The organism is Nocardioides sp. CCNWLW216, assembly GCF_037120545.1.
In the GTDB taxonomy this organism is placed as follows: Bacteria; Actinomycetota; Actinomycetes; order Propionibacteriales; family Nocardioidaceae; genus Nocardioides; species Nocardioides lianchengensis.
This window is the reverse complement of the sequence record NZ_JBBBBJ010000008.1, coordinates 1-55,249: the sequence shown is the minus strand read 5'-3', so window position 1 is coordinate 55,249 and position 55,249 is coordinate 1. Positions and strand designations below refer to the sequence as shown.

The following is a 55,249-nucleotide window of genomic DNA, read 5'->3' as shown; positions in this document are numbered from 1 at the left end:
GTGGAGAAGAAGCCGCGCAGCGCCGCCCGGCGCTCGTCGCCGATCGGCAGGAAGTACGACGCCGCGTCGCCCAGCTCGGACGCGACGACCCGGACCCCGACCAGGGTGCCCACCTTGTCCTCGGCGAGGGCGTGCGGGTCACAGCGGGTCGGCACCAGCCGGAGCACGACCTCGGCCGGCGGGTCCTCCGGGCCGAGCGGCACGGCCGGGGTCCGGTCGGCGACCGGGGACCCCGGAGCCGCGCGGAACAGCACGGTGTCCTCGAACCCGCCGAATGCGACGTCGTCACGGTCCCCGGTGGGCGTCAGGGCGACGGGCAGCTCGAAGACCGACGCCCGGCCGGATCCGACGACCCGCGGCGTCCCGAGCTCGACCGTCGCGGCCTCGGCCAGCACCTCCTCGGCGCAGTCGCGGTCGAGGAACAGCCCGATCGCGCCGTACCGGTCGGTCGCCGTGGCCTCCGAGACCTGCTCCGGCCCGTCGTCGATGCGGTAGGTCAGCCGGACGTGCGCGTCGGACCCGTCGCCACACCGGCCGTGGGGCACCTCGAACGGCAGGTCGGCCTCGTTCTCGAAGTCCTTCTCCCCCGCCCACGTGACCTCGCCGAAGCGCGGCGAGCTGATCTCGGCGTGGGTCACCGTGACCTGGCGGTCCGGCTCGTTCACCAGCCGCACGTAGGCCGTCCGCGTGACCCGGAAGAGCCGCCCCTGGTCGACGTAGGCTGTGAGTCCGGCGGGCATCGCGACCACCTCGGGGCCGGTTCCTCCGGGGCCCGAGGAGGCACCTCCCGCGCATCCCCCGAGCGCCACCGCAGCGACCAGCAGGAAGGCGAGTCGCACGCGGAGCACAGCGCTCACTCTAGGACGGCGCACCGATGTCATCAGCCGCAACATTCCAGCCCTATGATCCGCGCGTGCACACGCTCGACGCCCTCGCGTACTTCCCCGACGACCCCACCCGGGTCTACCAGCTCCTGCAGTGGCTGCCGGTCCTCGAGCGGCTCCACGAGGAGCATCCCGTCGGGATCGTCACGCGGGACCCCGAGAGCGCGCAGGTCTGCCTGGACCGCACCTCGCTGCCGGTCTTCCTGGTGCCGTCGTTCCCCGAGCTCACCGAGCTGTACACCGGGCTCGGCGCCAAGGTCGTCCTCTACTGCAACAACTCGATGCGCAACTTCCAGTCGCTCATCGACGGGCGGATGCTGCATGTGCACATCAACCACGGCGAGAGCGACAAGCAGAGCATGGCCAGCAACAACGCCAAGGCCTACGACCGGGTGTTCGTCGCCGGCGAGGCGGCGGTCCAGCGGCACGAGGCCGGGCTGCTGGAGTTCGACACCTCGCGCCTGGTCCGCATCGGCCGGCCCCAGCTCGACCTGCGGCCCGAGCCGATCCTGGGGGCGACGGAGCGCCGTACGGTGCTCTACGCCCCGACGTGGGAGGGCGACGCGGACTACAACGACTACACCTCGGTCGACGTCTTCGGTCCCGAGATCGTCCGGGCGATCCTGGCGGTCCCGGACGTGCGCGTGGTCTACAAGCCGCACCCGAAGGTCACGACGAGCCTCACCCCGGCCATCCGCCGGGGCCACGAGGAGATCCTGGCGCTGGTCGCGGACGCGGCGCGGCAGGAGTCCGGCGCGGGCCACGAGTCGGTGATCGTCGGCGACATCCTCGCCGTGATGCCCGACTGCGACGCGATGATCACCGACGTGTCATCGGTGGGCCTGGACTGGCTCTACCTGCGCACCGAGAAGCCGATCTTCATCACCGACCGGCACCACGACGGCGAGCGACTGCGCCAGGACGTGCCGGTGAGCCGGTGTGCCGACGTCCTCGACACCGCGGCGGTCGCCGATCTCACCGCACTGCTGACCGCGCGACTCGGGCACGACGAGCACCACCTGGCCCGGGTGGCGATGCGCCACCACTACTTCGACGACCTCCAGGTCGGAGACAGCACGACGCGGTTCCTCGGCGCGGTCGCCGAGCTGGTCAAGCTGCGCGACCGGCTGGTCGGCGCGGTGCCGCCGCCGGACACGGCGGCGACCGCCTGACGGGTCAGGCGGTCTCGGCCGAGACGATGACGGCGGAGAGCTTCACGCCCGAGCGGGGGCTGTAGGTCACCGTCGTCCCGACCTCGGCGCCGACGATGGCGCGACCCAGCGGGCTGGCGGGGGTGACCGTGTCGACGCCGGCGGAGGCCTGCTCGACCGAGCCGACGACGTACGTCTCGGGCCCGTCGCCCAGGTCGAGGGTGACGACGTCACCGACGGAGACCACCCCGTCGGTGTGCTGCTGCCGGCCGGCCTGCTCGATCTCGAGCTCGATGGTGGCGATGCGCTCGTCGAGCAGCTGCAGGCGGATGGTCGCCTCGACGTTGGTGGCGCGGTCGGCGACGTCGCCGACGGCCTCGAGGCGGCTCTCGGCCAGGACCTGCTCACGCTCGACGCGGAGCGCCTCGAGGCGCTCGGCGAGGAGGGCCGAGGCGCTGCCCGGGGTGCTGGTGGCGGAGGTGAGGGTCAAGGGAGGCTCCTTCAGGTGTCCGGACGTCGTGCGGCCCGTCCCTGGGACGGTCCGGGCAGAGCCGCAACCACGCTGGTCACGCAGTCATTCCCGCTGCTCCGAGGGGAGAGTAGACCGCGCGGACAAACGGCGTGTTTCCCCGTCGGGAGCAGAGGCGTAACGTCACGGGATCCTGACGCGTTGGGGGGACACGGGTCCAGCCACCGGCCCGGTGCCCGACCTCACGACGGGAGGACCTCATGACCCAGGGAGACGTCGAGACCTACTTCTCCTGCGGCGCCTGGCGCAACCGCGTCGTCGGGCGCGGCGAGCTGCCCGGCCAGCACGCCAGCCGTCAGCAGGCGGTCCGCGTCGGCAGCGTCGTCGCCATCGCCCGGCACGTGCACCACCTGATCCGCTACGCCGGTCCCGGTGGCGCCGAGGACGGCGTGCGAGTCCGAGCCTGATCGGCTGCGAACGGCGACCTGACAGGTTCCTGACAACTCGTCCCTAGCGTCGCCGCCATGCTGACGCTCCGTGGCCGCCGAGCCCTCTCGCTCCTCGCCCTCCCGCTGCTGGTCGCGCTGACCTCCTGCGGGAGCGACGCCTCCGACCCCCGGGTGGCCTCGCTCCCCCCGACCGCGAGCACCCCCGTGGCGACGACCCCACCCGCCGGTGCTCCGACCGGGTCGCCGGCGGACGCCTCCGCAGGACAGGGCGACCGTCGTCCGGTCTTCCGGGTCGACGACAGCCCCGAGCGTCGCGCCACCATCTGGAACGCCTACAACACCTGTCTGCTGGAGAACGGGGCGAAGGCGCCGACGGGCGACGGACCGGCGGTCGCGCTCGGAGCGAACGGCGAGGGCGATCCCGGCGTCCTCGTCGACTACCCCGCCCCACCGGAGGCGCAGGCCGCCTGCCTGCAGCTGGAGCCCGTCCAGCCGCCGGCGCTGGAGGCGGCCACCAACCCGAACTTCCACGAGCAGCGACAGGCCTACGTGCAGTGCCTGCAGGACGGCGGCCTGTGGGTCACCCTCCTCACCGACGACCAGCTCGACTGGACCTACTCCGAGGGCCACTCGGTGCCGGACGACTCGGCCGAGCTCGAGCAGACCTGCCTGGTGCAGGCGTTCGGCGCGGCGTGATGCCGCCCCTGCGCGGGCGGATCCTCGTCGCGGCCGCCGTACTCCTGGTCGCCGCCGGGGGAACCGGGGCCGGGCTGCTGCTGACCGGCGGTGACGCCAGCCCGTCCGGCCCGGACCCCGCCCCCGATGTGGCGACGGTCTCGGTGGTCCGGGGCGACCTCCGCCAGGCCACCCAGGTCACCGGCGAGCTCGGGTACGGCGCCCCGGTGACCGTGACCGGTCGTGGTCCCGGCATCGTCACCTGGCTGCCGTCGGCGGGCCTCACGGTCCGCCGCGGGGAGCAGCTCTACCGGGTCGACGACTCCCCCGTCGCCGTCCTGTACGGCGACCTGCCCCTCTACCGGACGCTCACCGCGGACCCGGGCCCGCCCGAGCGCGACGAGGACGAGGACGAGGACCGGGAGGGCGGGGACGACCCGCCGCCCGACGTACCGCTGCTGACCGGGAACGACGTCGACCTGGTCGCGACCAACCTGGCCGCCCTGGGCCTCTACGGCGGGACGACCGAGGACGCGACCTACGGCTCGCTGCTGGCCGGCGCGGTCGCGGACTGGCAGGAGGCCCGTGGTCTGGAGGGCACCGGGGTCCTGGAGCCGGGCGAGGTCGTCGTGGTCGCGGGCGCCGTGCGCGTCGACGCGGTCACCGCACAGCTCGGCGCGGACGCCGCTGCAGACGTGCTGACCGTGACCAGCACCCGCCGCTCGATCGTCCTGCAGGCACCGCCGGACCTGGCCCGGTCGCTGGCGCCCGGCCGCCGCGTGCGTGTCTCGCTCGCGGACGGGCGACGGGTCCGCACCCGGATCGTCTCCGTCGGGGGCCGGGCCACGAGCGACGACGAGAGTGGCGGCCCGCCCACGGTCGCCGTGGTCGTCGAGGCCGCGCGCGCCCGGCAGCTCGCGGACGCCGTCCTCGGGCCGGTGACGGCCTCGATCACGACCGCCGCCCGGAAGGACGTCCTGCAGGTCCCGGTGACCGCGCTGCTGACCCTGGCCGGCGGCGGGCACGCGGTGGAGCGGCCCGACGGCACCCTGGTGCCGGTCACCCTCGGGATGGTGGCCGACGGCCTGGTCGAGGTGACGGGTCTCGAGGACGGCGACACCGTCGTGGTGGCGTCGTGACCGTCCTGCGGCTGACCGCCGTCCGCAAGGAGTACGCCGGCGGAGTGGTCGCCCTGCACGAGGTGGACCTGGCCGTGGAGCGCGGCGAGGACCTGGGCATCGTCGGGCCGTCCGGGTCCGGGAAGTCGACCCTGCTGCATCTGATGGGCACCCTGGACCGGCCGTCGTCGGGCACCGTCGAGATCGCGGGCGAGCGGACCGGCGACCTTGGCGACGCGGCGGTCTCGCGGCTGCGGGCGCGCTGGCTCGGCTTCGTCTTCCAGCAGTCCCACCTCGCCGACCGGCTGAGCGCCGCCGACAACGTCGCCACCGGCCTCCTGTACGCCGGGGTGCCGCGCCGCCGGCGCCGCGGCCTCGCCCTCGAGGCACTCGAGCGGGTGGGGCTGGCCCACCGGGCCACCCACCTGCCCCACGAGCTGTCCGGCGGCGAGCGCCAGCGCGTCGGCATCGCCCGCGCGCTGGTCAACCGCCCCGCCCTGGTCCTGGCCGACGAGCCGACCGGCGCCCTGGACCAGGCCACCGGGCGCCAGGTGCTCGACCTCTTCCGCGAGCTGCACGCCGAGGGCACCACGATCGCCCTGATCACCCACGACCCGGCCGTCGCCGCCACCTTCGCGCGCCGCGTCGAGATCCGCGACGGCCGGCTCTCCCCGGTGGTGGTCGCATGAGCAGCGCACTCGTCGACGCCCTGGTCCTCGGCTGGCACGGCGTCCGCGGCCGGCCCGGTCGTGCGGTGATGAGCGCGGTCGGGATCGCCCTCGGCATCGCCACCCTGGTGCTGGTGACGGGCATCCCGGCCAGCGGGCAGGCCGACCTGGACCGCCGGCTCAGCGAGCTCGGCACGGACGTGCTCGTCGCGCAGCCGAACGGGGCCAGCGACCCTGCCCCGACCCTGCCCCACGAGGTGGCCGCCATGGTCCGGCGGATCCCGCCGGTCGAGGCCGCCGCGGCCGTCGCCAACCTCAACGCGCGGGTGCTCGGCGACCCGCTCGCCGATCCCAACCGGACCGCGGGCATCACCACCCTGGCCGCCACGCCGGACCTGCTGGCCGCGGTGCGAGGCCGGGTCGAGGCCGGGGTCTTCCTCAGCGACGCGACCGTCGACCTCCCGGCGGTGGTGCTCGGCGCCCGGGCCGCCGCCTGGCTCGGGGTCGACGGCGTGGACCCGGCGCGGCCCCGCCAGCTGCTGGTCGACGACACCTGGATGAGCGTGGTCGGCGTCCTCGCGCCCATGCCGCTCACCCCCGAGCTGGAGCAGGCGGCGCTCGTGGGCGCGGGCGCCGCCCGCACCCACCTCGGGTACGACGGCGGCCCCACGGTCGTCTACCTCCGGGCCGTCGAGTCGCAGGTCGAGGCGGTCCGCGACGTGCTGCCGGCGACCCTGGACCCGACGCTGCCGGGGCTGATCTCGGTCAGCCGCCCGTCCGACGCGCTCGCCGCGAAGCGCGCCACCCAGGGCACCTTCGCCGCGCTCTTCCTCGGGCTGGCCGGCGTCGCGCTCGCGGTCGGCGGGATCGGGGTGGCCAACACGATGATCGTGTCCGTGCTCGAGCGGCGCCGCGAGATCGGCCTGAGGCGAGCGCTCGGGGCGACCCGGCGCGACGTACGACGGCAGTTCCTCACCGAGGCGGTGCTGCTCTCGCTGCTGGGCGGTGCGGCCGGGACGGCGACCGGGGTGCTCGGCAGCGTCGGGTACGCGGTCGCGCGCGGGTGGCCGGCCGTCGTACCTCTGCCCGCCGTGGCGGGTGGCGTCGCCGGCGCGGTGGTCGTCGGCGCCCTGGCCGGCATCTACCCGGCCGTCCGGGCCTCCCGCCTCTCCCCCACCGCCGCCCTGGCGACGGCTTAGGGTCTCCGCGTGGCACGCATCCTGATCGCCGAGGACGATCCCAAGCAGGCCGAGCTGGTCCGCCGGTACGCCGTCGCGGAGGGCCACGAGGTGACGGTCGTGGGCGACGGCCGCGCGGCGGTCGACGAGGTACGGCGCCGCGTCCCGGACCTGCTGGTCCTCGACGTGATGATGCCCCGCCTCGACGGCCTCGACGTCTGCCGGATCCTGCGGTCGCAGCCGGAGTCGGAGGCGGTGCCGATCCTGGTGCTCACGGCCCGGGCCGGCGAGGACGACCTGCTCGACGCGCTCGACCTGGGCGCCGACGACTTCCTCACCAAGCCCTACAGCCCCCGGGAGCTGATGGCTCGGGTGCGCTCACTGCTGCGGCGTCACCGGGTGTCGTCGAGCGGGGTCGCGCGCCCGCCGATCACGGTCGGCGAGCTGGTGGTCGCGCCCGCCACCCACGAGGTCCGCTGGCGCGGCGTGCCCGTCGACTGCACAGCGGGCGAGTTCGCACTGCTGGAGACCCTGGCCGCCGAGCCGGGCCGGGTGTTCAGCCGCGAGCAGCTGATCGCCCGCTCCCACGGCGAGAGCGGGCACGTGACCCGCCGTACCGTCGACGTGCACGTGGCCAACCTCCGCAAGAAGCTCGACCCGGCGCTGATCCGCACGGTCTACGGCGTCGGGTACGCCTGCGCGGTCGCCCGGTGAGCGGTCCTCGCACCCGGGTGCCCTGGCGCCGCAGCCTGTTCGTCCGGATCTTCGGCATCGCCGCCGTGGTGGCCCTGGTCGCGGTGGCCGCCGCCACCTGGGCGACCGTGCGGGCGACCACGGTCGCGGTCCGGGAGGAGGAGCAGGAGTCGCTGCACACCGACGCCCGGACCTACGACGCGCTCGTCGACTTCGCCGCGACCCACCGGGACTGGGCCGCGGCCGCCCCGCTCGTGGACCGCCTGGCGCGGCAGGCGGGCCACCGGGTCAGCGTCACCGACCTGAGCGGTCGGGTGCTGGTCGACTCCGAGGACCGCACCGACCCGCGCGACCCGGCACGTGCCCGCGCCACGCTCGACCCGCTGGACGTCGACACGGTCCTGCGCGACACCCTGGAGCTCCCCGCCACCGCGGCTGTCGCCGAGCCCGCGGTCATCCCGTGCGACGAGGGCGACGGCGAGGGCTGCCGGCGCTACGCCGTCGCGCCACCCGGAGCCCTCGACAGCCGGGCCCTCGGGCCGTTCGCGGACTCCGACGACACCCGCGCATGGACCCGCCTGCAGGCCCTGGTCGACCGGTGCCTGGGCCGGGCCGGGCTGGCACCGGTCGAGGCGGTCGTCGAGGACCTCTCGGTCATCGTCGCCTATCCGGAGCGTCACGACGCCGTGGCCCGCTGCGCGGACCGGGCCCGCCGCGCCGCGCTCTCGGGGTACGTCGCCCCCGCGGCCCTGCTGTTCGTCGCCGACGGCTCGGCGTCGACCGCGGACGTGCTGTGGGACTTCTCCCGGGCCGCCCAGCTCCGGATCGCCTGGCTGGCCGGCGCGGTCCTCCTGGTCACGCTGCTGCTCTGCGCGGTGCTCGCGGGGAGCGTGGTCCGCCCGTTGCGCCGGATGGCCGCCGTGGCCCGACGGGCCGGGGACGGCGATCTGGGCGCCCGGGTGCCGGCCCGGCGCGCCGACGAGGTCGGCGAGGTGGCGCAGGCGTTCAACCGGATGGCCGAGCGCCGCCAGCAGCTGGAGGAGGCCAGACGGCGTCTGGTCGGCGACGTCTCGCACGAGCTGCGGACCCCGCTCGCCAACGTGCGCGGGTGGCTCGAGGCGGCGCAGGACGGGCTGGTCGAGCCCGACGACCGCCTGCTGGCCAGCCTGCACGAGGAGACCCTGCACCTGCAGCGGCTCGTCGACGACCTGCACGACCTCGCGCTCGGAGACGCCGGCGAGCTGCGGCTCGACCCGGTCCCGGTCGACCTGGCCCTGTTCCTGGCCCAGGTGGCCGAGGCGTTCGGCGGCGCGGCGGAGGCGTCCGGGATCGAGCTGGACGTCACGGCCGAGCCCGGCTCGGGCGTGCGCGCCGACCCGGTCCGGCTGCGTCAGGCGGTCGGCAACCTGGTCGCCAACGCGCTGCGTCACACGCCCCGCGGCGGCCGGGTCACCCTCACCGGCTCCTCCGGCAGGATCGCCGTGTCCGACACCGGGGAGGGGATCCCCGCGGACGACCTGCCGCACGTGTTCGAGCGGTTCCGCCGCGTCGACCCGTCGCGGAGCCGGGCCACGGGCGGCAGCGGACTGGGCCTGGCCATCGTCCGCCAGATCGCCGAGGCCCACGGCGGTGCGGTCGAGGTCACCAGCACCGTGGGCGGGGGCACCACCGTCGCGCTCACCCTCCCCGGCGAACCCGGCGAACCCGGCTCGCCCAGCGCTCCGGCCCGCTGATGAGAGGATCGGGGCGTGCCCTACCTGGACGTGTCCGGTCTCCGCAGCTACCACGAGATCACCGGCGCGGGTGAGCCGCTGCTGCTCCTGCACGGCGGGTTCTGCTCGATCGAGACCATGCGGGCCATGTCAGGCGAGCTGACCCCGTCGTACCTCGTGCACGCGCCGGAGCGGGCCGCCCACGGACGCACGCCCGACCACGGCCGGCCCTTCGACTACGGCGCGATGGTCGACGAGACCCTGGCCTACCTCGACGCCGTCGGCCTCAGTGACGCCCACGTGGTGGGCTTCAGCGACGGCGCGATCATCGGGCTGCTGCTGGCGCGCGACCACCCCGGGCGGGTTCGCTCGCTCGTGACGATCAGCGGCAACCTGGACCCGTCCGGCTTCGTGACCGAGAACCGCACCCCCAGCGCGGCGTGGCAGGCGGCGTCGGCGCAGATCGATCGGGAGTACGACGAGCTCTCCCCCGACGGTCCGGAGCACGCCCCGGTCGTCACCGAGCGGCTGATGGCGCTCTGGACCCAGCAGCCGCAGATCGCGCCCGCGTCGCTGGCCGGCGTGACCGCGCGGACGCTGGTGATGGCCGGCGACCGCGACAGCATCAGCACCGAGCACACCCTGACGATCGCGAGCGCCGTCCCGGACGCCCAGCTCTGCATCGTCCCCGGGGCCAGCCACCTGCTGGTGGTCGAGCGTCCCGCTCTGGTCGGCCGCGTCGTCCACGACTTCCTGCAGGAGAGACCATGAGCAACGACGGGATGCGCAGCACCTGGACCGACGTCGGCGCCGGGTGGGTCGAGCAGGAACAGACCTTCGACGCGGCGTTCGCGCCGATCACCACGGCCCTGCTCGCGGCCGCGTCGATCGAGCCGGGGCACCGGGTGCTCGACGTCGGCTGCGGCTCGGGCACCCTCCTCGAGGCGGCCGCGGCGTCGGGAGCGACGCCGGTCGGCGTCGACATCTCCCCGACGATGGTCGAGGCCGCACGGCGCCGCGTCCCTGTCGCCGAGGTCCTCCTCGCGGACGCCCAGTCGACCGACCTGCTGGCCGCCGCCCCGGGCCCGGCCTTCGACCGGGTGGTGTCCCGCTTCGGGGTGATGTTCTTCGCCGACCCGGTCGAGGCCTTCACCCGGATCCGGACCGCGACCGCGCCCGGCGGCCGGCTGGCCTTCGTCTGCTGGCGCAGCGATGCCGAGAACCCGATCTTCACCCGGGGCACCGAGGTGCTCACCCGCCGGCTCCCGCCGGTGGAGCGTGACCCCGACGGCGCGCCCGGCCCTCGGGCCTTCGCCGACCCGGACCGGGTCCGGACGGTGCTGGCCGACGCCGGGTGGGACCGGGTCGCCGTCGAGGCGCTCGACGTCGTCCTCGACTACTCCACCGCCACCAGCGACGGCGTCGAGGAGCGGCTGGCCACCATCCTGGCCACCGGCACCGGTCGCGACGCGCGGGCCCGCCTGGAGCCCGAGCTGGGAGCTGCGGCGTGGGCGGCGCTCCTCGACGAGGTCCGCACCGAGCTCCGGGCGACTCTCGTCAACGGAGCGCTCCGGCTGCCCGCCGCGACCTCGCTGGTCACGGCGTCGGCCTGAGCGATCAGCCGTTCTGGGCCAGCACGAGAGCGACGTCGTCGCTGGTGTCGTGCGAGCCGAAGGTCAGCAGCCGCTCGACCAGCCGGTCCAGGGCCTCGTCGACCGGGCCCTCGCCCAGCTCGAAGGCGAAGTCGTCGAGCGGGAAGAACTCCCCCTGACGGTCCCGGGCCTCGACCAGGCCGTCGGTGTAGAACAGCAGCCGGCTGCCGGCCGGCCAGGTGTGCTCGGAGAGGACCGGGGCGCTGCCCAGGCCGAGCGGCAGCGTCGGCTCGCCGGTGTCGACGAGTGCGGCGCCCGCATGGGTGACCAGCAGCGGCGGGTGGTGGCCGCAGTTGGCCAGCACGACGTGCTCACCGTGGAACTGGCCCAGGATCGCGGTCACGAACTCCTCGTCGCCGATGTGCTGCAGCAGCGCCTCGTCGATCCGGCGGGCGAGGCTGGCCGGGTCCGGCTCGGTGAACGCCGCGGCCCGGAAGGCGCCCAGCACGGCGGCGGCGGTTTGCACGGCCTCGAGGCCCTTGCCCCGCACGTCCCCGACGATCACGCGGACGCCGTACGGCGTGGCCGCGACCTCGTAGAGGTCACCGCCCACCAGGGCCTCCTCGCTGGCCGAGACGTAGCGCGCGGCCAGCCCGACCGAGCCGATCGCCGTCGGCATCGAACGCAGAACGGCCCGCTGGGCGGTCTCGGCGATCACGATCATCCGGCGCAGCCGCGCCTCGCGGCGGTCGCGCAGCAGCGCGGAGACCGTGGCGAGGACGGAGAGGCCGATGCACAGGCCGACCCGGAACCAGTAGGAGCCGGTCATCGGCAGGTCCAGCCAGAGGCCGCCGAAGGCCGAGGCGAGGACGGCGCCGACGGCCACCACGGCCGTGCGTCGCACGTCGGCGAGGAACGAGGCCACGATGGGGGCCGCGACCATCGCGGTGGTCAGCTGCAGCTCCCCGACCACGGAGATCGTGGTCAGCCCGGCCAGGAGCACGAGACCGATCAGCAGCCCCAGGTTCTCGCGCGGGTGCCGCGACCAACTCGTCATCACGCCTCTTATCCTTGCAGGCCGGTCGACATTCCGTCGCCGAACCCCTCCGGGGCCTAGACCACGGATCAGGACGGCGGGTACGGCGCCGCCTTCAACGACCGAGCCAGGTGCACGGCGTTCGCCGCCGAGGTCCGCGTCGTCGACGCGGTCTTCTCGGGGGTCTCGTCGAGGTCCTGGTAGTCGACGGACCCCATCGCTTCGCCGACCCAGTAGGTTCCGGCGTTCGCCGCGACCGAGAAGCCGGTGTCGTTCAGGGCCTGGAGAAGCTCGGCGACCACGTGGTGAGCGCCGTCCTCGTTGCCGACCACTCCGACCAGAGCCACCTTGCCGAAGGTCAGCATCCGGCCCTCGTCGTCGGTCTCGCTGATCTCGGCGTCCAGCCGTTCCATCACCACCTTGCTGAGCGAGGCGGGCTGGCCCATCCAGATCGGGGTCACGACCGCGAGGACGTCGGAGGCCAGCATCTTCGCGCGGATGTCCGGCCACTCGTCGCCATCGCCCTCGTCCGTGCTGACCCCGAACTTCACCGTGTGATCGGCCACCCGCACGACCTCGCCCGGGGCGCCGTGAGCGGCGAGCTCGTCGAGGACCTGCCGGCCCAGCAGCATCGAGCTCGACTCGGCCGGCGAGGGCTTCAGGGTGCAGACCAGGACGAGCGAGGTCAGGTCGCTCACGGCGTGAACACGACCTTGACCATGCCGTCCTCCTTGTCACGGAACTTCGCGTACGCCTCCGGGGCCTCGCTGAGCGGCAGCCGGTGCGTCGCGAACGACTCGGTGCCGAGCGGGTCGGCGTCGTCGGTGAGCAGCGGGAGGATGTCGTCGGTCCAGGCGCGGACGTTGGCCTGGCCCATGCGCAGCTGGATCTGCTTGTCGAACATCTGCATGAGCGGCATCGGGCTGGTCGCGCCGCCGTACACGCCCAGGACGGAGACGGTCCCGCCACGGCGGACGGCGTCGATGCCCTGGTGCAGGGCCGCGAGCCGGTCGATGCCGGCGTTCTTCATCAACGGCTGCGCGACGGCGTCGGGCAGCAGGCCGACGGCCTTGATCATCTTCTCGGCCACCGGGTTGCCGTGCGCCTCCATGCCGACGGCGTCGATGACGGCGTCGGCACCGCGACCCCCGGTGCGGGAGCGGACCTCCTCGCCGAGGTCGTCCACGGCGTCCAGGTCGATCGTCTCGGCCCCGCGGGCCGCCACCCGGGCCAGCCGCTCCGGGACCCGGTCCACGGTGATGACGCGCAGGCCCTCGTGCCGGGCGATGCGGGTGGCCATGTCACCGATCGGTCCGGCGCCGACGACCAGCAGCGTGCCGCCCGCGGGGACGTCGGCGTACCGCACGCCCTGCCAGGCGGTCGGGAGCACGTCGGAGAGGAACAGGAAGCGGTCGTCCGACGGCCCTTCGGGGACCTTGACCGGGAGGAAGTCGGCGAACTGCACGCGGAGGTACTCCGCCTGGCCGCCGGGCACGGCGCCGTAGAGCTTGCTGAAGCCGAGCAGGCTCGCGCCGGTGCCCTGGTCGCGGTTCTGGGTGGTCTCACACTGGCTGTAGAGCTTCCGCTCGCAGGTCCAGCAGGACCCGCAGCTGATGTTGAACGGGACCACGACCCGGTCGCCGACCTGCAGGTCGCGCACCTCCGGTCCGACCTCGACGACCACGCCCATCGGCTCGTGGCCGACGATGTCGCCGGGAGTCATGAACGCTCCCAACGGTTCGTAGAGGTGCAGGTCCGAGCCGCAGAGGCCGGTGGACGTCACCCGGATGATCGCGTCGGTGGGATCGACGATCGTCGGGTCCGGCACCTCCTCCACTCGAATGTCGCGGGGTCCTTGCCACGTCGCAGCCAACATGTCCGTCAGGTGCCCCGCAGGCCGTCGGGAGCCACGTACCCGTAGGGGTGACCGGTCAGCGGGCCTGGACCAGGTACAGGACGGCGATGGCCACGGCGGTCAGCCCGAGGGCCCGGCGGAGCAGGGTCTCGGGGAGGTGGGGCTGGAGGGCGGCGCCGGCGTACCCGCCGACCAGGCCGCCGAGCCCGGCCGCCAGGCCGACCGACCAGTCCGGGGCGATCGAGCCGGGCTGGCCGAGCGACAGCACGGCGAAGGCGAGCACCCCGACGAACGACGTCACCAGGGTGGAGGCCAGCGCGGCGGGGGCGACCACGCTCACCGCCATCCCGCTGCCGACGAGCAGCGGGCCCAGCACCGAGCCGCCGCCGATGCCGTAGAGCCCGCCGACCACCCCGACGACCAACGCCAGGGCGGTCACGGTGCGCGGCCGCAGCTCCCGCGCCCGTCGTACGACGCCCCCGCGGCGGGGTCGGAGGATCAGCAGCCCGGTCGGCAGCAGCACCGCGGCCGCGACCAGCCGGAAGACCGTCGGGTCGCTGACCACGTGCACGCGGAGCACCGCTCCCACCACGACGCCGGGGACGCAGCCCACGACGAGCGACCGGACCAGGGTCGGCTCCAGCTGCCCGCGCCGCCAGTAGCGCCACAGCGCCCCGGGCCCGGAGACCACGTTGAAGAGCAGGTTCGTCGGCGTGACCTGCGGGTTCGGCACGTGCAGGACCGACAGCTGCACCGGCAGCAGGAACACCGCCCCGGAGACGCCCACCGGTGCGGTCAGGGTGGCGACGACCAGCCCGACCAGGAGGGCCACCAGGTCGCGCTGCCACTCCATGGCGGCAACCTAGAGCACCCGCGACCGGGCGCGGGTGAAGTGTCAGTCCCGCGAGACCGGGCAGGCTCCCGGGCATGCAGGTCTCGACGGAAGGGTCCCGGCTGGTGTTCACCGGCGAGCTCGACGAGGTGTCGATCGCGCTGGCCCGCGAGAGCCTCGAGAGCGCGACGTCGGCGGGCCCGGTCGTGCTCGACCTCTCGGGTCTGACCCACCTGGCCAGCATCGGGATCAGCCTGCTGGTCGCCACCCTGCGCCGGGTCGGGGGCGACGGCCTCCAGGTCGTGGCCCGGCACGGCTCGGCGGCCGACCAGGTGCTCGACATGTACCGGATCCCGCACCGGAGCACCTGAGCGTCAGGTGTTCGTCGGGCACTCCGGGTTGGTGCAGACCCGCTCGTCGACCGTCGGGTCGCCGCCGCCCACGACCCCGTCGCTCGGCCCGACGGGACCGTCCGGCTCGACGACGCCGTCCCGGGCGCGGAGGCGGACCTGGGAGCCGCAGACCGAGCAGGGCTTCTCGTCGGTGTACATGCCGTACCCCGTACCCACCGCAGGGGTGAGTTTCTCCGGGTTCCGGCGAGGTCACTCGGGAGGCGTGCCCGAGACCGCCGTACGTCCCGTCCTGCTGACGTCCCCGCCCACCGCGGACGACGCGCTGCCCGGCGAGGCGGCCCGCTCCGCCCGTGGGCTCGACCCGGCGGACGTCGGGGCGGTGCTCCGCTGGGCGGCCGGGCTCGGCCCGCGGGTGCCGCTCCCCGCCTCCGGCGGGACGGTACGACGCTGGGAGCTGCTCGCCAGCGTCGGTGCCCAGGACCTGAGCGTGGCCCGGATGCTCGAGCCGCACCTCGACGCGCTGGCGATCCTGGCCGAGGACGGGACGACGCCGCCCGCGGACTCGACCTGGGGCGTGTGGGCCGCCGAGGGACCGGGTGCCCGGCTGACCGCGCACGGCGGCGACGACGCCGGCTGGGTCCTCGACGGCCGCAAGCCCTGGTGCTCCCTGGCCGGATCGCTCACCCACGGCCTGGTCACCGCCTGGGTCGGGGACCACCAGCGCCGGCTCTTCGCGGTCGAGATGGCCGATCCCGGCGTGACGGTCGAGGACGGCCAGTGGGTCCCGGCCGGACTCGCCGACGTGGTCACCACGCCGGTCGCGATGACCGCGGTCGCTGCGCGACCCGTCGGTACGACGGGCTGGTACCTCGAGCGCGACGGCTTCTGGTGGGGCGGGATCGGCGTGGCCGCCGTCTGGTACGGCGGCGCCGTGGGCCTGGCCCGCCGGCTGGCCCGGCAGGTCCGCGAGCGCGAGCCCGACCAGCTGGCCCTGATGCACCTCGGGGAGGTCGACGCCGCCCTGGCCGCAGCCCGCGCCACGCTGGCCGAGGCGGCGGAGGTCGTGGACGCGGGCGAGGTCACCGGCCCGGGAGCGGTCCTGCTCGGCGCCCGGGTCCGGCACGTCGTCGCGACCGCCGTCGAGCTGGTCGGCCGCCACGTCGCGCACGCCGTCGGCCCGGGACCGTTGAGCCAGGAGCCCGAGCACGTCGCCCGGGTCGCCGACCTGGCCCTCTACGTCCGCCAGCACCACGCCGAGCGGGACGCCGCCGGGCTGGGCGGGATGCTGGCCGAGCAGCACCCCGAGGAGGACCCGTGGTGACCTTCGCCCACCACCTGCCCGGCACGCCGCCGCTCGGCTGGACCGGCCACCCCCGCTACGGCGACGTCCCGGAGCTGGACCTGTCTGACGTCGACCGGCTCGTGGTCGTCGCCGCCCACCCCGACGACGAGTCGCTGGGCGCCGGCGGCCTCCTCGCGCGCGCCGACCGGGCCGGCTGGGTGGTCGACGTGGTCGCGGCCACCGACGGCGGGGCCAGCCACCCCGACTCCCCCACGCACACCCCCGAGCGACTGGCGACGATCCGGCGCGGCGAGCTGCAGCACGCCGTCGCCGCGGCTGCGCCGGGTGCTCGCGTCCGCACGCTCGGACTGCCCGACGGCGGGCTGGCCGGCCACGAGGACCACCTCGCCCGGACGCTGGTCGACCTGGTCGGCGACGGTCGCCGTACCCTCCTGGTCGCGCCGTGGCGCCGCGACGCCCACCCCGACCACGAGGCCGCCGGCCGGGCCGCCGCCACCGCCGCCGCCCGGACCGGCGCGCGACTGCTGGAGTACCCCGTCTGGTTCTGGCACTGGGGCGACCCCGAGGACGCGCCGTGGACCGACCTCCGCTCGCACACGCTCGCCGACGCCGACCGGGACGCGCGGGAGCGCGCCCAGGCCGCCCACCGCAGCCAGGTCGCGCCGTTGTCCGACCGCCCGGGCGACGAGGTGCTGCTCGCGCCCGAGCTGCTGGAGCACTTCGCCGGCCCGCGCGAGCTGTTCATCGCCGAGCGGCCGTACGACGCCGCGCTCGACGACCTGCACGCCGTCGATGCTGACCCCTGGGGCGCCGACACCCGGTTCTACGAGGCCCGCAAGCGCGCCCTGCTGCTGGCGGCCCTCCCCCGCGCCCGGTTCCGGCACGGCCTGGAGGTCGGATCCTCGACCGGCGCCCTGGCCGCCGACCTGGCCGAGCGCTGCGACGAGCTCCTCGTGCTCGACACGAGCCAGTCCGCGGTCGCTGCCGCCCGCGAGCGGCTGGCCGGCTCCGCCGGCGTGACGGTACGACGGGCCGCGGTGCCCGCGCAGTGGCCCGCTCCCCCGGCCGGCGGCTTCGACCTGATCGTGCTGTCGGAGGTCGGCTACTTCCTCAGCCCGGTCGACCTGGACGACGTGGTCGAGCTGGTTCGCGCGACCCTGGCGGTCGACGGCGTGCTGGTGCTCGCCCACTGGCGCCACGAGGTCGAGGGATGGCCGCTGGACGGCCCTGCGGTGCACGCGACCGTGGTGGCCGCCGGCGTACGGCCCGTGGTGGCGCGCTACGTCGACCGCGACGTCGAGCTGCTCGTGCTGGCCGACCCCGCGGTGCTGCCCGATCCGCGGGCGGAGGCGTGAGCGCGGTCGACCGGGTGCTCGTCGTGGTGCCCGCCCGCGACGAGGAGACCCTCCTGCCGGCCTGCCTCGACGCCCTGGCCCGCGCCGTGGAGATCGGGCACCTGGAGGTGGCCACCGTGGTCGTCGCCGACCGCTGCCGCGACCGCACCGCCGACTTGGCCCGTGCGGCCGGGGTGCACGTCGTCGAGACCGACGAGGGCTGCGTCGGAGCGGCCCGGCGTGCGGGCGTCGAGGCCGGGCTCGCCCTGCTCCCGCCCGCCCCCGACGACCGGACGTGGCTGGCCAGCACCGACGCCGACACCCGGGTCCCCCCGGGCTGGCTGCGCGACCAGCTCGCGCTCGCGGCCACCGGCATCGGCCTGGTGGTCGGTCCCGCCGTCCCCGACCGCCGCGACCTCGACCGCGGCACCTGGCGGGCCTGGCGGCGCCGGCACGCCGCGGCCGCCCTCGGCGTCCACGTGCACGGCGCCAACCTCGGGTTCCGGCTCGACGCCTACCGCGCCGCCGGCGGCTGGCCCCGGCTGCCCGAGCACGAGGACCGGCACCTGGTCGACGCGATGCTCGCCGCCGAGGTACCCGCTACGGCCGGGCCGCCGGTGACCACGTCCGGCCGGCTGCACGGCCGGGTCGGCGGCGGCTTCTCCGGCTACCTCCGCGGGCTCCGCGACGTCAGGTGAGGCTCAGGTGAGCCGGACTGCGACCAACGCGACATCGTCGTCCGGGAGCTCCGGCAGCAGGCCGCGCAGCAGCCGGTCGCAGAGCTCCTCGAGCGGTACGTCGTCCGCGACCAGCCGGGCCAGCTGCGCCTGCATGGCGGACAGGCCCTCGTCGAGGCTCTGCCCGCGGTGCTCGACGAGGCCGTCGGTGTAGAGCAGCACGGTCGCGCCGCGCGGCAGCACCACCACGGACTCGTCACGCTCGGTGTCGGGGTGCAGCCCCAGCAGCAGCTGGGAGGTGGCCGCCCACAGCGGCCAGACCTCGACCGGGTCGTCGGGGCGTCCCGTCGGCGGCATCGCCACCAAGGGTGGCGGGTGCCCGGCGTTGGACCACCGGAAGCGCATCGTCCCGGTCTCGCGCTCCGCGTCGGTCTGCTCGAGGCGGGCGACCACCGCTGTCGCTGTCGTCTCGACCTGCAGGGTCTGGATCGCCCCGTCCACGCGACGCAGCACGCCCGCCGGCCCCTCGCCGGTCGTCACCGCGATCCCGCGCAGCAGGCTGCGCACCTGACCCATGGCGGCGGCCGCCGCGGTGTCGTGGCCGACCACGTCGCCGATGACCAGGCTGGTCGAGCCGTCCGGCTGCTGGAACGCGTCGTACCAGTCGCCGCCCACCTGGGCGGACTCGGCTGCGGGCTCGTAGCGCACCGCGACCTGCAGGTGCTCGGGCTGCGGCGGCGCGGTGAGCATGCTGCGCTGCAGGCCCAGGGCGAGGTCCTGCTGCTGGGAGAAGGCCCGGGCGTTGTCGAGCGCCGACCCGGCTCGCACCGCGACCTCGGTCAGCAGGTCGAGGTCGTCGGAGGTGTAGGTCCCCAGGCGCCGGTCCCGGAAGACGCTCAGCAGGCCGACCGTGCGCGCCCGACCGCGCAGGGGTACGACGACCGCCGCGTCCGGTCCGAGCCGGCCGAAGAGGTCCCGGGCCTCGCCCGGCTCCAACACGGCCGCGATCGCGTCGGTCGCCCCGCGGCGGACCACGACCGGCTCGGCCCGGTCCAGGGCCTGCGCGACGTACGACGAGTCGGTGAGGGCCGGCAGCCGCACCTCGGCGTACCGCTGGACGAGCCCGCGGCGGTCCGGGTCGTGGTGCCAGGCGCCGATGTCGCGCAGCCGGTGCCGCCAGCCGTGGCCGGCGACCGGCCCGTTCCCCTCGACCAGGGTCACGACACACCAGTCCCCGAGCACGGGCACGACCAGCTGGGCCAGCCGGGCGACCGCCTCCTCGGCGTCGAGGGTGTCGGACAGCGAGCGGGTCACCTCGGCCAGCAGCGCCGAGCGCCGCCCCGCGCGGGCGACGGCCTCCTCGGCCGTGCGCCGCGCGGTGACGTCGACGAAGTAGACCGACAGCCCGTCCGGACTCGGCCAGACCCGGACCTCGTACCAGGTGTCGAGGGGCACCGGGTAGTACGCCTCGAACTCGACCGGCTCGCCGGTCTCCATGGCATGGCGGTAGCTCCGCTCGAACTCGCTCCCGACCGCGGCCGGGAAGAGCTCCCAGAGCACCCCGCCGACCAGGGGCATCCCGATCCCGCCGAGCAGCCGGAGCGCCTCGGCGTTGGCGTAGGTGAACCGCCAGTCGCGGTCGACGGCGAAGAACGCCGAGGGCATCGTCTCCAGGACCCGGGCGACGCGGGCCTCGCCGTCCTGCACGGCCGTCGTGTCGTACGCCGCCCCGACGACCCGGGCGGCCTCGCCGTCGGGTCCGGCGACGGCCCGCCCGCGCGCGGAGATCCAGCAGACCTCGCCGGAGGGCCGGACCACGCGGTACTCGGCGGCGTAGCCGCTGCAGGTCGCGATGGCCCCCGAGAGGGCGGCGGCGACCCGCTCCCGGTCCTCGACGTGCACCGACGCGTTGAACGCCTCGATGGTGCCGCCGAAGGTCTCCCGGGTCAGCCCGAACAGGACCAGCAGCCGCTCGTCCCAGCGCAGCTCGCCGGTGGCCAGGTCCCAGTCGAAGACGCCCACCCCGGCGGCGTCGACGGCGAGCTGCCAGAGCAGCCGGTCGTCGTCGTACGACGCGGTCAGGGCCGCCAGCTCCAGCTCGGCCAGCACCGGGCCGGCGAGCTGCTCGAGCAGCGAGACGTCCTGCTCGCTCCACTCGCGTGGGGCGCGGTCGAAGACGCAGAGCGCGCCGACCGTGTGGCCGTCCGCGACCAGCGGCACGCCGAGGTAGGACCCGACGACCCCCGACGTCACCGGCGGCAGCGCGTCGACCCGCGGATCGCCGGCGGCGTCGACGACCACGACCGGGCCGTCGGCCCGCACGGTGACGGTGCACAGCGAGTCCGCGGCCGGCGAGCGGCCACCGACCGAGTCGGCCGCGTCGCCCACCCCGCCCATCACCGTCTGGTCGTCGGCAACGATCGAGACCTGGGCCGACCCGGCCCCGGTCAGTCGGGCGGCCAGGTCGGCCAGTCGGTTGAGCGCCGGGATGCCGTCGGTCTGCCCCGCGAGCCGGCGGGCGTGCTGCTCGCGCGACGGCCCGACCTCGTCGTGCTCCGAGGACGGACCGCCCGTGGCGAAGGGACCCGGGCCGGTCATGGTCGACCGGCGGGGGCGTGGTGGGGCACGGGCACTCCAGATGGTTCGCCGCTACAGAGCGGCATCGTCGCACGGACCCGACCGCGATCGGGTCGGATCCGGGAGGGCGGGATCAGCCGGCGGCCGGGATGTCGGCGACGACGCGGGTGCCGGCCGAGGTGTCGTAGCCCCAGGCGCCGCACAGTCGCTCCACCATGGCCAGGCCGCGACCGCCGAAGGAGGTCGCGGAGGGCATCGACGCCTCGAGCCGCTCGACCTGGCCCCCGTCGCAGACGCTGAAGCGCAGCGCCCCGTCGAGGAGCACCCAGGCGACCTCGATGGTCCCGTCGTCGTGCGGTCGACCGTGCCGCACCGCGTTCATCACCAGCTCGCCGACCACGATGTTGGCGTCCTCGACCACGTGCCGCGCGGCGCCGCGCGCCTCCAGCTCGTCGGTCACGAACCCACGGGCAGCCGTCACCGAGGACACCTCGAACGGGAGGCGGACCCGGTCCGCCTCCGGGGGCACCGACAGTGACTGCATGTCTCCTTGGTGCCCGGGACCACCCTCGCCCAATCCGTTCACGAGGTGCGGTGGGGAAGGCCACAGATCCGGAGGACCCGTTGGGCGACGGTCCCCTCGGCCGCGAGCAGCTCGCTGGAGGGCGGCCCGTCGTCGCTGCGGGTCGCCCCGATCAGGGCCGCGATGGCCACGCTCGGGAAGTAGTCGACGTCGCTCAGGTCGATGACGACCGGCGTGCCGGCCGCAGCGATGTCCGCGCGGAAGACGTCGAGGCTGGTCTCGTCGACGGTGCCCGAGAAGGCGAGCGTGCGGGTGTCCGGGTCGTACGCCGAGGACAGCGGTCGTTCCTGCATGGATCGCAGCCTAGTGTCCCCCTCCTCGTCACCTCCCGGACGCTCCGACCGGTCACGATCGCGGCGTGAGCGACCCGACCGCCGACGACGTCCGCACCTACCTGGAGCTGACCCGCCTCCTCGACGAGGTCGAGCGCACCCGCCCCGAGCTCTCCGCCCCGCTGCGGCTGACCCTGGTCCGGGCGCACCGCGAGCACCAGGTGGCCTGGCTCGACGAGGTGCGCTTCCGCCTGGTCGTCGCGGAGCTCGCCGCGTCATAGGCCGGCCTCAGCCGTGGGCGGCGACGTCGGCCCTCAGGATCTCGGGCCAGCGGGCCAGGTCCTCCGGCGTCCGGGCGACCTCGAGCCGGGTCTGCGGCAGCAGCCCGGCCAGCGCCTCGGCCGTGGAGACCGGGTGGGCGGGGTCCTCGGTCCACGCCAGGATCGTGACGGGCACGGCGAGCGCGGCGATCCGCTCGGCCGGGGGCAGGTCGCTCTGCGCGGCGCCACGCAGCAGGGACGGCAGCAGGTCCTCCGACACGTCGGGCAGGGTGTCAGGGGTGTGCGCGGTGGCCGGGGGTGACGGGGCGAGCCGACCGGCCTCGACGAACGCCGCCATCCCCTCGGTCTCGACGACCTCGGCGGCCCGGAGGTAGTCGTCGGCCTTGGCCGTCCGGGTCGCCCAGGCGGTGGGCGGGATGACCAGGGTGAGCCCGGCGAACCGGTCCGGCTCGCGCACCGCCGCGTGCAGCAGGGTGCCGGTGCCCATGGACGGGCCGACCCCGTGCACCTGCTCGCCCGGGAACGACGCGTCGAGCAGCCGCAGCAGGTCCTCGGCGAGCACCGACCAGCGGTAGTCCTCGGGGACCGCCCGGCCGCCCGAGCGACCGTGGCCGCGGGCGTCGTACCGGAGCAGGCGGGTGCCGCTGAGCCCCCGACCGAGGTCGAGGTCGAGCAGCCGGTCGCGCTGGCGGCTGGAGGTGAGGCCGTGGAGCTGGACGACGGGATGCCCGCCCTCGTCACTCAGCTCCACGTCGAGCTCGGCCCCGGGAACGGTGAACGTCGGCACGTCGGCTCCTCGGACACAGGGTGAGGGCCCTAGGTTAGCGGCATGCGGCTGACCAACGTCGCGCACCTGCGACTGCCGTTCGGTCGGCTCTGGGGCTACGACCTCGAGGTGCGTGGATCCGGCGATCTCCTCCCGGTCTCCTTCGACCAGCGGCGCCACGTCGGCGCCGGCGACCGGCCCGGATCGTGGATGGCGCTCTCCTTCCGGCTGACGGCCCCCGTGGCCCGGGACGACCTCGCCGCGGCCTGGCTGGCGGTCGTCGCGCGGCACGGCACGCTGCGCTCCGCCTTCGTCCCGGGTCCCGACGGGCGCCCGGCGCTGCGCGCGATCGAGGTCGCGCCCGGCGGCTGGACCGAGCACGCGGTCGCGCCGGGCCAGGCGCCGAACGACGCCTTGCGCGCCGTGCTCGACGACGCGTGCTCGCCGTACCGTCGGCCCTCGCACCGGCTCTGCGTCCTGGAGACCGCGACCGGTCCGACCGTGGTGATCGCCGCCGATCACGCCCACGTCGACATGTGGTCGATGCTCGTCGTGGCCCGCGACCTCCTCCAGGCGTACGGCGAGGTGCGGGGCGGCCGCTCCCCCGCGCTGACCCCCGTGCCGGCCTTCGCCGAGCACACCCGCGCCCTGCGGGCCCGTCCGTCCGCGCCGCCCGAGGTCCGGTCCCGCTGGGCCGAGGTGCTGGCGGCGTCCGGCGACGTGATGCCCTGCTTCCCGCTCCCGTTGGGCGACGTCTCGGCGCCCCAGCGCGAGCGGGTCGAGGTCCGCGACGTGCTCGACGTCGACGACGCCGCCGCCTTCGCCGCCCAGGCCCGCGAGGACGGCGTCTCGACGCTCTCGCTGGTCGTCTCCGCGATGACCGCGGTGACCCGCGACCTCGGGGACGTGCCGCTGCGGGCGGTCTTCCCCGTCCACAGCCGGTACGACGCCACCTGGCACGACTCGGTCGGCTGGTTCATCACCAACTCGGTCCTCGAGTCGACCGACCCCGCCCCGCGGGCGTGCTCCGCCGCGGTCAAGGAGGCGATCGGGCTCGGCTCCTGGCCGCTGGAGGACATCCTCGAGCCGTGGGGCGGGATGCCCGAGGCCCCCGGCATGTTCGCCATCTCCTGGCTGGACCTGCGCCGGCTGCCGGTCCGCATCGACGCCGCCGGCCTCGAGGCCCAGTACGTCGGGGCCGCCGTGCGCACCGACGGTGTGATGCTCTGGTTCGTGCTCGACGACGCGGGGCTGCACCTGCGCTGCCGCTACCCCGACACCCCGGAGGCCCGACTCCACGTCGGCGGCTGGCTGGACGCGCTGGTCCAGCGACTGCGCGCCGACGCCGCCGCCTCGATCGGCGGTCGCCTGGTCCTCGGCGACCGGGTCTTCCGGGTGCAGCGGGCCGCCCGCACCGATGCCGCCGACCTCGTCGCGCTGCTCGCCGACGACGAGATCGGGCGGACCCGCGAGGGCGCCGACCTGGTCCGCTACGAGACGGCGTACGACGCGATCGCGCGCGACCCGGCGCAGTACCTCGCCGCCGTCCGGGACGAGGGCGACCGCATCGTCGGCACCATGCAGCTCACGATCGTCCCGGGCCTGTCCCGCGGCGGCACGACCCGGTTGCAGGTCGAGGGGGTGCGCGTCGCCGGCTCCGCCCGGGGCACCGGCCTCGGCACCGCGATGCTGGAGTGGGCGCACAACCACGGCCGCGCCCGCGGCGCCACCCTCGCCCAGCTCACCACCGACAACGCCCGTGGCCGGGCGCACGAGTTCTACCGACGGCTCGGCTACGAGGACACCCACGTCGGGTTCAAGCGGCCGCTCTGACCCCCTGCGGCCGGGGGTCAGAGCGGCTGCAGCCCGGTGATCACCCAGGTCCGACCGTCCTGCTCGGCCGTCACCCTCAGCTGGGCCGCCGAGACCGACTGCTCCTCGTCGTCCGCCCGACTGCTCCTCTGATCGAGGAAGACCAGCAGGGTGGCCTTGTCCTTCGTGAGCTCCTGGACGCCGGCCAGCTGGACGACGGCACTGAGCGTGAGCTGCTGGCCCGGGGCACGCTCGGCGAGGCTCTCGAACAGGGTGTCGTACTGCTCGCGGGCCTGGCCGCGGAGCACCTGGTCGGCGAACGCACGGGGGATGCTCGTCCTCCTGGTCGTGCTCGCGCCCCTCGCCTGGCTCGGCGTCGCCCTCACCGCGGTCTGGGGCTTCACCGACCTCCACGCGGACGAGGAAGAGGCCGCCTCCCGCTAGGCGGGAGACGGCCTCTGACCTGCATCTTCTTCGGTCGGGCTGACAGGATTTGAACCTGCGACCCCTTGACCCCCAGTCAAGTGCGCTACCAAGCTGCGCTACAGCCCGAACGGTCCCGGCCACGTGCACCGGAAACCGCGTGAACACTACCGCAGGGTGCGCGGGGACCTGGAATCGGGCCGGGGTGTGTCAGCCCATCGACTTCTGGCCGTCGATCGTCTCGCGCAGGATGTCGGCGTGGCCGGCGTGTTGAGCGGTCTCGGCGACCAGGTGCACGAAGACCCGGCGGGCCGACCAGCTCGCGCCGGGCGGGTTCCAGGGCGCCGCCGGGAGCGGCTGACGGGCGTCCAGGTCGACGTGGCGGAGCAGCTCGTCGGTCGTGGCCGCAGCCTCGTCGTACGACGCCAGCAGGGCCGCGAGCGTCTCGCCCTCGACCATCCGGAAGCCGTTCTGGTAGGCGATCACCTCGGCCGGTGGGTGGGACCAGTCGATGTTCGCCCAGTCGACGTCGGGCTGGACGGCGGGGCCGTCGGTGATGAAGTCGCACCACTGCCCCTCCACCGCGGTCACGTGCTTGACGAGGCCGCCGAGGCAGAGCTCGCTGACGGTCGGACGGGAGGCGGCCAGGTCGTCGGAGAGTCCCTGGACGGTGTGGCGGAAGAGGTCGCGATGCTTGTGCAGCGCGTCCAGCAGGTCGGCGCGCTCGGACGTCAGTGAGGAGGTCGTGCCGGGAGTGTCGATGGTCGTCATGGAACGAGGCTAGGAACCGCTGCGGTCAGTTCCTGTCCTCAATCAGAACCGTTCGTCGACGTCCTTGCCTTGGCCTGTCGTCCCTCGCGCCGAGCGGCGACGACGACGGCCACCAGGAGGAACGCGACGCAGGAGACCCGCAGCGTCGTCGCCGCGACGTCGAACCGTTCAGCGTCCAGGGTCAGTCTCATCTCCCCCATCCGGCCGTTCTTCCGGTCGAAGGTGGCGACGAGCAGCGTGAGGTGCCAGGAGGCGACCAGCGCAGCCGCGGCCTGCCACCATCCCGGCAGCGTGCGGTCGTGAACGCTCCCGCGACGCGCGAAGTGGGCCGTTCCCAGCAGCAGGGTGGGGAGCTGGGCGACCGCGAGCACACCTACGGCGTACGCCGGTCCCGTTCCCGGGATGGCGTCGACCCACGCAACGTGAGCCTCGCCCAGCACGAAGACCCACCCCATCAGCAGCAGGCTGATCGCGATCACCGCCGCGGCCACCCGGGGGCCGGATCGTCGGCGCGGGGACGACACGGACATGTCAGCGCTTGCGCTTCTCCCGCGGCCGCTGCTGGAGCACGATCGGGGTGCCGACGAAGCCGAACTCCTCGCGCAGCCGGCGCTCGATGAACCGCTCGTACGACGCGTCCAGCTTGCCGCTGGTGAACAGGATGAACATCGGCGGCGCCGTCGACGCCTGGGTGCCGAAGAGCACCTTGGGCTGCTTGCCGCTGCGCACCGGGTGGGGGTGCTCGGCGACCAGGCGGCCCAGGAAGTTGTTGAGGGTGCCGGTGCCGACCCGGGTCTCCCAGCCGGCCAGGGCCTTGTCGAGCGCCGGGACCAGCCGGTCGACGTGCCAGCCGGTGCGGGCGGTGATGTTGATCCGCGGGGCCCACTGGACCTGGACCAGGTCGCGCTCGACCTCGCGCTCCAGGTAGTAGCGACGCTCCTCGTCGACCAGGTCCCACTTGTTGAACGCGATCACCAGCGCGCGGCCGGCGTCGCGGACGGTCTGGATGATCCGCATGTCCTGCTCGGACAGCGACTCGCCGCCGTCGACGACCAGGACCGCCACCTCGGCGCGGTCGATGGCGGTCGAGGTGCGCAACGACGCGTAGTACTCGTGGCCGGAGGCGGTCTTGACGCGCTTGCGGATGCCGGCGGTGTCGATGAACCGCCAGGTCTTGCCGCCCAGCTCGATCAGCTCGTCCACCGGGTCGACGGTGGTGCCGGCGGCGTTGTCGACGACCACCCGCTCCTCCCCCGCCAGCTTGTTGAGCAGCGAGGACTTGCCGACGTTCGGACGACCGACGATGGCGATCCGGCGCGGACCGCCGGCGACCTCGCCGACGGTCTCCGGCGGGGTCTCGGGCAGCGCGGCCAGGACGGCGTCGAGCATGTCGCCCGAGCCGCGCCCGTGCAGCGCGGAGACCGGGAACGGCTCGCCGAGCCCGAGGTTCCACAGGCCGTACGCCTCGGTCTCGGTGCGCTGGTCGTCGACCTTGTTGGCGGCCAGCACGACGGGCTTGCCCGACGCGCGCAGGATCTTGACGACGGCCGCGTCGCCGTCGGTGATGCCGACGGTCGCGTCGACCACGAACAGCACGGCGTCGGCCAGCTGGACGGCCAGCTCGGCCTGGGTCGAGATCATGTGGGCCAGGCCCCGGGCGTCGGGGTCCCAGCCGCCGGTGTCGACGACGGTGAAGGCCCGACCGGCCCAGTTGGCGTCGTACGAGACCCGGTCGCGGGTCACGCCCGGGACGTCCTCGACGACGGCCTCGCGGCGGCCGATGATGCGGTTGACGAGCGTCGACTTGCCGACGTTGGGGCGACCCACGACAGCGAGGACGGGCACCGGCCCCAGCGGCTCGTCCGGGGACGAGTCGTCGACGGGCAGGTCGGGTCCGGCGGTCATGGTGCTCCTTGGTCGGTGACCCCGGTAGCGGGGTCGGGGTCGAGATCGCCAGGCGGCAGCTCGCCGGGCAGGTCACGGCCGGTCAGCGCCTTGGCATGGTCGAGGTGCACCAGGAGGTGCTCCCTCAGCAACATCGAGGTGTGCTCGACTTGTTCCTTCGTCCGCGGCCACTCCACCGCGGGGACGGTGTACGGCGCGCCGAAGACGATGTCGATGGTCGCACCCTTCGGGGGCAATGAGCCACTCCTGCCGCCCGGCTCGCGCGTGCCGATCATCACGACGGGGACGACGGAGGCACCCGCGACCATCGCGAGGTACGCCGTACCGCGGTGGAAGCGGTCCAGCTCACCGCTGCCGCGGCGGCCCTCCGGGAAGATGCCGCCGGCCGCGCCGTCGCGCAGCACGCGGAGCATCTGGCGCACCGCACGCGGGTCGGTGTTGAACCGGTCGAGGCGGATCTGGCCCGACAGCACCAGGAAGGTGCCGAGGGGACCGTCGAACATCTCCTCCTTGGTGAACACGTGCACCGGACGCGGGGCGTAGACCGCGAGCAACGGCCCGTCCATCACCCCGACGTGGTTGGCGGCGAACAGCACCGGACCGTCGGCCGGGACCAGGTCGAGCCCGTGCAGGCGGACGTCGTAGCGCCGACGGATCAGCCAGCCCGAGATCGGGCGGAGCCCGTGGAGCATGAAGCGCCACGGGAAGCGGGTCCGGTCGCTGCGGGGCAGCGAGCCGTGGTCGCTCACGCCACCCGGTCCACGAGGGCGACGACCTGGTCGATCACCTCGTCCAGCGTGTGGTGCGTGGTGTCGAGGTGAGCGGCACCATCGGCCATCACCAGCGGCGCCGTGGCCCGGCCGGAGTCGATCTTGTCGCGGGCGAGCAGCGACTGCTCGGTGGCGGCGACGTCGGTCCCGCCCTCCTCGGCGGCCCGGCGCAGCGCCCGGGCAGCGGGATCGGCGGTCAGGTAGACCTTCACCTGCGCGTCGGGAGCGACCACGGAGCCGATGTCGCGACCCTCGACGACGATGCCGCCGAGCGCGGCCTCCTCGGCGATGACCGCACGCTGCAGCTCCAGCAGCCACGCGCGGACCTCGGGGACGGCGCTGACCGGCGACACGGCGGCGTTGACCTCGTCGGAGCGGATCTCGACCGCGACGTCAGTCCCGCCGACCTCGATGGTCGGGGCGAGCGGGTCGGTGCCGGACTTGACCTCGAGCTCGGGGACCCGGGCCGCGACGGCCGCGGCGTCCTGGACGTCGACGCCGGCGCGCAGCATCCACCACGTGACGGCCCGGAACATCGCTCCGGTGTCGAGGTAGCGGAGGCCGAGCCGGTCGGCGACACCGCGCGACGTGCTGGACTTGCCCGATCCCGAGGGGCCGTCGATGGCGACGACGAGGCCGGTGCGGGTGCGGGCCGAGGGGGTGCTCACGGGCCCGCAGCCTACCGGTGGGTGACCCAGTCGCGGGACTCGAGGGACGTGAGTAGGTGCTCCGCGCGTCGCTCCTCGACGACCAGCTCCACCAGGCCGACCGGACGGCCCGGGTCGTGGTCGATCCGGATGTCCTCGATGTTGACCTCGCTGGCCACCGAGTCGGCCAGCAGCCGGGCCAGCTCGCCCGGGTGGTCGGGCACCGACACCCACACGGAACGCATCGGTCGGACGGGCCCTCCGTGCTTGCCCGGGATCGCCCGGGTGCCCGCCACGCCCTGCTCGAGCATCCCCTGCAGCGCCGTACGGTCCCCGCTGCCGACCGCGTCGATCACCCGGTCCAACTCGGTGCGGACCTCGCCGAGCAGCGCGAGCACCGCCTCCGCGTTCGCGCTGACGATCTGCCCGTAGAGGCGCGGGTCGCCCGCAGCCACCCGGGTGACGTCGCGGACGCCCTGGCCGGACAGCGCCAGGTGATTCTCGGGGCCGTCGGCCAGCCGGGCCGCGACCAGGCTGGCCAGCAGGTGCGGGACGTGAGAGGTCCGGGCCACGGCCCGGTCGTGCTCCGCCGGCGTCAGCCACACGGGTACGGCGCCGCAGAGCCGGACCAGCTCCTCGACCAGCTCGACGGCGTCCGGGTCCGACCCGGCGTGCGGGGTGACCGCCCAGGGCCGGCCGTCGAAGAGCGAGCCGGACCCGGCCAACGGGCCGGACCGCTCGCTGCCGGCCATCGGGTGGCTGCCGACGTACCGGTGGGCACGTGGCTCACCGGTCACGGTGCTCAGCGGCCCGGACTTCACCGAGCCGACGTCGGTCACGACCGCGTCCGTCTCCCGCAGGGCGGTCGCGATCACCGCGCCCAGGTGATCGGGCGGGACGGCGACCACGACCAGCTGCGGGCGGTCGTCGTCCGTGCGCGGACGGCCCGCACCCAGCCCGGAGGCGGTGCGGACGTGCTCCGGCGACGAGTCGGACAGCAGCACCTCGAGGCCGGCGCGGCGGCAGGCCAGGCCGATGGACGTGCCGAGCAGGCCGGTGCCGACGACCTCGACCGGCCCGACGAGCTCACTCATCCGCGTCGGGGACGGACCTGGTCCGGGTCAGGTCGCGGCGCAGCGCGGCGGCGCCGTGCAGGTAGACATGGGTGATGTCGGACTTCGGCAGGTCGGTCTCGACATGCGCCATCATCCGGACCACGCGCGGCATCGAGCCCGCGATCTCGAGCTCGCGGGCGCAGATCAACGGCACCTCGCCGAACCCGAGCTGGCGAGCGGCGTACGCCGGGAACTCCGAGACCAGGTCGGAGGTCGCGGTGAAGATCACCGAGATGAAGTCGTCGACCTCGAGTCCGTTGGACGTCATCACGTCGGTGACCATCTCGGCCACCCGGTCGAGCATCTGCTCGCGGACGTCCTCGTCCAGCTGGGTCGCACCACGCACTGCTCTCACTGCCACATCGCGAACCCTACCGAGGCTGGTAGTCCCCGAACGACCAGTGGTTGCCCTCCGGATCCGCGACGCTGCCGCCGCGGCCGCCGTACTCCTGGTCGACCATGGGCCGCTCGACGCTCGCCCCGGCCGCCACGGCACGGTCGAAGACGGCGTCCGGGTCGTCAACGACGAGGTACGCCGCGGAGCCTCCCACGTTGTCGACACCCGCGCCGGGGCGCGCGCTCCCGAACATCAGGCCACCGCCTCCCCCGGGCCACAGCCACTCGGCGTGCACGACCACCGAGGGGTCCGTCTCGTCGCGGTACGTCGCGTGCTCGGTGAAGCCGACCGCGGTGAGCCAGGCGATCATCGCCTCGGCGTCGCGGAAGGAGAGGGTGTGCCAGAGGCGGACATCGGCTGCTGTGGTCATGGCTTCAGCCTTCTCCGCCGTCGACCCCGCTGTCTTGAAGGAACGGGAACTCCTCGCGCAGCCAGGTGCTCGGCGGACAGCCCGCCAACGCGACCCACTCGCGGGTGAGGTGGGCCTGGTCGGCGTACCCGCACCGTACGGCGACCTGCGCCAGCGGCGCGGTCCCGACGATCCGGCGGCTGCGCTCGAAGCGGCCCACCCGCTGCAGCTCCTTGGGTGTCAGGCCGCACTCGGCCCGGATCAGCGTCGCCAGGTGGCGGCGGCTGTAGCCGACCTCGGCCGCCACGTCCTGCACCCGCGCACCCCGGGTGAGCCCGGCGAGCGCCCGACCGACGGCGGCTCGTGGGCGCGACTCGCCGTGTCGGGCCAGCGCGGCCGTCAGCTCACGCCCGACCAGCGCTGCCCACCGGTGACCGTCCGGTTCCTCCGCCAGCTGCTCCGGCAGGTGGCGCAGGGTCGACGAGACCTCCGACAGGTCGAGGAGCTCCCCGCTCAGCTCCGCCGCACCGACACCCAGCAGCGCCCGCGCGCCCGCCGTCGTCAGCGCCAACTGGACGCCACGCTGGGTGCCGTCGTGATGGATCTCCGCCGCCTCGGTGTGCAGCCCGGACACGCTCGACCACCCGCTCGTCCGAGTCTGCGACCGCCCGACCCACGACACCTGCAGCGGCGCATCCACGGGCAGCACGAAGGTCAGCGACGTCGACGGCAGCCCCCGGTGCACGCCCGGCCCGCCCAGGTCGACGTCGTACGTCGTCAGGGACGAGACGTACGGCGCGAGAGCTCGCGGCACGGCCATGTCGTCCGGCTAGTTCGCAGGCCGGTGGTTGAGCAGGTCGCGCCCCCCGGTGGTTGAGCAGGTCGCGCTAGCGACCGTGTCGAAACCCCCGCAGCCCGAGAGTCCACGTCGACCCACACGCCTTGGCGGTCGTGGGCTGCGGACCACTCCCTGCCGCCCGTCCGGAATACCCCTGTCGAGCGATAGGAAGAGGGGGCCACCTGGCGCCCACCCGCCCCCTCGTTGACCGACCCCCACAGGCTTCACCCACAGGCCCTCGAAAGGAACAGGCCACCGGGAAGCGGAAGCCGTCAGCGGTGCTGCACGTCCACCATTCCCTCACCCGCAGGGTCGACCTGGACCGCCCCCCGACGTACCGAGAACCGGGTTCCGGCGGAACACCCCGGACAGACCGGCCGGACCACGTGCGAATGGACCACCCCACACGGACTCAAGCGTCGCGTCGACGCCACCGGCACCCACCTCGTCGACGAGGCAGCGGGCCGAGCACCGACCGCTGCCCAACCTTCAGCGGTGGTCGCCGGACCCGCCGAGGACCGCACGGCGCTGCCGGTCGGCGAGCTTGTCGATGTTGCGCTGCGCGACGTCGTCGAGCGACAGCCCCAGGAAGTCCGCCAGGACGGCGGCGTACCAGAGCACGTCGCCCAGCTCGGCGGCCATGTCGTCTCGATCGAGCCGGGCGAGGTCGCCGTCCTGGTCGCGCACCAGCTTCTTGACCTTCTCGGCGACCTCGCCCGCCTCGCCCACCAGGCCCAGCACGAGGTGCATGAACTCGTGCGGAGCGTCCCGCTCGCGGGCGGTGCGCATCGCGGCGCGCTGGTAGTCGTCGCAGTCCACGGCGGGCACGCTACCGCGGTGCGGATCGGGGCCTCGGCGGGTGCCCTTGACCCGCCCTAGCCGGCGATCTCGCGCATCGATGCCTCCAGGTCCGCCCAGGCCGCCGAGTCCAGGTCGGGCATGTCCTCGACGTACCGGATGCAGATCCGCCAGGCCGTCCGGAGCCGATCGAGGGCGTCCGGGACCCACCCCCTGCCGTGGAGGTTCCGGCCGGACGACTGCGCGAGGCCGGCGAGATCCTGGGCCACACCGTCGAGCTGGTACTGCAGGTCGGCCCGGTCGAGCTCCAGGTCGTTCACCGTGATGTCGTGTGAGCGCTCCGCCGCGAGCGTGACCTCGCCGCGCTCCAGCGCTGCGCACGTGTCGACCGCGGCCGCGTCCGACCCCCGCCCGCAGGCCGTCACCACGACGAGGGCGACGAACGCTCCTGCACACCGCCACCTGGTTCTCCCGGACACGAGCACCATCCTGGGCCGATGGAGGACCGCCGTCCTGAGCCCGCGTGCTCAGATCTACAGCTTCGCGTTGTCCAGCAGCTCGCCCAGCTCGTCGAGCGTCAGCTCGCGCATCTCCCCCGACTTCAGCCCCCGCAGCACCACGGGACCGAGCTGGGTGCGGGTGAGGCGTCGTACGGGGTGACCGAGGTGGTCCATCAGCCGCCGCACGATCCGGTTGCGGCCCTCGTGGATGACCAGCTCGACGATCGACTTCTCCTTGCCGGACTCGATCATCCGCACCCGCGAGACCGTCACCGGCCCGTCGTCGAGCGTGACGCCCTCGAGCAGCGACTTCAGCGTGCGCCGGTAGATCTCGCCCTCGACCTCGGCGACGTACGTCTTGTCCACCTCGTACGACGGGTGCGCGAGCCGCTGGGCGAAGTCACCGTCGTTGGTCAGGATGATCAGCCCGGACGTGTCGGTGTCGAGCCGGCCGACGTGGAAGAGCCGCTCGGGCCGGTCGGCCACCAGGTCCTGGAGGGTACGACGACCCTCGGGGTCCGACATCGTCGAGACGACCCCCCGTGGCTTGTTCAGCACCAGGTAGACCTTCTCCGACACCGGGGGCAGCCGCTTGCCGTCGACGCGGATCACCGCGGTGCGCGGGTCGACCTTGGTGCCGAGGCGGGTGATCACCTCGCCGTCCACCTCGACCTTCCCGTCGAGCATCAGCTCCTCGCACTTGCGGCGCGAGGCGACGTTGGACATCGCCAGGAGCTTCTGCAGCCGGATCAGGCCGTCTGCGTCCGTCTGGAGACCGGTCTCGGCGCTGCCGCTGCTCATGTGACGTCCGTTCCGCCGTCGGGCTCGGTGCCCTGGCCGCTGTGGGGAGAAGGGTGGTGCTCGGGCGACGGGGCCGGAGTCGGGGCGGCCATCTCGGCCAGCTCCTCCTCGAGGTCGTCCATGTCCGGGAGGTACGGCGCCAGCTCCGGCAGCTCGTCGAGCGACGTGACGCCGATCCGCTCGAGGAAGTAGCGGGTGGTCCGGTAGAGGTTGGCGCCGGTCTCGCCGTCCTGCCCGGCCTCCTCGACCAGCCCTCGGGTCAGCAGGGTGCGCATCACCCCGTCGACGTTGACGCCGCGGATCGCCGAGACCCGCGCGCGCGAGACCGGCTGCTTGTAGGCGACGACCGCCAGGGTCTCGAGCGCGGCCTGGGTGAGCCGGGCCTGCTGACCCTCGAGCACGAACGCCTCCACCACGACGGCGTACTTCTCGCGCGTGTAGAAGCGCCAGCCGCCGGCCACGTGGCGCAGCTCGAAGCCGCGACCCTGCTCGTCGTACTCCGCCGCCAGCGCCGCGAGCGCGGCGGTCACGTCGTCGACCGGGTAGCCGACCGCGCTGGCCAGGCTCGCCACGTCGAGCGGCTGGTCGGCGACCATCAGCACCGCCTCCAGCGACGGCCGCAAGGCCACCACCGGCACCGGCAGCTGGTCCTCGGTCTCGCTCACTGCTCCTCCTCGGGAGTCTCGGCTGTCTCGGGTACGACGGGCTCGGGCGGCGCACCCTCGAACTCGTCGGTGACCAGGTCCTCGGCCTCCACGTCGTCGGCGCCGGTCCACCGCACGGTCAGCTCGCCCAGCGGGGTGACCTGGTCGAAGGAGACCGCTCCCTCGCGGAACAACTCCAGCAGCGACAGGAACCGTGCCACGGTCGTGAGCGTGTCGGGCGAGTCGCCGCACAGCGCGCGGAAGGTCATCGTGCCCGTACGACGGAGCCGGTCGACGACGATGCCGGCCTGCTCTCGCACGCTCACCTTGGCGGCGTGGATGTGGTGCAGGGTCAGCTCGAGCACCGGCTTCGGCTCCAGCGCCTTGGCGGCGAGGGCCGCGAACTGCTCCAGGCCGATGCCGATCAGCACCTCGGGCAGCAGCCGGGCGAACCGGTCCTCCAGCCCGACGGCCCGCGGGTGCCGCTGCGACTCCCCGGCCAACCGGGTCTCGAGGACGCTGGCCACCTGCTTGAACGCCTTGTACTGCATCAGCCGCGCGAACAGCAGGTCGCGGGCCTCCAGCAGGGCCAGGTCCTCCTCGTCCTCGACGTCGCCCTGGGGCAGCAGCCGGGCGGCCTTGAGGTCGAGCAGCGTCGAGGCGACCAGCAGGAACGAGGTGGTCTCCTCCAGCTCCCACACCGGTCCTCCGGCCTTGACATGGGCGATGAACTCGTCGGTGACCTTCGACAGGGCCACCTCGGTGATGTCGAGCTTGTGCTTGGAGATCAGGCTCAGGAGCAGGTCGAAGGGACCCTCGAAGTTGTCCAGGTGCAGCGCGAAGCCGGGCGCCTGCTCCGTCTCCCGCTCGGCGACCGGGCCGCTCATCCCTCGGTCAGCCGCCGGACCAGCGCGCTGTCGTCGCCGTTCTCCTCGTAGTCGGCCAGCACCAGGGAGATCGCCTCGCGCACCAGCCGACCGCGGTCGACCGCGAGCCCCTGGCCCCGGCGCAGCGCGAGCCGGGCGTGCTCGATCTCGAGGAGCTCGTCGGAGGTGACGTAGACCGTCATCTTCTCGTCGTGGCGCACCCGGCCGCTGGGCTTGCGCCGGCCCTCGGGGGTCTCGGGCGCCTCGGGCTCGTCGGGGACCGCGCGCACCGACTTCGGCTGCTCCGCCTCGACGGTGGGACGGAACAGGTCGTCGGCGGCCGGCATGCTCACGCGTCGGGCCACGCGGCGAGCACCTCCTTGGCCAGCTGGCGGTAGGAGTCGGCGCCCGCCGACGTCGAGGCGTACGACGTGATCGGCTCGCCGGCGACGGTCGAGTCGGAGAACTTCACCGTCCGGCGGATGACGGTGTGGAAGACCTTGTCGCCCCAGGCCTGCACCAGCCGGTCCATGACCTCGCGGCTGTGGAGGGTGCGGCCGTCGAACATGGTGCCGAGGACGCCGTCGATCTCCAGGCGCGGGTTGAGCCGCTCGCGCACCTTGTCGATCGTGGTCTTCAGCAGCGCGACACCGCGCAGCGCGAAGTACTCGCACTCCAGCGGCACGATCACGCCGTCGGAGGCGGTCAGCGCGTTGACGGTCAGCAGGCCCAGCGACGGCTGGCAGTCGATGAGGATGACGTCGTACTGGGCGATGGCCGGGGCGAGCACCCGCTGCAGGGTCTGCTCGCGCGCGACCTCGTGGACCAGCTGCACTTCGGCGGCCGAGAGGTCGATGTTGGAGGGCAGCAGGTCCATGCCGGCGACCCCGGTCGGGACGATGACGTCCTCGACCCCGACCTCGCGGTCCATCAGCAGGTTGTAGATGGACAGGTCCATCTCGTGCGGGTTCAGGCCCAGCCCGACCGAGAGCGAGCCCTGCGGGTCGAAGTCGACCAGGAGCACCTTGCGGCCGAGCTCGGCCAGCGAGGCACCCAGGTTGATGGTGGTCGTCGTCTTGCCGACGCCGCCCTTCTGGTTGCACATCGACACCACCCGCGCGTTGCCGTGCTCGGTGAGCGCCCGCGGCTCGGGCAGCTCGGGCATCGGGCGTCCGGTCGGGCCGAGCTTCACGTCGGCGTTCGCGGGGCGCTCGAACGGCAGGGGGTCGCTCAAGGGGTGCTCTTCTCCGGTGTCGCGGGTGGGGTGCTGTGCAGTGGACGGTGTCGACGGGACCGGGACCCGGGTCCGCGGGGGCATCTCCGGCGCACTGCTGTCCTCCATGCGACCGATTCCCCTCACGTGTCGGACCACCGTCCTGGTGGTACCAGTGTGCCTGTCCCGCCACGCCGGCAATTGTCGACACGGCGACACGGCGGCGGCTTCCGCGCGAGCCTAGGACCGGGGTCCGACGACCCACAACCCGGGTCCGTCATGCCGGGCTGAGTGCACCGGTCGGGAGGCCCGCCTGTGCACTCGGCCCCGGTGCTGGTGCACAGGTCGAGGTCCGCCTGTGCACCAATCTGTGGAGAACTAGGCGCGCACCAGGTCCGCGTAGTCGGGGTGCTTGTCGATCCAGCCCTTGATGAACGGGCAGCGCGGGACGACCTTGCGCGTGCCGTCACGTCGGACGTCGTCGAGGGCGAACCGGGCCAGCGCAGAGCCGACGCCCTTGCCCTCGAACGCGTCGGCGACCTCGGTGTGGGTGAAGATGATCGACTCGGTGCCCTGCAGGACGTAGACGGCGACGCCGGCAAGCTCGCCGTCCACCAGCGCCTCGTAGCGGGACTCGTCGCTGTTGTTGCTGACCTCCACGTCACTCATGGGTCGAGCCTAGCCACCCAGCCGGTGGAAGGCCGTGGTGGCCAGCACCAGCTCGCCGGCCGCGTCGGTGGCGTCCAGGTCGGCGATCGCGTCGATCACCCAGTCGTGGTGGTCCTCGGGGTCGTGGATCGTCTGCCGCAGCCGCCACAGCCGTACGGCGAGCGGCCCGTCCGCGTCGTCCGCGCCGGCCGGGGTGCCGGTGGCCGGCTCGATCTCCAGCAGGGCCGGGCCGCGGGCGTCGCCGTCGGTGCGGACGGTGTCGTGCTCGGCGTAGTAGTCCTCGATCGCCGCGTCCCAGGCCGACCGGGTCATCACGACCTCCCGCGCCGGCTCGGTGCGGTCGGCCGCGGCCCGCTCGAGCGCCATCAGCCCGGTCAGGTCGTCGCGGGCCACCAGCTCGACGCGGCGCCACATCGCGTTGCGGACCATCACCTTGAAGGCCCGGTCCTGCTTCGAGAGCGGCCGCGGCGGGGGCGGCGGCTCGTGGTGCGCGAGCTCGCCGCTGCGACGCGCCAGCGCTGCCGCCGGGTCGCTCAGGGCCTCCCACTCGTCGAGCAGCGAGGAGTCGGTCTGACGGATGGTCTCGCCCAGCCACTCCCCCAGCTCCTCCAGCTCGGGCGTGCGGTGCGACTCCGGGACGGTCTGGCGCAGCGTGCGGTAGGCGTCGGTGAGGTAGCGCAGCACCAGCCCCTCGGACCGCGCCAGCTGGTAGCGCGAGACGAAGTCGGTGAACGACATCCCCTGCTCGTACATCTCCCGCACGATCGACTTCGGCGACAGCGCGTCCTCGGGCAGCCAGGGGTGCCGCCCGCGGTAGATCTCGTACGTCGCCCCCAGCAGCTCGGCGAGCGGCTGCGGCCAGGTGATCTCCTCCAGCAGCCGCATCCGCTCCTCGTACTCGATCCCGTCGGCCTTCATCTCGTTGACCGCCTCACCCCGGGCCGCGTGCTGCTGGGCGAACAGGATCTGCCGGGGCGCCTCGAGCACCGACTCGATCACCGAGAGGATGTCGAGCGTGTGCTCGTCCGCCTCCACGTCGAGCACGTCCAGGGCCGCGAGCGCGAAGTGCGCCAGCGGCTGGTTGAGCGCGAAGTCCACGGGCAGGTCCTCGGTCACCACGTAGCGCCGACCGAACTCGTCGGGCTCCTCGAGCCGGGTCAGCACCCCGGAGTGGACCAGCGACCGGGCCAGGCGCAGCGCCCGTCGCGACAGCCGGAGCTGGTTGCGCCGGTCCTCGTGGTTGTCGGTCAGCAGCCGGCGCAGGACGGGGAAGGCGTCCTCCTCGCGCACCAGCACGTTGAGCAGCATCGAGTTGTCGACCCGCATCCGCGAGACCAGCGGCTCGGGAGTGCCGGCGACCAGCTTGTCGAAGGTCTGCTCGGTCCACACCACGGCGCCCTCGGGAGCCTTCTTGAGCTGGGCCTTGCTCTTGCGCTTGGCCTGCTTCTCGACGCTCATCGCGGCGTTCTTGGCGTCGGCCTTGGCCTTGGCCTTCTCGTTCTCGATGACGTGCTCGGGCGCCTGGACGGCGACGTACCCGGCGGTGTCGAAGCCGGCACGCCCGGCCCGGCCGGCGATCTGCAGGAACTCGCGCGACCGCAGCACCCGTTGCCGGTTGCCGTCGAACTTGGCCAGCCCGGTGAACAGCACCGTGCGGATCGGCACGTTGATGCCGACGCCGAGGGTGTCGGTGCCGCAGATGACGGAGAGCAGTCCCTGCTGGGCCAGCTGCTCCACCAGCCGCCGGTAGCGTGGCAGCATCCCCGCGTGGTGGACGCCGATGCCCTTGCGCAGCAGCTTCGAGAGGGTCTTGCCGAAGCCGGCGCCGAAGCGGACCTCGTCGAGGATCCGTGAGAACTCGGTGGTTGAGGTGTGAGCGGAGCGAGCCTCGAAACCGGGCTTCGGAATCCACTTCACCGTCGCCAGCCCGGTGGCGTGCTCGACCGCCGCGGCCTGGGTGAAGTGCACGACGTAGACCGGAGCCTGGCCGGTCGTGACCAGCTCCTCGAGCCGCTCGGGCATCGGCTCCAACGACCAGTCGAACGACAGCGGCACCGGCCGCTCGGCCTGGTCCACCACGGTGGTGTCACGGCCGTTGCGGCGGGTGAGGTCCGCGGCCAGCTCGGTGACGTCGCCCAGCGTCGCCGACATCAGCAGGAACTGAGCCTGCGGCAGCTCCAGCAGCGGCACCTGCCAGGCCCAGCCGCGGTCCGGCTCGCCGTAGAAGTGGAACTCGTCCATGACCACGAGGCCGACGTCCGCACCGTCGCCCTCGCGCAGCGCGATGTTGGCCAGGATCTCGGCGGTGCAGCAGATGATCGGGGCGTCCGGGTTCACTGCCGCGTCCCCGGTGAGCATGCCCACGTCCGCGGCGCCGAAGACCTCGCACAGTGCGAAGAACTTCTCGCTCACCAGCGCCTTGATCGGTGCGGTGTAGAACGACACCCGGTCGTCGGCCAGCGCGGCCCGGTGCGCCGCCTCGGCCACCAGCGACTTGCCCGAGCCGGTCGGCGTCGCGAGGACCACGTTGTCGCCGGCCAGCAGGGCGAGGATCGCCTCCTCCTGGTGCGGGTAGAGCTCCAACCCGCGCTCGGCGACCGCGGAGGTGATCTGGTCCAGCAGGTCGTCGGCGCTCACGGCCCCATCCTCCCCGACAGGGCTACCGGGCCCGCGGATGGGCCGTGGCGAAGACCTCGCGCAGGTTATCGACGGTGACGAGCGTGTAGATCTGGGTCGTGGTGACCGAGGCGTGGCCGAGCAGCTCCTGCACGACGCGGACGTCGGCGCCGCCGTCGAGCAGGTGGGTGGCGAACGAGTGCCGCAGGGTGTGCGGGGAGACGTCGCGGGTCACGCCGGCCCGGTCGGCGGCACGCTGCAGGACCGCCCACGCGGACTGCCGCGAGAGCCGGCCACCGCGCGCGTTGAGGAACAGCGCCGGGGTGCCTTTCCCGGTGGCGACCAGCTCGGGGCGCCCGCGCACCAGGTAGGCGTCGACCGCCTCCCGCGCGTAGGACCCGACCGGCACGATCCGCTCCTTGCTGCCCTTGCCGCGAAGCAGCACCGTGCCGACCTCCTGCGTGGCCTCGACGTCGAGGTCGTCGACGTCGAGCCCGACCGCCTCCGAGATCCGCGCGCCGGTGCCGTAGAGGACCTCCAGCAGCGCGCGGTCCCGCAGCGCGAGCGTCGTACCCGGAGAGCCGGCGGCCTCCAGGATCGCCTCGACGTCCGAGAGCGGCAGCGCCTTGGGCAGCCGCTTCGCCGGCGTCGGCGGCTTCACCGCACCAGCCGGGTCGAGGTCGGCCAGGCCGTCGGCCACGGCGAACTTGTGGAAGCCGCGCACCGCCACCACGGTCCGGGCCGCGGACGTCGAGCTCAGCGGCGGGTGGTCGGCGTCGCCCTCGCGCAGCCGCACCAGGAAGGCCGAGACCGTCGCCTCCGCGATCGCCGAGAGGTCCTCGACCCCGACCTCGGCGAGGTACTCCTGGTAGCGCCGCAGGTCGCGCCGGTACGACGTCAGCGTGTTGGCCGCCAGCCCGCGCTCGACGGTGAGGTGGTCGAGGTAGGTGCGGACGGCGCGCGCGACGCCGTCCGTCCGGACCGCCACCGCCTCAGCCAAGGGCTCGACCCAGGGCACTGTGCAGCACGGTGTCGAGGTCGGTGGCCTCCAGGCCGACCGCGTCGGCGACCGGCTCGTTGGTGAGCAGTCCGTCGTAGGTGTTGAGGCCGAGCGCGAGCGCGTCGTTGTCGGCGCAGGCCGCGGCCCAGCCCTTGTCGGCCAGCGCGACGGCGTACGGCAGCGTCGCGTTGGTCAGGGCGTACGTCGAGGTGTTCGGCACCGCGCCCGGCATGTTGGCCACGCAGTAGAACGTCGAGTTGTGGACCGTGTACGTCGGGTCCGCGTGGGTGGTGGGGTGCGTGTCCTCGAAGCACCCGCCCTGGTCGACCGCGATGTCGACCAGCACCGAGCCCGGCTTCATCGCGCTCACGAGCTCGTTGGAGACCAGCTTCGGCGCGGCCGCGCCCGGGATCAGCACCGCGCCGATGACCATGTCGGCCTCGGTGACGTGCTGTTCGATGGCCAGCTTCGACGACGCGAGGCCGTGCACCTGGTTGTTGTAGCGCCAGAACGACATCCGCAGCTTGTCGAGGTCGGTGTCGAGCAGGGTCACGTCGGCGCCCATGCCGAGCGCGATGTTGGCGGCGTTCTGACCGCTGACGCCGGCGCCGATGATGACGACCTTGGCGTTCGCGACGCCACCGACCCCGCCCATCAGCACGCCGCGGCCGCCCTGGGCCTTGAGCATCGAGTAGGCCCCGACCTGGGGCGCGAGGCAGCCCGCGACCTCCGACATCGGGTAGAGCAGCGGCAGCCCGCCGCTCGGCAGCTGGACGGTCTCGTAGGCGATGCCGGTGACCTTGCGGGCCAGCAGCTCCTCGGTCAGCGGCTTGTCGGCGGCGAGGTGGAGGTAGGTGAAGAGGGTCAGGCCCTCGCGCATCCGGTGGTACTCCTCAGCCACCGGCTCCTTGACCTTCAGCACCAGGTCGATGCTGCCGTCGGTGCCCCAGGCGGCGTCGGCGTCCGGCACGATGGTGGCGCCCTCGGCGACGTACTCCTCGTCGGTGATCGACGAGCCCACCCCGGCCCCGGTCTCGATGAAGACCTGGTGGCCGTGCGCGACCAGCTCGTGCACCCCGATCGGCGTGATCGCCACGCGGTACTCGTGGTTCTTGACTTCCTTCGGGATGCCGACCTTCACCGTGCGTCTCCTCTGCTCGTCGACCGGTCCGAGGGCACGAGACCCCGTGCCTGCGCCATCAGTATTGCCGTGACCAGCGGCGCATCGGTGACACGACCCGCCAGCACCGCCTCCAGCAGCTCGTCGAAGGGCACCCAGGCGGTGTCCATGTCAGCCTCCTCGTGCCGCAGCACGAAGTCGCCGCGGTCGACCGCCCGCAGCCCGCGCGCGAGGTAGAGGTGCTGGACCTCCGCGATGATCCCCGGCGAGGACCACACCGAGGTCAGGTGGGTCCACTCGTCGGCCTCGAGCAGTGCCTCCTCGCGCAGCTCGCGACGGGCGACGTCGAGCGGCGACTCGCCGTCGTCGCCGTCGCAGAGCCCGGCGGGCAGCTCGACGAACCGCCGCCCGGCCGGGTGCCGGTACTGCCAGAGGCAGAAGACCCGCTCCTGCTCGTCGACCGCGAGGATGATCGCCGCGCCCGGGTGCTCCAGCACCAGTCGCGTGAACGGCTCCTCCTCCGGCGTACGGCGGACCGTGTCGGACCGCAGCGCCATCACCCAGTCGTCGCGGTGCAGGTCCTGGGTGGCCAGGACCGGCCAGGTCACGGGTACGTCGCGCAGCTCGGGGCGGTCGTCGGGCATGTCGCGGACGCTACCGTGGCGAGCGTGAGCGACCGCAGCCTGACCCGCACCGAGGCCGAGGGGCGTGCCGCCCTCCTGACCGTGGACCGCTACGACCTGGAGGTGGACCTGCGCGGTCTGCTCGACGGCGAGCGCTGGTCCTCGGTGGCCACCATCGCCTTCCAGTGCCACGAGCCGGGGGCGTCGACCTTCGTGGACGCGGCCGGCGTCGTACGACGGGCGACGCTGAACGGTGTCGCCCTGGACCCGGCCGACGTCACGGAGGGCCGGCTGCCGCTGCGCGACCTGGCCGCCGACAACGTGCTGGTCGTCGCGATGGACACCGACGAGACCGCCGACGGCCAGGGCATCCTGCGCACCGTCGACACCGACGGCCTGGTCTACGTCTGGTCGTCCTTCGAGCCCGACGAGGCACGCCGGGCGTGGGCCTGCTTCGACCAGCCCGATCTCAAGGCGCCGCACGCCTTCACGGTGCACGCGCCCGCGGCGTGGACGGTCACCAGCTGCACCGCCCCGGACTCGGTGGTCGACGCCGAGGACGGCGGGCGGACCTGGCGGTTCGCCGACACCCCGCCGCTGTCGACGTACGTCGTCGTGGTGAACGCCGGCCCCTTCCACGAGATCCGCGCACAGCGCGACGGCTACGACCTCGGTCTCTACAGCCGCCAGTCCATCCGCGCCGTCCTCGAGCGCGACGCCGAGGACCTGTTCCGGGTCACCGCCCAGGGCCTCGCGTTCTTCGGGGAGCGGTTCGGCTCCCCGTTCCCCCAAGCCCGCTACGACCAGGTCTTCGTGCCCAACCTCGGCGGCGCGATGGAGAACTGGGGCTGCGTGACGTACGGCGACGGCATCCTGCCGCGCTCCGAGCCCACCCCGGACGACCGCAGCTGGGTGGCCGTCTTCGTGCTGCACGAGATGGCCCACATGTGGTTCGGCGACCTGGTGACCATGCGGTGGTGGGACGACCTCTGGCTCAACGAGGCCTTTGCGTCGTTCGCGTCGACCTGGGCGATGGCGAACGCCACCGAGTTCACCGACGCGTGGGCCACCTTCCTGATCGCCGAGAAGCTCGTCGCGTACGACGAGGACATGTCGCCGGCGACCCACCCGATCCGCAGCGAGGTGCCCGACGTCGCGCACGCGACGGCCAATTTCGACGGGATCACCTACTACAAGGGTCAGGCGGTGCTCCGCCAGCTCGTCGAGTACGTCGGCGAGCCGGCCTTCGTGGCGGGTCTGCAGGCCTACTTCGCGCGGCACGCCTACGCCAACACCGTCCTGGCCGACCTGGTCCGCGCGATCGCGGAGGCCTCCGGACGCGACCTGGACGCCTGGACGGTCGACTGGCTGGACCGCTCCGGCGCCGACACCCTGAGCCTCGGCAGCGGCGAGCTGGTCGGCACCGCCCCCGACGGCGGCGTCCCCCGCCCCCACCGCCTCGACGTCGGCTGCTTCTCCTGGTCCGGAGACCGGCTGGAGCGGGTCGCCCGCGTCCCGGTCGAGCTCAGCGGCGACCGGGTCGCGGTCACGCTCCCCGATGCCGACCTGCACCTGCTCAACGACGGCGACCTGACGTACGCCGCCGTCCGCACCGACCCGGCGTCCACCCGCACCCTGCTCGCCTCGGCCGGCGCCCTGCCCGACGCACTGTCCCGGGCGGTCGCCGTCGGGACCGCCTGGGACCTGCTCGTCCGGGGCGAGGCGGCCGCCACCGACGTCGCCGGCTGCCTGCTCGACGTCCTCGAGAGGGAGGACTCCCCGGCGGTCGTCGAGCCGTTCCTGGACCGCGCCTTCGCGCTGGTCGAGCGGTGGTTGCCGAGCGCCGCCCAGCCCGAGGTGCGGGCCCGGCTCGCCGACGTGGCCGCCCGCGTCGCCGAGCGCCCGGGCCTGCGCGGCTCCGCCCTGCGCACCGTCGCCGGGACCGCCGCGGGTGACGCCCATCGCGCCCTCCTCGACGCCGCGGCGGCCGACGACACCGACCTGGCCTGGCGGCTGCTCGCCCGCCGCGCCGAGCTCGGCGAGCCGGTCGACGACGGGGTCGCCGCCGTGCTCGAGCGCGACCCCGACCCGGAGGCCCGGTTCCGGGCGCTCGCCGTACGGGCCTCCGCGCCGGCGGAGGCCGGCAAGGCCGAGGCCTGGACCGCCCTGCTCGTGGACCGCGAGGTCCCGGCCGGCGGAGCGGTCCGCGAGGTCGCCAGCCGGTTCTGGCGGCCCGGCCAGCAGGAGCTGCTGCTGCCCTGGGCGCACCGCTGGTTCGACCAGGTCGCGGCCATGCCGCCGGGTGGGCTGCTGTCGACGATGTCGCTGGTCCGGATGACCTTCCCGCCGATCGGCGACGACGCCGTCCTCGCGCGAGCCCGGGACGCCGCCGCGGCCGACGGCGTCCCGGCGCCCGTGCGCTCGATGCTGGTGATGGGCGCCGACCGGCTCGCCCGGATGCTGCGAGCGCGGTCGGCCTAGCCCCTCGGGACCCGGTCAGTCCTCGTCGACGGGCTCGCGGCGCAGGCCGCTCTCGTCGATCGGGAACCGCAGCTCGCGCTGCCGCTCGATCGCCGCGCCGACCAGGCCCGCGAAGAGCGGGTGCGGGCGGGTCGGCCGCGAGCGCAGCTCGGGGTGCGCCTGCGTCGACACGTAGTAGGGGTGTACCTCGCGGGGCAGCTCGACGAACTCGACCAGGTTGTTGTCGGGCGAGACGCCCGAGAACACCAGTCCGGCCTCGGTCAGCTGGTCGCGGTAGGAGTTGTTCACCTCGTAGCGGTGCCGGTGGCGCTCCTCGATCGAGCCCGCGCCGTACGCCTCACGGACCACGGAGCCCTCGGCCAGCTCGGCCGGGTAGAGACCCAGCCGCATGGTGCCGCCCAGGTCGCCCGCACCCTCGACGTACGCCTTCTGCTCGGCCATCGTCGCGATCACCGGCTCCGGGGTGTCCGGGTCGAACTCCGTCGAGCCGGCCTTGGTCAGGCCGAGCACGCTGCGGGAGTACTCGATGACCATGCACTGCAGGCCCAGGCACAGTCCGAGGGTCGGGATCTTGTGGGTCCGCGCGTAGGTGAGCGCGCCGAGCTTGCCCTCGAGGCCGCGGATGCCGAAGCCACCCGGGACGCAGACCGCGTCCACGTCGCTGAGGTGCTTGGCCGCGCCCTGCGGCGTCCGGCACTCGTCGGAGGGGATCCAGCGCAGGTGCACCTTCGCCTCGTGCGCGAAGCCGCCGGCCCGCAGCGCCTCGGCGACGGACAGGTAGGCGTCCGGCAGGTCGACGTACTTGCCGACCAGCGCGATGGTGACGTCCTCCTGGGGGTGGTGCACCTTGCGCAGCAGGTCGTCCCAGACCTCCCAGTCCACGTCGTGGAAGGGCAGGTCGAGGCGGCGTACGACGTAGGCGTCCAGGCCCTCGCGGTGCAGCACCTTCGGGATGTCGTAGATCGACGGCGCGTCCGCGGCCGTGACCACCGCTTCGGTGTCGACGTCGCACATCAGCGCGATCTTGGCCTTGATGCTGTCCGGGAGCTCGCGGTCGGCGCGGCAGACGATGGCGTCGGGCTGGATGCCGACCTGGCGCAGCGCGGCGACGGAGTGCTGCGTGGGCTTGGTCTTCAGCTCGCCGGACGGCCCGATGTAGGGCACCAGGGAGACGTGGATGAAGAAGCAGTTGTCGCGGCCGACGTCGTGGCGGACCTGGCGGGCGGCCTCGAGGAACGGCAGCGACTCGATGTCGCCGACCGTGCCGCCGACCTCGGTGATCACGACGTGGACCTGGTCCTCACCGGTGCCGGCCATCGCCCGGATCCGGTCCTTGATCTCGTTGGTGATGTGCGGGATCACCTGCACGGTGTCACCGAGGTAGTCGCCGCGGCGCTCCTTGGCGATCACGCTGGAGTAGACCTGTCCGGTCGTGACGTTGGCGATCTGGTTGAGGTCGGTGTCGAGGAACCGCTCGTAGTGACCGATGTCGAGGTCGGTCTCGGCCCCGTCGTTGGTCACGAAGACCTCGCCGTGCTGGAACGGGTTCATCGTCCCGGGATCGACGTTCAGGTAGGGGTCCAGCTTCTGCATGGTCACCCGCAGTCCGCGCGAGCGGAGCAGTCGACCCAGGCTGGACGCCGTGAGCCCCTTCCCGAGAGAGGAGGCAACGCCTCCGGTGACGAAGATGTGCTTGGTGGGGGCGCCTGGCTTCACGGAACTCCATCCTATCCGAGTGGGACGGCACCTTCTGCACCCGACGCCCCGAAAGCGCCTCCGGTGCCGCCCAGCTGCCGCAGCAGGGCGAGGACGACACTCACCTGGCCGAGCGGCGTGTCGGCCGCGTCGACGGTGGCCAGCTCCTCGCCGGCCGGGTCGGAACGCAACAGGGCGAGCGCGCCGCCCGGGCGTCCGGAGGCCGTGTCACCGGCCACCACGACCCCGGCGGAGGTCTGGGCGAGACCGGACATCAGCCCGGCCAGCACGGCCGCGTCGGGCTCGTCGCCGACCGCGACCAGCACCAGCGGTGCCTTGGCGGCGTCGTCGTCGACGGTGGTGAGCAGCTCCCCCGCGGCCAGGCTCTCGCGCACCGCGGTGGTGTCGGCATCTGCGGGCGCGCCCGCGGCGGCCGTCGTGGCCGCGGCGACCCCCAGCAGCTGACCCATCCGGACGTACGTCGGCGCCTCCAGGTCGACCGACCCGTCGGGCAGCTGCGTCATCAGCTGGCTGCCCAGCGAGTCGACCAGGCTCCGCTCGCCGGGGTCGAGCAGGGACTCACGGACGTCGTACCGCCCGGAGACGGCGCCTCCGGCCGCCTCGACCTGTGCGGTCAGGGCCTGGACGTCGTCCTCGTCGACGCCGGGCAGCGTCACCAGCGCGGCGGGGTGGCCACGCAGCTTCCCGCCGTACAGGGTCGCGGCTGACTCGGTCGCGAAGTCGTCGCCGAGGGCGGCCGCGCGCCGCGCCTCGGCGAGCTGACGCTCCGCCGCCGAGGTGCTGGGGCCCTCCTCGGCGCGGCCCAGCTCGCTGAGCGGGCCGCCGCCGAGCACGACGCCGACCGCCAGAGCGAGGAAGACGGCGACGAGGGAGGCGATGTGGTGCCGGTAGGTGATCACAGGGAGGGTCCTAGACGAGGGGCAGGAGGTCGGCCAGCTGGTCGAGCCAGTCCTGACCGACGGGGGTGACGGACACGGACGCGGCGAGAGCGACGAAGCCGGCCAGCATCACGAGGAGCAGGTGGTGCGGGCGGACCCGCCCGGAGTAGAGCCGGGGTACGGCGGCCGCGTCGACCAGGCGGGACCCCAGCCGCAGCCGGGTCAGGTAGGTGCTGGCCAGCCCGCCGCGCTGCCGATCCAGGAACTCCTCGAGGCTGGCGTGCAGCCCGACCCCGATCACGATCCTCGCGTCGCCCGCGTCGGCGATCAGCAGCGCGGCGTCCTCGGCGGTGGCCGAGGTCTCGAAGACCAGCGGTCGCACGCCCATCCGCTCCAGGCCCTCGGCGCCGGATGGCCGGCCCGGGCCGGTGCGGACGACCACGTCCCGGGCTGCCTTCAGCACCGCGGCACTGGGGCGGTCGGCGTCGTCGTCGGCGTCGAGCACCACGACGTCGGGCCGGTAGCCGCGCTCGCGCAGCCGGTCGGCCACCCGACCGACCGCCACCAGCACCGGCTCCTGCTCCTTCAGGTACGGCTTGATCGACCGAAGCTCCGCCTCGTGCTCAGGGCCCGCGACCACGACCACCGCCGACCGGTCGGCGAACCGCGTCGCGGTCACCGGGAGGCCCTTGCCGTGCAGGAGCAGGTCCTGCTCGCGTCGGAGGAACTCGGTGCTGGTCCGGGTGAGCGACTCCAGCTGGGTGACCAGCCCGGTCCGCGCCGCGTCCATCTCGGCCTCGACCGTCGAGAGGTCGACCACGCGACCGGCGGCCCGCTCCGCGTCGCCGACGTGCACGCGGCCCTCGTGGACCCGGACCTGCCGGCCGTCCGCGATCGCCGCGAAGCCGTCGGCCCCGATCCCGTCGACCAGGTCGATCCCGGCCCGCGCGAGCACCTCGGGACCGAGGTTCGGGAACCGCCCGGAGATCATCGGCTGGGCATTGACGACGAGGACGGCCCCGCTGTCCACCAGGGCCCGGGCGCTCTCCCGGTCCAGGTCGGTGTGGTCGATCACCGCGATGTCGCCGGGTCGGAGCCGGGGGGCGAGCAGGTCGGCGCGCCGGCCGACCCGGACGGTCCCGACGATCCCGGGCAGGTCGGTCTCGGTGCGCTGTCGGGAGCTGAGTCTCATGGCCGGTCCAGTGTCACAAACCGCTCCGGCCCGTCCGGGAACCCCGCGCGGCCGGGCGCGTCGGCGTGGGCCAGGTCACCCCAGGGCGCGCGCCGGCCCTGCCACCTCGAGCAGCTCGCGGGCATGGGCCAGGGCCGAGTCGGAGTCGGCCATGCCGGCCATCATCCGCGACAGCTCGCTGATCCGCTGGGTGTCGTCGAGCACGGTGAGCCCGGAGCTGGTGACGGTGCCGTCGCTGGACTTCTCGACCACCACGTGCCGGTCGGCGTACGCCGCGACCTGGGGCAGGTGGGTGACCACCAGCACCTGGGCGGTCCGCGCCAGCTGGGCCAGTCGCCGGCCCACCTCGACCGCGGCCGCGCCACCGACGCCCGCGTCGACCTCGTCGAAGACGAACGTCGGCACCGGGCTGGTGCCCGCCAGGGCCACCTCCAGGGCGAGCATCACCCGCGACAGCTCGCCGCCGGACGCGCCCTTGTGGAGCGGACGCGGCTCGGCCCCGGTGTTGGCAGCCAGGAGCAGCTCGACCTCGTCCACGCCGGAGCCGCCGTAGCGCAACCAGCGCCTCCCGACCTTCAGGGGCGCGCCGCGCGTGACGCCGTCCGGCTGGGGCAGCTCGCTCTGGCGGACTTCGATGCGCAGTCGTGCGTGCGGCATCGCGAGCAGCGCGAGCTCGCCCGTGACGGCCTCGGCGAGCCGCCCGGCCGCCTCGGTCCGCGCCGCCGACAGCGCCTCGGCCGCCCGGGCCAGCTCGTCGCGCAGCGTCGCCTGCTGGGTCCGGAGCTCGACGATCCGGTCGTCGGTGCCGTCGAGGTCGAGCAGCCGCTCGGCCGACTGGGCCGCCCAGGCGAGCACCTCGTCGATGGTGTCGCCGTACTTGCGTGTCAGGGCGGTCAGCGCCGCTCGACGCTCCGAGACCGTGGCGAGTCGCGCGGGATCGGTGTCGACCCGCGCAGCGTACGACGCGACGTCGGCCGCCACGTCGGAGAGCAGGTAGGTCACCTCGGCCAGCCGGTCGGCCAGCTCGCCGGCCTCGCTGTCGTGCTCGCGGACCCCCTCAAGCGCGCCGCGTGCCGCCGAGGTGGTGGCGAGCGCATCGGGTGAGCCCTGCTCGCTGGAGAGCGCCTCGCGGGCCTGCTCGGCCGCCGTACGCAGGGTGTCGGCGAAGCCCAGGCGGGTCTCCTCGGCAGCCAGGCTCGTGTCCTCGCCCGGCTCGGGCTCCACGGCCTCGATCTCGCCCAGCCCGAAGCGCAGCAGGTCGGCCTCCCGCGCGCGGTCCCGCGCGGTCGCCACGACCTCCTCGAGCTCGCGCTCCGTCGCGTCCAGCCGTCCGTGCAGGTCCGAGTAGTCGGCGGCCAGGGCGGCCAGCGGCTTGCCGCCGAACCGATCCAGCGCCTCGCGCTGGGCCCGGGCCTGGAGCAGCCGGTGCTGGTCGGACTGGCCGTGCACCGCCACCAGCGGCTCGGCGACGCCGGCCAGGGTCGAGATCGGGACGGCCGCACCGCCCACGAACGCCCGCGATCGGCCCTCGGCGGACACGTTGCGGGCCAGCACGACCCGCTCGTCCTCGATCTCGCCGCCCGCGTCCTCCACGGCGGTCGCGAACGCCGACAGGCCCGCGACGTGCACCACGCCCTCGACCCGCGCGGTCCGCGCGCCGGTGCGCACGGCCCCCGCGTCGGCCCGCCCGCCGAGCAGCAGCCCGAGCGCGGTCACCACCATGGTCTTGCCCGCGCCCGTCTCACCCGTGATGACGGTCAGCCCCGGCCCGAGCTCCAGCGTCGAGGCGTCGATGACGCCGAGCGAGCCGATCCGGATCTCCTCAAGCATCGTGGTCCTCCCTCAGCTCGGGACGGCGCCGGCGCTCAGCCGACCCCCGCCAGCCCTCGACCGGCAGACCGAACTTCGCCACCAGCCGGTCCGTGAAGGGCGCCTCGTGGAGCCGGACCAGACGAACCGGCACCTCACCCCGCCGGACCTCGATCCGGGCACCCGGCGGCAGGTCGAACGCCCGCCGGCCGTCGCACCACAGCACCCCGGCGCCGTCGGCGCGTGCGAGCAGCTCGACCGCGAGCACCGAGGTCGGCGCCACGACGAGCGGTCGGGCGAAGAGGGCGTGCGCGCTGATCGGCACCATCAGCAGGGCCTCGACCTCGGGCCACACCACCGGGCCGCCCGCACTGAAGTTGTAGGCCGTCGAGCCGGTCGGCGTGGCGCACACGACCCCGTCGCACCCCCACCGCGACAGCGGCCGTCCGTCGACCTCGACGACGACCTCGAGCATCCGCTCGCGCGCTGCCTTCTCCACGCTGGCCTCGTTGACGGCGAAGGTCCGGAACACCTGCTCGCCGTCGTGGAAGACCCGGACGTCGAGCGTCATCCGGTCCTCGGCGCCGTAGCGGCGCTGGACGATGGCGTCGATCGTCGACTCGACGTGGTCGTACTCCGCCTCGGCCAGGAAGCCCACGTGCCCCAGGTTGACCCCGAGCACGGGCGTGCCGGCCGCGTGGGTGATCTCCGCCGCGCGCAGGATGGTCCCGTCGCCACCGATCACCAGCGCCAGCTCGCAGCCCTCGCTGGCCCCGACCTCGGCCGCGGTCAGCTCGATCGTCGGGTCGTACGCCGCCGGGTCCAGGCCCAGGTCACGCGCCTCGGACTCGATCAGCCGGACCACGATCCCGTGCCCCGTCAGTGCCTTGCAGAAGGCCAGCGCGACGTCGCGCGCCTCGTCGCGACCCGTGTGGGTCAGCATGAGGACGCGTCTCGGGCCGGTCATGGGTCCACCTTCTCACCCGCCACCCCCAGGGAGGCGGCAGCCCGCACCGTGCTGTGGATGTCGTCGGCGGTCACCGTGGCGGGCCCCTGACGCAGCCACAGGAAGAACTCCACGTTGCCGGACGGCCCCGGCAGCGGGCTGACGGTCACGGCCCGGGCGCCCCAGCCCCGCCGGGCGGCCGCGTCCGCCACCCCGGTCACGGCCTCGGCCCGCAGCTCCGGGTCGCGGACCACGCCTCCCTTGCCGACCCGCTCCTTGCCGACCTCGAACTGCGGCTTGACCATGAGGGCCAGGTCACCGTCGTCCCCCGTCACGCCCAGCAACGCGTCGAGCACGATCTCCAGCGAGATGAAGGAAAGGTCGCCGACGACCAGGTCGACCGGGCCGCCGATCAGCTCGCGGGTCAGCTCGCGCACGTTCGTCCGGTCGTGGACGACGACTCGCTCGTCCTGCCGAATTGGCCAGGCCAGCTGGCCGTAGCCCACGTCGACCGCCACCACCTGCGCGGCCCCGTGCCGCAACAGGACGTCGGTGAAGCCGCCGGTCGACGCCCCCGCGTCCAGGCAGCGCCGGCCCTCCACCGCGAGGCCGAGGGGCCCGAAGGCGCCCAGCGCCCCGGCGAGCTTGTGGCCGCCCCGCGACACGTAGTCCGGCCGTTCCGGGTCGTCGGCCACCACGATCGCGACGTCGGTCGTCACGCCGGTGGCCGGCTTGCCGGCCACGGCGCCCTGGACCTTGACCCGCTTTGCCGCGATCAGCTCACTGGCGTGCTCGCGCGACCGGGCCAGTCCACGGCGGACCAGCTCGGCGTCGAGTCGTAGGCGACGCGGTGGCACGGCCCGGTCAGGCCGGCTCGTCGGCGGGTACGTCGGGCTCCGCGTCGAGCGCCCGACGGAGCTCCTCGTGGGCGGTCTCGAAGACGCCCACGTGCTCCTCGATCGGCCGCTCCTCGAGCTGCTCGACGGCCTCGATCACCGCGTCCACCCGCGGCACTCCCGTGCGCACCTGCGCCGGGGCCCCGGGTCCGAAGTCGCCGTCCTCGCTCATGGGGCCGAGGCTACCCGTCGGTGCCCCCGGCGGGGGCTGCGGGCGGCGTGAGCTGGGCGGCGTCCGCAGGCTTTCCGGCCTCGTCGAGGTGGCTCCACCCGGCCACGGCGACCACCCGCCACCAGTCGGCGGGGGCGCCGTCCCCGGACACGGCCAGCGCACCATCGCGCACCTCGGCCGTCCAGCCCCCGAGCGCCACTGCGGCGCCGTCCACCTCCGGCGCCGCGCAGGGTTCGGTCAATCCGGCCAGGTCCGGCGCCAGGTACGTCGGCCGCTCGCCCGCTCTCGCCGCCACCAGCTCGGTCAGCCCGGTCACGCCGGTCAGCACGAGCAGGGAGTCGACCCCCGCGTTGCGCGCGCCCTCGATGTCGGTGTCCAACCGGTCGCCCACCATCAGCGGGTGGCGTCCACCGACGCGTCGCACCGTCTCGTCGAGCAGGGGTCGCTCGGGCTTGCCCGCCGTCGTCGGCGTGATGCCGCTGAACCGCTCGATCGTCTCGACCAGCACCCCGTGCCCCGGCGCCACGCCATAGGCCGTCGGAATCGTGTAGTCGCGGTTGCTGGCCACCCAGGGCAGCCCCTCCCGCACCCGCACGGCCACACGCATGATGTCGCGCCACAGCACCTCGGGCCCGTAGCCGGTGACCACCGCGACCGCCTCGTCGTCCACGCCGACCGGGACCAGCCCCTGCTCGGCGAGCGCCGACCGTAGCCCGTCGGACCCCAGGAGCACGACGCGCGTGCCCGCTCCGAACCGGTCGCCCAGCACCCGGGCCGCCGCCTGCGCGGAGGTCACGACGTCCTCGGTCGCCGCCTCGACCCCGAGGTCACGGAGATGCTCGGCGACACGTTCCGGCGGCCGAGCCGCGTTGTTCGTGATGAACGCGAGTCGCTGCCCGGCCTCCCGGGCGCGCCCGAGATGAGCAGGGGCGCCCGGCACAGCATCGCCTCCGACGTAGACCACGCCGTCGAGGTCGAGCATCGCCAGGTCGTAGCGTTCCGCGAGCGGGACGTTCGACGACCCAAGCATGCAGCCTCCTCCACGGTGGTGTTGTCGCTGCAGCCTACGATGCGACGATGGACACCAGTGCCGTGGTCGCGCCGCCGTACGTGGCGGGACCTCTGCACCTGACTCCGTTCCGAGGACTCATGCTCGCCCCGTCCCGCATCGGCGACCCGTCCTCGGCCCGCGCGTTCGCCCGCCCCTACACCTCCGTCGCCAGCCGCCTCTCGCGCTGGCAGGCCCGTGGACAGATGCATCACGACACCGAGCCAGCGCTCTACCTCCACGAGTACACCGCCGGCGGAATGACCATCCGCGGTCTCGTGGGTCTCCTCGACCTCTCGCACCGCGCGACCCGCATCGAGGACGCCGCGGTGCTCCCTCACGAAGGGATCCACCCCGCCCAGGCCGACGACCTCGCGGACCGGATGGCCGAGATGGCCCTGAACCCGGCCCCCATCCTGTTGGTCCACCGAGCCGCACCCGCGATACGAGACGTCCTCGACCGGCTCCGCGGCGGCCGCCCCGATCACTCGTTCACCGACCGCGCGGACCAGCACCACCGGGTCTGGGCCCTGCGCGATCCTGAGCAGCTCGCCGTGATCCAGGAGGCTGTCGCCGGTACCCGGACTCTGATCGCGGACGGTCACCACCGCTACGCCGCCTACCTCCGGCTCCAGCAGCGTCGCCCCGGCAGCGCCGCCGACCTGGGGTTGGCCATGCTCGTCGACCACGACGACACGCCGCTCTTTCTCGGTGCCATCCACCGGGTCCTCTCGGGCGTCCGGCTCGCGGACGTCGCCCGCGCCGCCGAGACGATCGGCGCCCACTTCGTGCCCGCACGCCCGGAGGAGGCCGTCGCCGCCCTCGGACCGTCCACCCTGGTGATCACCGACGGCGAGGGCTGGGCCAACCTACGGCTCGACGTCCCCCAGGACCGGGCGACCGTCGAGGTCCTCCACGACCTCGTCGTTCCCGCCCTGCCTCGTGGTCCGCGCGGCATCACCCACCACCACTCCGCGGAGGACGCCCTGGGGCTGGCCAGCCCGGACACCGCCGTAGCCGTCCTGCTCCCCGCACCCGACGTCGACCTGGTCCTGAGGATCGTGGCCAGCGGTCGACTGTTGCCGGAGAAGGCCACCTCCTTCCAGCCCAAGCCGAGCCTCGGGGTGCTCATCCGGTCGCTGCGCGACGGATGATGCGACCAGTCGACACCTCGATCTCGACCCGCGACGCCGTACCGCCGGCGCCCCGGAAGAACCGTCGCCTCACGGCCCCGCTGACCTCGACCACGTCACCTGGCCGCCATCCGGCGACCGAGCGCTGCACGCGCGCCGACCACACGGCGCAGTCCAGCACGTCGACCGTCTGACGCGACACCGGGCGGTCCTCAGGGCGTCCCACCACCAGTCGGAACGTCCACAGGACGTCACCGCTCGGCAATTCGCGCCGTTCGGGATCCTGCGAGACCCGACCGACCAGCTGCACCTCATTCACCGGATCGACCGGCAGCCTCGTCCTTGCGGGCTGATCCTCGACCTTCGTCTGCGCGACCATCGCACATCACCTCCGGGCGCACACGTTGCCGCGGAGCGCCGACAGCCCTGTTTCCGGCGGAGCCAAGCTGTGGAACAGCAGTCTCGGAGCACCGCCTGTGCACGATGGACGGCCCACGACCTCGGCAGACCACCAGGACAAATGCAATCAGGGCCACCCCCGAAGGGATGGCCCTGATTGGAATAGTTGTCCGGCGGCGTCCTACTCTCCCACAGCCTCTCGGCTGCAGTACCATCGGCGCTGAAAGGCTTAACTTCCGGGTTC

Annotated in this window: 60 protein-coding genes, 1 tRNA gene and 1 rRNA gene (1 of these 62 cut by a window edge); 18 read left to right on the top strand and 44 right to left on the bottom strand. The window is 73.8% G+C overall.

From position 1 onward, the window contains the following. A protein-coding gene (locus V7S47_RS17735; RefSeq protein WP_336562815.1) for a hypothetical protein crosses the window boundary here: on the bottom strand, positions 1-848 show its 5' portion. The gene continues 16 nt to the left of window position 1, outside the view; the window shows 848 of its 864 coding nt (coding positions 1-848); its start codon is at positions 846-848; its stop codon lies beyond the left edge, outside the window. A gap of 65 nt (positions 849-913) precedes the next feature. On the opposite strand from V7S47_RS17735, the gene V7S47_RS17730 reads away from it, so the two are divergent. Next, positions 914-2,056, top strand: a complete 1,143-nt coding sequence (locus V7S47_RS17730; protein ID WP_336562814.1) for a CDP-glycerol glycerophosphotransferase family protein — start codon at positions 914-916, stop codon at positions 2,054-2,056. A gap of 4 nt (positions 2,057-2,060) precedes the next feature. Here the strand turns inward: V7S47_RS17730 and V7S47_RS17725 are convergent, their stop codons facing one another. Further along, on the bottom strand, positions 2,061-2,525 hold the full coding sequence (locus V7S47_RS17725) for a GreA/GreB family elongation factor (RefSeq protein ID WP_336562813.1): 465 nt from the start codon (positions 2,523-2,525) through the stop codon (positions 2,061-2,063). Between the two features lie 239 nt (positions 2,526-2,764). On the opposite strand from V7S47_RS17725, the gene V7S47_RS17720 reads away from it, so the two are divergent. The 9 genes from V7S47_RS17720 to V7S47_RS17680 are packed head-to-tail and all read left to right on the top strand — an operon-like array spanning position 2,765 to position 10,610. Next, positions 2,765-2,971: a hypothetical protein gene (locus V7S47_RS17720; RefSeq protein WP_336562812.1), complete on the top strand. Its 207-nt coding sequence runs from the start codon at positions 2,765-2,767 to the stop codon at positions 2,969-2,971. Between the two features lie 57 nt (positions 2,972-3,028). Continuing rightward, a complete protein-coding gene (locus tag V7S47_RS17715; RefSeq protein ID WP_336562811.1) occupies positions 3,029-3,649 on the top strand; it encodes a hypothetical protein in 621 nt (206 codons plus the stop codon). Continuing rightward, positions 3,649-4,767, top strand: coding sequence for a peptidoglycan-binding protein (locus V7S47_RS17710; RefSeq protein ID WP_336562810.1), 1,119 nt, complete (start codon positions 3,649-3,651; stop codon positions 4,765-4,767). Before V7S47_RS17715 ends, V7S47_RS17710 begins: the two co-directional genes overlap by 1 nt. Continuing rightward, a complete protein-coding gene (locus V7S47_RS17705) occupies positions 4,764-5,435 on the top strand; it encodes an ABC transporter ATP-binding protein (RefSeq protein ID WP_336562809.1) in 672 nt (223 codons plus the stop codon). The genes V7S47_RS17710 and V7S47_RS17705 overlap by 4 nt, the downstream gene beginning before the upstream one ends. Next, positions 5,432-6,613, top strand: coding sequence for an ABC transporter permease (locus V7S47_RS17700; RefSeq protein WP_336562808.1), 1,182 nt, complete (start codon positions 5,432-5,434; stop codon positions 6,611-6,613). The genes V7S47_RS17705 and V7S47_RS17700 overlap by 4 nt, the downstream gene beginning before the upstream one ends. Before the next feature lie 9 nt (positions 6,614-6,622). Then, complete coding sequence (locus V7S47_RS17695; RefSeq protein ID WP_336562807.1) at positions 6,623-7,306, top strand: response regulator transcription factor; 684 nt, start codon at positions 6,623-6,625, stop codon at positions 7,304-7,306. Further along, on the top strand, positions 7,303-9,018 hold the full coding sequence (locus tag V7S47_RS17690; protein WP_336562806.1) for a sensor histidine kinase: 1,716 nt from the start codon (positions 7,303-7,305) through the stop codon (positions 9,016-9,018). Before V7S47_RS17695 ends, V7S47_RS17690 begins: the two co-directional genes overlap by 4 nt. Positions 9,019-9,033: 15 nt before the next feature. Then, positions 9,034-9,768 (top strand): alpha/beta fold hydrolase, encoded by a 735-nt coding sequence (locus V7S47_RS17685; protein ID WP_336562805.1) that lies wholly within the window; start codon positions 9,034-9,036, stop codon positions 9,766-9,768. Beyond that, positions 9,765-10,610 (top strand): class I SAM-dependent methyltransferase, encoded by an 846-nt coding sequence (locus V7S47_RS17680; protein WP_336562804.1) that lies wholly within the window; start codon positions 9,765-9,767, stop codon positions 10,608-10,610. The genes V7S47_RS17685 and V7S47_RS17680 overlap by 4 nt, the downstream gene beginning before the upstream one ends. A 4-nt stretch (positions 10,611-10,614) precedes the next feature. Here V7S47_RS17680 and V7S47_RS17675 read toward each other — a convergent pair whose 3' ends face one another. The 4 genes from V7S47_RS17675 to V7S47_RS17660 all read right to left on the bottom strand — a co-directional run bounded on the left by V7S47_RS17675 (position 10,615) and on the right by V7S47_RS17660 (position 14,333). After that, complete coding sequence (locus V7S47_RS17675; protein WP_336562979.1) at positions 10,615-11,646, bottom strand: PP2C family protein-serine/threonine phosphatase; 1,032 nt, start codon at positions 11,644-11,646, stop codon at positions 10,615-10,617. Between the two features lie 68 nt (positions 11,647-11,714). Then, complete coding sequence (locus V7S47_RS17670; protein WP_244509551.1) at positions 11,715-12,323, bottom strand: flavodoxin family protein; 609 nt, start codon at positions 12,321-12,323, stop codon at positions 11,715-11,717. Then, on the bottom strand, positions 12,320-13,453 hold the full coding sequence (locus V7S47_RS17665; protein WP_336562803.1) for an alcohol dehydrogenase catalytic domain-containing protein: 1,134 nt from the start codon (positions 13,451-13,453) through the stop codon (positions 12,320-12,322). Before V7S47_RS17665 ends, V7S47_RS17670 begins: the two co-directional genes overlap by 4 nt. A 103-nt stretch (positions 13,454-13,556) precedes the next feature. Then, positions 13,557-14,333 (bottom strand): TSUP family transporter, encoded by a 777-nt coding sequence (locus tag V7S47_RS17660; protein ID WP_336562802.1) that lies wholly within the window; start codon positions 14,331-14,333, stop codon positions 13,557-13,559. A gap of 74 nt (positions 14,334-14,407) precedes the next feature. Between V7S47_RS17660 and V7S47_RS17655 the strand changes: the two genes are divergently transcribed. Next, on the top strand, positions 14,408-14,683 hold the full coding sequence (locus tag V7S47_RS17655) for an STAS domain-containing protein (protein WP_336562801.1): 276 nt from the start codon (positions 14,408-14,410) through the stop codon (positions 14,681-14,683). 3 nt (positions 14,684-14,686) lie between these two features. On the opposite strand, the gene V7S47_RS17650 is transcribed toward V7S47_RS17655, so the two are convergent. Then, entirely contained in the window at positions 14,687-14,863 is a 177-nt protein-coding gene (locus V7S47_RS17650; protein WP_336562800.1) for a hypothetical protein, read from the bottom strand. A 64-nt stretch (positions 14,864-14,927) separates the two neighbouring features. On the opposite strand from V7S47_RS17650, the gene V7S47_RS17645 reads away from it, so the two are divergent. Genes V7S47_RS17645 through V7S47_RS17635 form a run of 3 tightly spaced genes read left to right on the top strand, consistent with a single transcriptional unit; the run spans position 14,928 to position 18,000 of the window. Further along, the gene (locus V7S47_RS17645) at positions 14,928-15,986 is read left to right on the top strand and encodes an acyl-CoA dehydrogenase (protein ID WP_336562799.1); all 1,059 of its coding nucleotides are present in this window, start codon (positions 14,928-14,930) and stop codon (positions 15,984-15,986) included. After that, positions 15,980-17,323, top strand: coding sequence for a bifunctional PIG-L family deacetylase/class I SAM-dependent methyltransferase (locus tag V7S47_RS17640; RefSeq protein WP_336562798.1), 1,344 nt, complete (start codon positions 15,980-15,982; stop codon positions 17,321-17,323). Before V7S47_RS17645 ends, V7S47_RS17640 begins: the two co-directional genes overlap by 7 nt. After that, on the top strand, positions 17,320-18,000 hold the full coding sequence (locus tag V7S47_RS17635) for a glycosyltransferase (RefSeq protein WP_336562797.1): 681 nt from the start codon (positions 17,320-17,322) through the stop codon (positions 17,998-18,000). Before V7S47_RS17640 ends, V7S47_RS17635 begins: the two co-directional genes overlap by 4 nt. 3 nt (positions 18,001-18,003) lie before the next feature. Here the strand turns inward: V7S47_RS17635 and V7S47_RS17630 are convergent, their stop codons facing one another. The 3 genes from V7S47_RS17630 to V7S47_RS17620 all read right to left on the bottom strand — a co-directional run bounded on the left by V7S47_RS17630 (position 18,004) and on the right by V7S47_RS17620 (position 21,432). Continuing rightward, positions 18,004-20,577, bottom strand: a complete 2,574-nt coding sequence (locus V7S47_RS17630) for a SpoIIE family protein phosphatase (RefSeq protein WP_336562796.1) — start codon at positions 20,575-20,577, stop codon at positions 18,004-18,006. A gap of 112 nt (positions 20,578-20,689) precedes the next feature. Beyond that, positions 20,690-21,100: an ATP-binding protein gene (locus tag V7S47_RS17625; protein ID WP_336562795.1), complete on the bottom strand. Its 411-nt coding sequence runs from the start codon at positions 21,098-21,100 to the stop codon at positions 20,690-20,692. 38 nt (positions 21,101-21,138) lie between these two features. Continuing rightward, on the bottom strand, positions 21,139-21,432 hold the full coding sequence (locus tag V7S47_RS17620) for an STAS domain-containing protein (protein WP_336562794.1): 294 nt from the start codon (positions 21,430-21,432) through the stop codon (positions 21,139-21,141). Positions 21,433-21,497: 65 nt separating this feature from the next. On the opposite strand from V7S47_RS17620, the gene V7S47_RS17615 reads away from it, so the two are divergent. Then, entirely contained in the window at positions 21,498-21,692 is a 195-nt protein-coding gene (locus V7S47_RS17615; protein ID WP_090860812.1) for a hypothetical protein, read from the top strand. A 7-nt stretch (positions 21,693-21,699) separates the two neighbouring features. Here the strand turns inward: V7S47_RS17615 and V7S47_RS17610 are convergent, their stop codons facing one another. After that, positions 21,700-22,479: an alpha/beta fold hydrolase gene (locus V7S47_RS17610; protein ID WP_336562793.1), complete on the bottom strand. Its 780-nt coding sequence runs from the start codon at positions 22,477-22,479 to the stop codon at positions 21,700-21,702. A gap of 42 nt (positions 22,480-22,521) precedes the next feature. On the opposite strand from V7S47_RS17610, the gene V7S47_RS17605 reads away from it, so the two are divergent. Beyond that, positions 22,522-24,291 (top strand): GNAT family N-acetyltransferase, encoded by a 1,770-nt coding sequence (locus V7S47_RS17605; RefSeq protein WP_336562792.1) that lies wholly within the window; start codon positions 22,522-22,524, stop codon positions 24,289-24,291. Between the two features lie 17 nt (positions 24,292-24,308). Here V7S47_RS17605 and V7S47_RS17600 read toward each other — a convergent pair whose 3' ends face one another. The 23 genes from V7S47_RS17600 to V7S47_RS17490 all read right to left on the bottom strand — a co-directional run bounded on the left by V7S47_RS17600 (position 24,309) and on the right by V7S47_RS17490 (position 42,356). Beyond that, positions 24,309-24,578: a hypothetical protein gene (locus V7S47_RS17600; protein WP_336562791.1), complete on the bottom strand. Its 270-nt coding sequence runs from the start codon at positions 24,576-24,578 to the stop codon at positions 24,309-24,311. A gap of 170 nt (positions 24,579-24,748) precedes the next feature. Further along, positions 24,749-24,822, bottom strand: a tRNA-Pro gene (locus V7S47_RS17595). A gap of 81 nt (positions 24,823-24,903) precedes the next feature. Next, positions 24,904-25,464 (bottom strand): DinB family protein, encoded by a 561-nt coding sequence (locus tag V7S47_RS17590; RefSeq protein WP_336562790.1) that lies wholly within the window; start codon positions 25,462-25,464, stop codon positions 24,904-24,906. 38 nt (positions 25,465-25,502) lie between these two features. Next, positions 25,503-25,994, bottom strand: coding sequence for a hypothetical protein (locus tag V7S47_RS17585; RefSeq protein ID WP_336562789.1), 492 nt, complete (start codon positions 25,992-25,994; stop codon positions 25,503-25,505). 1 nt (position 25,995) lies between these two features. Further along, complete coding sequence (gene der / locus V7S47_RS17580; protein WP_090860791.1) at positions 25,996-27,369, bottom strand: ribosome biogenesis GTPase Der; 1,374 nt, start codon at positions 27,367-27,369, stop codon at positions 25,996-25,998. Further along, on the bottom strand, positions 27,366-28,118 hold the full coding sequence (locus V7S47_RS17575; RefSeq protein ID WP_336562788.1) for a lysophospholipid acyltransferase family protein: 753 nt from the start codon (positions 28,116-28,118) through the stop codon (positions 27,366-27,368). Before V7S47_RS17575 ends, der begins: the two co-directional genes overlap by 4 nt. Continuing rightward, on the bottom strand, positions 28,115-28,807 hold the full coding sequence (cmk, locus tag V7S47_RS17570) for a (d)CMP kinase (RefSeq protein ID WP_336562787.1): 693 nt from the start codon (positions 28,805-28,807) through the stop codon (positions 28,115-28,117). The genes V7S47_RS17575 and cmk overlap by 4 nt, the downstream gene beginning before the upstream one ends. Before the next feature lie 11 nt (positions 28,808-28,818). Further along, the gene (locus V7S47_RS17565; RefSeq protein WP_336562786.1) at positions 28,819-29,880 is read right to left on the bottom strand and encodes a prephenate dehydrogenase; all 1,062 of its coding nucleotides are present in this window, start codon (positions 29,878-29,880) and stop codon (positions 28,819-28,821) included. After that, positions 29,873-30,262 carry a chorismate mutase gene (gene aroH / locus V7S47_RS17560; RefSeq protein ID WP_090860788.1) on the bottom strand — a complete coding sequence of 130 codons (390 nt, stop codon included), beginning with the start codon at positions 30,260-30,262 and terminating at the stop codon, positions 29,873-29,875. Before aroH ends, V7S47_RS17565 begins: the two co-directional genes overlap by 8 nt. A gap of 10 nt (positions 30,263-30,272) precedes the next feature. Continuing rightward, positions 30,273-30,668 (bottom strand): VOC family protein, encoded by a 396-nt coding sequence (locus V7S47_RS17555; protein ID WP_336562785.1) that lies wholly within the window; start codon positions 30,666-30,668, stop codon positions 30,273-30,275. A gap of 4 nt (positions 30,669-30,672) precedes the next feature. After that, positions 30,673-31,467 carry a helix-turn-helix domain-containing protein gene (locus V7S47_RS17550; protein ID WP_336562784.1) on the bottom strand — a complete coding sequence of 265 codons (795 nt, stop codon included), beginning with the start codon at positions 31,465-31,467 and terminating at the stop codon, positions 30,673-30,675. Between the two features lie 507 nt (positions 31,468-31,974). Then, positions 31,975-32,304, bottom strand: a complete 330-nt coding sequence (locus tag V7S47_RS17545) for a nucleoside triphosphate pyrophosphohydrolase family protein (protein ID WP_336562783.1) — start codon at positions 32,302-32,304, stop codon at positions 31,975-31,977. A gap of 56 nt (positions 32,305-32,360) precedes the next feature. Then, on the bottom strand, positions 32,361-32,762 hold the full coding sequence (locus V7S47_RS17540) for a hypothetical protein (RefSeq protein ID WP_336562782.1): 402 nt from the start codon (positions 32,760-32,762) through the stop codon (positions 32,361-32,363). A gap of 54 nt (positions 32,763-32,816) precedes the next feature. Further along, positions 32,817-33,584, bottom strand: coding sequence for a pseudouridine synthase (locus tag V7S47_RS17535; RefSeq protein ID WP_090860784.1), 768 nt, complete (start codon positions 33,582-33,584; stop codon positions 32,817-32,819). Then, positions 33,581-34,180, bottom strand: coding sequence for an SMC-Scp complex subunit ScpB (scpB, locus tag V7S47_RS17530; protein ID WP_336562978.1), 600 nt, complete (start codon positions 34,178-34,180; stop codon positions 33,581-33,583). Before scpB ends, V7S47_RS17535 begins: the two co-directional genes overlap by 4 nt. A 65-nt stretch (positions 34,181-34,245) precedes the next feature. After that, positions 34,246-35,115: a segregation and condensation protein A gene (locus V7S47_RS17525; RefSeq protein WP_336562781.1), complete on the bottom strand. Its 870-nt coding sequence runs from the start codon at positions 35,113-35,115 to the stop codon at positions 34,246-34,248. Next, on the bottom strand, positions 35,112-35,459 hold the full coding sequence (locus V7S47_RS17520) for a hypothetical protein (protein ID WP_336562780.1): 348 nt from the start codon (positions 35,457-35,459) through the stop codon (positions 35,112-35,114). Before V7S47_RS17520 ends, V7S47_RS17525 begins: the two co-directional genes overlap by 4 nt. Next, complete coding sequence (locus V7S47_RS17515) at positions 35,444-36,259, bottom strand: ParA family protein (RefSeq protein ID WP_244509552.1); 816 nt, start codon at positions 36,257-36,259, stop codon at positions 35,444-35,446. The genes V7S47_RS17520 and V7S47_RS17515 overlap by 16 nt, the downstream gene beginning before the upstream one ends. Before the next feature lie 426 nt (positions 36,260-36,685). Further along, positions 36,686-36,976 (bottom strand): GNAT family N-acetyltransferase, encoded by a 291-nt coding sequence (locus V7S47_RS17510; protein ID WP_336562779.1) that lies wholly within the window; start codon positions 36,974-36,976, stop codon positions 36,686-36,688. 9 nt (positions 36,977-36,985) lie between these two features. Next, positions 36,986-39,613 (bottom strand): DEAD/DEAH box helicase, encoded by a 2,628-nt coding sequence (locus tag V7S47_RS17505; RefSeq protein WP_336562778.1) that lies wholly within the window; start codon positions 39,611-39,613, stop codon positions 36,986-36,988. Between the two features lie 22 nt (positions 39,614-39,635). Next, positions 39,636-40,580, bottom strand: coding sequence for a site-specific tyrosine recombinase XerD (gene xerD / locus V7S47_RS17500; protein ID WP_336562777.1), 945 nt, complete (start codon positions 40,578-40,580; stop codon positions 39,636-39,638). 4 nt (positions 40,581-40,584) lie between these two features. Next, entirely contained in the window at positions 40,585-41,733 is a 1,149-nt protein-coding gene (ald, locus tag V7S47_RS17495) for an alanine dehydrogenase (protein WP_336562776.1), read from the bottom strand. Further along, a complete protein-coding gene (locus V7S47_RS17490) occupies positions 41,730-42,356 on the bottom strand; it encodes an NUDIX hydrolase (RefSeq protein ID WP_336562775.1) in 627 nt (208 codons plus the stop codon). Before V7S47_RS17490 ends, ald begins: the two co-directional genes overlap by 4 nt. Before the next feature lie 24 nt (positions 42,357-42,380). Between V7S47_RS17490 and pepN the strand changes: the two genes are divergently transcribed. After that, positions 42,381-44,816: an aminopeptidase N gene (gene pepN, locus V7S47_RS17485; RefSeq protein WP_336562773.1), complete on the top strand. Its 2,436-nt coding sequence runs from the start codon at positions 42,381-42,383 to the stop codon at positions 44,814-44,816. Positions 44,817-44,831: 15 nt separating this feature from the next. Here the strand turns inward: pepN and V7S47_RS17480 are convergent, their stop codons facing one another. The 8 genes from V7S47_RS17480 to V7S47_RS17445 form a co-directional block, all read right to left on the bottom strand. Further along, positions 44,832-46,532 (bottom strand): CTP synthase, encoded by a 1,701-nt coding sequence (locus V7S47_RS17480; protein WP_336562772.1) that lies wholly within the window; start codon positions 46,530-46,532, stop codon positions 44,832-44,834. Positions 46,533-46,543: 11 nt separating this feature from the next. After that, entirely contained in the window at positions 46,544-47,431 is an 888-nt protein-coding gene (locus tag V7S47_RS17475) for a copper transporter (RefSeq protein WP_336562771.1), read from the bottom strand. A 10-nt stretch (positions 47,432-47,441) separates the two neighbouring features. After that, positions 47,442-48,602, bottom strand: coding sequence for a putative cytokinetic ring protein SteA (steA, locus tag V7S47_RS17470; protein ID WP_336562770.1), 1,161 nt, complete (start codon positions 48,600-48,602; stop codon positions 47,442-47,444). Positions 48,603-48,677: 75 nt separating this feature from the next. Then, complete coding sequence (gene recN / locus V7S47_RS17465; protein WP_336562769.1) at positions 48,678-50,432, bottom strand: DNA repair protein RecN; 1,755 nt, start codon at positions 50,430-50,432, stop codon at positions 48,678-48,680. Next, positions 50,425-51,378: an NAD kinase gene (locus V7S47_RS17460; RefSeq protein WP_336562768.1), complete on the bottom strand. Its 954-nt coding sequence runs from the start codon at positions 51,376-51,378 to the stop codon at positions 50,425-50,427. Before V7S47_RS17460 ends, recN begins: the two co-directional genes overlap by 8 nt. Further along, entirely contained in the window at positions 51,375-52,214 is an 840-nt protein-coding gene (locus V7S47_RS17455) for a TlyA family RNA methyltransferase (protein ID WP_336562767.1), read from the bottom strand. Before V7S47_RS17455 ends, V7S47_RS17460 begins: the two co-directional genes overlap by 4 nt. Before the next feature lie 7 nt (positions 52,215-52,221). Continuing rightward, the gene (locus V7S47_RS17450; RefSeq protein WP_336562766.1) at positions 52,222-52,425 is read right to left on the bottom strand and encodes a hypothetical protein; all 204 of its coding nucleotides are present in this window, start codon (positions 52,423-52,425) and stop codon (positions 52,222-52,224) included. A gap of 10 nt (positions 52,426-52,435) precedes the next feature. Beyond that, positions 52,436-53,455 (bottom strand): HAD-IIA family hydrolase, encoded by a 1,020-nt coding sequence (locus V7S47_RS17445; protein ID WP_336562765.1) that lies wholly within the window; start codon positions 53,453-53,455, stop codon positions 52,436-52,438. Between the two features lie 47 nt (positions 53,456-53,502). On the opposite strand from V7S47_RS17445, the gene V7S47_RS17440 reads away from it, so the two are divergent. Next, entirely contained in the window at positions 53,503-54,627 is a 1,125-nt protein-coding gene (locus tag V7S47_RS17440; RefSeq protein WP_336562764.1) for a DUF1015 family protein, read from the top strand. Here the strand turns inward: V7S47_RS17440 and V7S47_RS17435 are convergent. Further along, positions 54,602-54,985, bottom strand: a complete 384-nt coding sequence (locus V7S47_RS17435) for a single-stranded DNA-binding protein (protein WP_336562763.1) — start codon at positions 54,983-54,985, stop codon at positions 54,602-54,604. The genes V7S47_RS17440 and V7S47_RS17435 overlap by 26 nt on opposite strands. 188 nt (positions 54,986-55,173) lie before the next feature. Further along, positions 55,174-55,249, bottom strand: a 5S ribosomal RNA gene (gene rrf / locus V7S47_RS17430); the annotation flags it as partial.

Coding starts and splice junctions, on each gene's coding strand:
- V7S47_RS17650 (WP_336562800.1), bottom strand. CDS start 14,863: ATGTACACCGACGAGAAGCCCTGCTCGGTCTGCGGCTCCCAGGTCCGC.
- V7S47_RS17460 (WP_336562768.1), bottom strand. CDS start 51,378: ATGACCGGCCCGAGACGCGTCCTCATGCTGACCCACACGGGTCGCGAC.
- V7S47_RS17435 (WP_336562763.1), bottom strand. CDS start 54,985: ATGGTCGCGCAGACGAAGGTCGAGGATCAGCCCGCAAGGACGAGGCTG.
- V7S47_RS17490 (WP_336562775.1), bottom strand. CDS start 42,356: ATGCCCGACGACCGCCCCGAGCTGCGCGACGTACCCGTGACCTGGCCG.
- V7S47_RS17555 (WP_336562785.1), bottom strand. CDS start 30,668: ATGACCACAGCAGCCGATGTCCGCCTCTGGCACACCCTCTCCTTCCGC.
- V7S47_RS17700 (WP_336562808.1), top strand. CDS start 5,432: ATGAGCAGCGCACTCGTCGACGCCCTGGTCCTCGGCTGGCACGGCGTC.
- V7S47_RS17565 (WP_336562786.1), bottom strand. CDS start 29,880: ATGAGTGAGCTCGTCGGGCCGGTCGAGGTCGTCGGCACCGGCCTGCTC.
- V7S47_RS17625 (WP_336562795.1), bottom strand. CDS start 21,100: ATGCAGTCACTGTCGGTGCCCCCGGAGGCGGACCGGGTCCGCCTCCCG.
- recN (WP_336562769.1), bottom strand. CDS start 50,432: ATGCTTGAGGAGATCCGGATCGGCTCGCTCGGCGTCATCGACGCCTCG.
- V7S47_RS17550 (WP_336562784.1), bottom strand. CDS start 31,467: ATGGCCGTGCCGCGAGCTCTCGCGCCGTACGTCTCGTCCCTGACGACG.
- V7S47_RS17720 (WP_336562812.1), top strand. CDS start 2,765: ATGACCCAGGGAGACGTCGAGACCTACTTCTCCTGCGGCGCCTGGCGC.
- V7S47_RS17585 (WP_336562789.1), bottom strand. CDS start 25,994: ATGTCCGTGTCGTCCCCGCGCCGACGATCCGGCCCCCGGGTGGCCGCG.
- V7S47_RS17675 (WP_336562979.1), bottom strand. CDS start 11,646: ATGACGAGTTGGTCGCGGCACCCGCGCGAGAACCTGGGGCTGCTGATC.
- V7S47_RS17590 (WP_336562790.1), bottom strand. CDS start 25,464: ATGACGACCATCGACACTCCCGGCACGACCTCCTCACTGACGTCCGAG.
- V7S47_RS17605 (WP_336562792.1), top strand. CDS start 22,522: ATGCGGCTGACCAACGTCGCGCACCTGCGACTGCCGTTCGGTCGGCTC.
- V7S47_RS17655 (WP_336562801.1), top strand. CDS start 14,408: ATGCAGGTCTCGACGGAAGGGTCCCGGCTGGTGTTCACCGGCGAGCTC.
- der (WP_090860791.1), bottom strand. CDS start 27,369: ATGACCGCCGGACCCGACCTGCCCGTCGACGACTCGTCCCCGGACGAG.
- V7S47_RS17715 (WP_336562811.1), top strand. CDS start 3,029: ATGCTGACGCTCCGTGGCCGCCGAGCCCTCTCGCTCCTCGCCCTCCCG.
- steA (WP_336562770.1), bottom strand. CDS start 48,602: ATGAGACTCAGCTCCCGACAGCGCACCGAGACCGACCTGCCCGGGATC.
- scpB (WP_336562978.1), bottom strand. CDS start 34,180: ATGGTCGCCGACCAGCCGCTCGACGTGGCGAGCCTGGCCAGCGCGGTC.
- V7S47_RS17620 (WP_336562794.1), bottom strand. CDS start 21,432: ATGCAGGAACGACCGCTGTCCTCGGCGTACGACCCGGACACCCGCACG.
- V7S47_RS17525 (WP_336562781.1), bottom strand. CDS start 35,115: ATGAGCGGCCCGGTCGCCGAGCGGGAGACGGAGCAGGCGCCCGGCTTC.
- V7S47_RS17445 (WP_336562765.1), bottom strand. CDS start 53,455: ATGCTTGGGTCGTCGAACGTCCCGCTCGCGGAACGCTACGACCTGGCG.
- V7S47_RS17680 (WP_336562804.1), top strand. CDS start 9,765: ATGAGCAACGACGGGATGCGCAGCACCTGGACCGACGTCGGCGCCGGG.
- V7S47_RS17515 (WP_244509552.1), bottom strand. CDS start 36,259: ATGCCCGAGCTGCCCGAGCCGCGGGCGCTCACCGAGCACGGCAACGCG.
- V7S47_RS17710 (WP_336562810.1), top strand. CDS start 3,649: ATGCCGCCCCTGCGCGGGCGGATCCTCGTCGCGGCCGCCGTACTCCTG.
- V7S47_RS17450 (WP_336562766.1), bottom strand. CDS start 52,425: ATGAGCGAGGACGGCGACTTCGGACCCGGGGCCCCGGCGCAGGTGCGC.
- V7S47_RS17510 (WP_336562779.1), bottom strand. CDS start 36,976: ATGAGTGACGTGGAGGTCAGCAACAACAGCGACGAGTCCCGCTACGAG.
- V7S47_RS17630 (WP_336562796.1), bottom strand. CDS start 20,577: ATGACCGGCCCGGGTCCCTTCGCCACGGGCGGTCCGTCCTCGGAGCAC.
- V7S47_RS17440 (WP_336562764.1), top strand. CDS start 53,503: ATGGACACCAGTGCCGTGGTCGCGCCGCCGTACGTGGCGGGACCTCTG.
- V7S47_RS17660 (WP_336562802.1), bottom strand. CDS start 14,333: ATGGAGTGGCAGCGCGACCTGGTGGCCCTCCTGGTCGGGCTGGTCGTC.
- V7S47_RS17535 (WP_090860784.1), bottom strand. CDS start 33,584: ATGAGCAGCGGCAGCGCCGAGACCGGTCTCCAGACGGACGCAGACGGC.